The organism is Sandarakinorhabdus sp. FBCC-B8862 (genome assembly GCF_059745315.1).
Genome location: NZ_CM185574.1, coordinates 508,994 through 564,231 on the forward strand (window position 1 = coordinate 508,994; position 55,238 = coordinate 564,231).

Consider the following 55,238-nt stretch of genomic DNA (forward strand, 5'->3'; position numbering starts at 1 on the left):
CGACGACGCCGGGGATGAGCTTCTTGCCTTCGGGCAGCTTGACGGTTTCGAACAGGGCGAATTCGTGGGCGTGGCGCGGGTTGGCGGCTTCGAACTGGATGGCGTGGGGGCGCGCGGTCCAGATCAGATCGATGATGTCGGCCAGCGGCACGTCGCAATGGTGGGGGCCGGGATAATTGCCCCAGCACAGGTGCATGCGCATCTGTTCCGGCGCGATGTTGCGGGTGGCATGGTTGAGGGCGGCGATGTTCAGCTCCATCTTTGCCCGGAAGCCCTTCAGATCAAGATCGCGGAACTGGGTGTGGCGGCCCATGGCGAGATCGGGGCAATCGACCTGCAGGGTGATGCCGGCGGCGGCAATCGCCTCATATTCGTGGCGCAGGCCTTCGGCGAGCGCCATCACATAATCTTCATCGCTGGCATAAAAATCGTTGCGGAAGAACAGCGCGGTGACGCCGGGCGAGGCGGCGGACATGAAGGCCTGTTTGCCGGGGTGGGCGGCGATGGCGCGGTTGAGATTGGCGGCATCGATGTGCACCGCCTCCATGTCCTTCACGGTGATGGGGGCGTTGCAGGCCGGGGTCTTGCGGTGCTTGCGGCCGGCATCGCCGAAGATGCGCTGCTTGACGCCGGGGAAATCTTCCACATCGGCAAACACATAGCTGGTGCCGGTGCCGCCAAAGCCGGTCAGCCGATCCTTGATATAGGTGGCATAGCTGGGCTTTGACTGTTCGCCGTCGTTGATGATGTCGATGCCGGCGGCGGCCTGTTTGGCCACCACATCGGCGACCGCCTGTTCGATGCGCGCGGCCAGGGCGGCTTCGTCCACGGCATGGCCTTCTTCACGGGCGATGATCTGATCGAGCAGATCGGCGGCGCGCGGCAGGCTGCCGACGTGGGTGGTGAGAAAACGGTCCATAAAGCCCCCCTTTTGGCTGTGGGCGCGCATACCGGCCGCGCGCCGACAGGGAAAGCGGATTCAGCGCGGCTGCGACAGCCAGCGCAGGGCGGCGCGGCCGGGCAGGAAGAAATAGCCGCCGCCTTTCAGCGTGACCCATTGCGCGAGGCCGGTGAGGCGGACGGGGCCGCTGGCGGTGGGCAGGGTGAAATTGCCCTGCCCCAGCAAGGGATCAACCTCCCCGGGCAGGCCGTGGAAGCTGGGGCTGAACAGCCAGCGTTGCTGGATGAATTCGAACTGGCGTTCGATATCGGCGCAGATGGCGGTGAACATCAGGCCGCGCTCGTCGCCCTCGGCATAGGGCCGGCCACGGCGGACGAGGCGGTGACGGTTGATGGTGGACTGGCTTTCCGGATCATTGCGATCAAGCCCATCGCGCGGGTTGGCCCGGCGGATATGGCTGCCGAGCGGACAGGCGAGGCCCTGCGGGTCTTCCTGGGCGAAGCTGAAATCATTGCGCGCATCGCCATCGGTGCCGGGGCCGGCACGATCGATCAGCGGGGTGCCATCCTTCCAGCGGCCGATGATCTTGGCCGCCACCCATTCGCCATCGATGGTCTGGCCGATGCTGGGGGCGAGGTGCGGGCAGCGCTGGTTGAGATCGGCGGCGGCGGCCGCGGTGCCCTGGGCAAAGCCTTCGACATTCTGGGCGAGGCGGCGGACGACGAGGAAGCTGCCGTTGCGGCCGAAATCGCGGAAGGCGGGCGGATCATCGGGGGTGAAATCGGGATAGGGGCGCTTGGGCTCCGCCGCGGCGGGGAGCAGGCCGAGGGGATCATGGCCGGATTCCAGCCGCAGCGGCGGGGCGGTGTAGCCCTGGTTGCTGGGGTGGCCGAGCAGGATTTCGCCGGCGGCCATGTGATCGGTGGCGGGGCGGCGGCGCCAATCGCCGGTGTGGCGGATGACCGGCTGGGAAATGCCATCCTTGAAGCCGAAATGATCGGTTTCGAGGCTGCCCGGGTTGGGGCCGTTGCCGCTGGGGCTGGTGATGACCTGGTGGGCGATGGTGGCGATGCTGCCGGCGGCGGCAATGGCGGCGGCCAGCTGCTGCGGGGTTTCGGTGGCAAGGATCAGACAGACATCGGCATCATCATAGGCAGCAAGCCCGGCCGCCGCCCAATCGGGCGCATCGCCCAGGATGGTGGCACGGCGCTTCATGCCGGCCATGAAGGCCAGGGGGAAGCTGGCGAGGCCATGGGCGCTGTCGGGCCCCGGCAGGCCCAGCTTGACGAGGCCGGCCGGTGACAGGGCGAGGCTGGCGGTGGCGGTGAGGCGCGGTGCGCCCGAGGGCAGATCGCCAAAACGCACCGGCGGCAAGGCCCCTTCCCCGGCCAGCAGCCGGGCCAGCGCGGCGTTGGGGGCATCGGCCGGCAGGCGCAGGAAGAGATGGGCACCGTGGACGAGGCTGCCCATGGCGCGGAAGACGATGCTTTGCACCTGGGCGGTGTCCACCACCTCAGCCGGGCGCGGCAGGCTGCCCAGCAGGCTGAGCAGATCCTGGGCGGCGGCTTCATCGGCGGCGCGGGCAAGGCCGTGGTGGATCAACCCTTGCGCGCGGATGCGATCGAGGGTGAGATCAGGCAGCGCGCTGTACCAGACATGGGTGAGCCGCTGTTGCCGGCGCACCCAGCGCTTGAACAGATCGCCGTTCTTGGCGCCTTCGAGCACCAGGTTGCGGGCCGGCGGGAAGCCAACACCATGGCTCCAGGCCGCGGTCTGGCCTTCGTGGGCCTTGGTGATGAAATCTTCGAGATAGGATTCCCAGGTGCCGTCATAATTGCTGAAGAAGATCAGTTTTTCGGCATCGGGCAGGCGCAGCCAGCGGGCAAAGTGGATGGTGCCCATGGTGAGGATGAAGCCCGAGCGGGTGTAGTTGGTGGCGAAGACCTTGATGCCCCACATGGCGAAGGCGAAGGTGAGCCGGCGCAGCAGGCCGGGCTTGAAATCGGAACAGGAGATGATGTGGCTCTGCTCGTGGCCGGGGGCGTTTTCGGCGGCTGCGATGGCGAGGCGCTTGGCCAGATCGGGATCGCGTGTGTCGGGCGCGTCGCTGGCTTCCAATTTGTTCAACTGGCGGACGGTGATGAACAGCGCCGCGCCCCAGAACAGGGCGGCGGCGAGCAGGCCGACGGCGGCACAGATGGCGAGTTTGGCCAGCCACAGGCCGGGGGCCAGCAGGCACCAGGTGGCAAGGCCGACCGCAAGCGCCGGCAGGGCGGCGATCGCCGGAATCCAGCGGCCGGCGGGCGAGAAGAGATAGGCGATCACCCCGCCCCAGAAGCCCGGCCACTGGAAATGGACATAGGGCAGGCGCTGACGGCCGGGGACGAACAGCAGCGGGCGCAGGGCCCTCGCCTCGTCTGCCAGATGCGCGGGCGCGCTGGCGGGATCGGCGAGCATGGCGCGGATGGCGGCAACGCTTTCCAGCGCCGGGGCGGCAGCGCCGCCAGCCTGGGCCTGGACATGATCGGCGGCGCGGCGGGCGAAATCGGCAAGCAGGCGGCGGCGGCGCTTCATCGCCATGGTGAAGCCGGTGGAGCCGTTGTAGAGCAGGCCGGTGGCGCCCCAGGGCCGCGGCCGCACATCGAGCCGATGGCGGATCAGGAAGGCAGCCAGGCTGGATTGGCCATCCCAGGCGCTGACCCGCTGGATCAGGGCCGAAAGATCGGCGGGCGGGTTGGCGAAGATGGTTTCGAGGGCCTGTTCTTCCGCCCCATCGGCCGAAATCTCGATCAGTAGGCGCACATCCGGCGCGGCCGGCGTGCCGACATCCAATGCGTTGATCGACAGATAATGGACGATGCCGACGCCATCGAGCCAGTCGCGGACGGGCTTTCCGGCCGGGTTGCCAAAGCCGATCAGATCATTTTCCAGCGCGGCAAGTTCGGCGGCGGGATCGGCGACACCGCGCAGCACCGGCACATTCAGCGTGATCATCGCATGCGCCGCCGGGCCAGCCGGGATGGCCGGGCCATAGCGCACATCCAGCCGGCGCGGGAAGACGCCGGCGGTTTGCGTCTTGCTGGCGCGGGTTAGGCCGGGCTGGGCGAAAAGTTCGGCCATGATCGCCGTCATCTGCTCGGTGCTCATGTGCTGGCCCATGCAGTTGTGCAGGCCGTGGCCGAACATCAGATTGGGGGCGAATTCCTTGCCCACCCAGCGATCGGGATCGAACTGGCCAGGCCGGGGCCAGATCTTGGGATCGCGCATGGCCGCTGCCGTGGCGGCCAGCACCGGGCCGTCGGGGCCCATGCGGAACTGGCCGGGATCGAGCGCCGGGGCCATGCGGCAGGCTTCCAGCGCGATGCGGCGCAGGGCGTCGCGGTTGCCGGCTTGCGCCGCGTCCACCGCCATCTGGAACGGGCCGGGATGGTTCAGCAGCCAATCAAACGCCTTGCCGCCGGCCAGCGTGGTGGTGGGGCCAAGGCCGATGGCAAGGCCGGTGATGATGGAGCGGATGAGGGCATGATCGGCCGGCGCCAGCGTGGGCGCGCCGGCCATTTTCGTGGCGGCCAGCGCCCACATCAGGCCCTTTTGCGCGGCCAGTGCCTCCCGCCCGGCGGTATCCAACGGTGCCAGCTGGGCGACGGCACGGGCCAGTTGTGCATCGATCAGGGCGCGCAGCCGCCAGCCGGCATGCTGGGCCAGTTCGCGCGGCACGGGCGTGCCCGACGGATCGCCAAACAGCATGGCCGACATGGCCAGCGTCCAATCCGAATAGGCATCGACGTCGGGCGGGGCGAGCCCAAGGAAATCGGCACCGGTTTGCGCCGTCACCCGGGCAAACACATCCTTCATCACATCGATCTGGCCATCGGCATTGGCGAGCAGCGCCGCCGTGATGGCGCTGGTGTCGGCCATGAACCGGTCTCGCCAGCCCGGCCCGGCGGCCATCGCCTGTTCCACAAGTGCGCGCTGGCTGGCGTGATCGGGGCCTTCGGTGCCGAGCATGAAGGGCGGGCGCAGGGCGGGATCGGCATCAGCCGACGCCGGACCATGGGCGAGCAGGACCATTTCGGGCCCGAACGGGACAGGATAGCGGGCGGGATCACCGAGCACGGCGACCACATCATCGTGGCGGGCGACAATGCGGACACCGAGGAGGCTATAGGGGCCGAAAACGCGGGCCCACCAGACCGCCAGGGCAAGGCCGATCAGGACGACCTTGCGGAACAATCGGGCAAGCAGGCCGACGGGCTCAAGCCGTTCCAGGCGGAAGCGGACCTGGGCGAGATCCTGGCCCGACAAATGCCAGGACTGGGGGCCGGCAGGCACCGGATATTTCAGCTTGAACAATGCCATGCCCCACCCCCAGGATTTGTGTTCAGCCCGATTGCAATGCCTGCAGCGGTTCCTTCAGCCAGGCGTTGAAGCTGGCGTTGCGGAACGGAATCCAGTCAACATAATCGCTGCGGAAGCCAGGCCGGGCCGCCTGCAATTCGGCCAGCGCGGCGGCGGCGCCGGCATCACTCTTCAAGCGCCACAAGGCGTTGATGCGGGTGAGATGGGCATGCCAATAGGCCGGCTGCAGCGCGATGGCGGTTTCGGCCCGGCTCAGCGCGTCTTCCCATTCACCTTGCAGCAGCAGGGCCAGTGCCAGTTCGGCCTCGCGATAGAAGCGGCGGAAATCATGCGGTGACAGGCGCAGCGCCGTCATCAGCCATTCGCAGGCCGCGACCGGCCGGCCATTGAGGGTTTGCAGCGTGCCCAGTTGTTCATGCGCCATGGCCAGGCTGGGGCAGCGTTCAATCGCCTGCCGCAGCCAGGTTTCGGCCGGGCCCATTCGGCGCTGCCACATTTCGGCGATGCCGACCAGCATATGACCGCGGCCATCGCGGCGATCAAGATCAACGGCGCGGCGGGCGGCTTCGCCAAAGGCTTCCAGTTCGGCCGGTTCGGCCCGGCGGCTCCACAGGCGATAGCCCAGATTCTGCGCCCATTCGATGCCGGCGTTGGGAGAATCGGGCGCCAGCCGCAAGGCTTCGGCGAAATAGGCGGCCGCCTTGTCCAGCTCTGGGGCGGACAGCCGGTTCTGGTGCCAGCGGCCGCGCCAGATCAGATCATTCACATCCAGCGCATCGGCCGGCAGATTGGCCACACGTTCGCGCTCGCTGTCGTCCAGCCGATCGGCCAGCAGCGCCACCATCTGATCGACGATGGGCAGGATGGCGCCCGATTCCTGCGGGTTGACCAGTTCGAGCGAGGGCGAGCAGATTATTTCGCCATCGGCACAGGCCATGAGCCGGCCCGACAATTGCCAGCCCGACAGGCTGCGCCGCAGCCGCCCACCAAACACATAGGATGCACCCAGCCGGCGCCCGGCGGCGAGCACATCTTCGCCACCGCCGACGGCAAAGCTGTTGCCCGAACCGATCACCTTGATCCAGCGCAGACGCGAAATGCGGTCGGCCAGCTCATCGCCAATGCCAGCGGCCAGATAATCGCTGGTGGCATCGCCGCTTTCGTTGATGAAGGGCAGCACGGCCAGGCTGGAGGCGATGCGCGGTGCCGCGAAATTGTCAGGCCGGTGCGGCACGGCTTCACGCTGCTGCTGCAGCCATTGGGTGAAATCGGGCGCGCCGGCAATTTCCATGCCTTCCAGCAGAAGTTGGCCGGGTTCGGCCGGCAGCAAATCATAAAGATCGGGGTTCAGCCACACGCGCCGCCCCTCACTGCACAACAGGCCGGGGGCACGCGCATCCAGTTCCTTGCGCAGGCGGGACAATTCCTTGCGCAGGCTGGCCTGGCCCTGTTCCTCGTCGCGGCGGCCCCACAATTGCCGCCGCAGCCAATCGCGATTGTGCTCCTGGCGCGGCAACAGGGCCAGCATGGCGATCAGCGCCATGCCCTTGCGGCTGGTGACATCGATTCGCGTGCCATCGGCCGCAAACATGCGGAACGGCCCGTGCACACCGATGGACACACGCGGTTTCATCTCGTTCTGATCTTCGGCCCCAATCGGATCGGTTGCGCCGACAGCCCCCGGCACCATCACATCCTACTCCCTCGCTTGGAATTTGAGAGGTTTAAACTGGGGTCAACGTGGCTGTCACGGATTATTCACGGCAACGTCACGGGCTTGTTACTGGTGGGACGGGGCGGATTGGCCGATATGTCGTGGCGGGCGGAACGGCATGTTCTGCCAATCCTTACGGAGCGGCCGCTGCGACCAGGCGGCCGTTTCCGGACCGGATGAGTGACCCGCGCCGCCTGGACGTTCGACCCACGCACGGGCGGCGCGATCACCCATCAGGCTGCCCAACCCGTGTCAGCGGGCCGGCATGTGGACATGTTGCTGCCGCCAGACCCTGGGCGCCAACAACACCCGCATCCCTGCCCTCCCTACTGACCCGGTGTGGTGATCAGCCCGGCCGGCAGCCCTTCGCGGCCCGCCAGCCACATCGATGCGCCCGGCTGTTTTGACCCTGCAGCCGGGCGCATTATCTTTCAAGAATTCGCTGCACGATATGCAGACGCGACCAAGGAACGCCGGGCCGCGCGAAGGTTCATCACCGTGCGTGCGATTGGCTGGGGCGCCAGGATTCGAACCTGGGAATGGCGGTACCAAAAACCGCTGCCTTACCGCTTGGCGACGCCCCAGCAGCCGGCCCATTTGAATGGGTGGGGCGCCGGTTAGGCAATTGGCGCGAATTTGCCAAGCGGAAAATCGGCGCAGGGGGTGGTTTGACAGGCTGGGGTGGTTGGACCAGCATCCATTGCCATGAGCAGCGCGGTTCGGCTTTCGGAAAAATGGTTCAATCGGGCCCTGTGGCTGATCGCGCTGGTGTTCGCCTTTTTCCTGATCGGCTTGGGCAATGCCGTGGTGGGCGACCTGCCGCAGGTCGAAGCAGACATTGATCTGGTGCAGTTTCTGCCCGCCGAGGCCGGGGCGCTGAGCCGGCAGCAGGACGCGGCGCGGGATCGGCGTTTCAAGGCCGAGGCGGCGCTGGAGCAGGCCGAATTGAAGCGGCAGAGCGCCCAGAAGGATTATCAGGCGGCGCGCGCCACCTTTGACAATTGGCTGGCCACCCGCACGGCCACCGGCCGGCCGAACCAGGATGCCGAGCTGCAGCGGCGCACCCAGGCGTTGGACGCGCTGAAGTCAGCCGAAACCGCTGCGACCAAGGCAAGCGAGGCGCAGCGCCAGCAGATGCTTGATGCCCAGCAGGCGGAAGACCGGGCGCGCGTTGCCCTGGAGCCACTGCAGGCCGAGGCCGAACGCAAGATGATCGCGGCCACCGAGGCATCGGAACTGCGGGTGTTCCTGTATCGGCTGGCGGTCACCCTGCCCTTGCTGGTGATTGCCGGTTATCTGTTCGCGCGCCAGCGCCAGAGCCGCTGGTGGCCCTTTGTCTGGGGCTTCATCCTGTTTGCGCTGTTCGCATTCTTCGTGGAGCTGGTGCCCTATCTGCCCAGCTATGGCGGCTATGTGCGCTATGGCGTGGGCATCATCGTCACCCTGCTGGTGGGGCGCTGGGCGATTGTGGCGCTGCAGGATTATCTGGAGCGGCAGAAGGCGATCGAGGCCCAGCCGGACCAGGTGCGCCGGCAGGATCTGGCCTATGACCAGGCGCTGGTGCGGCTGGCCAAGGGCGTCTGCCCCGGTTGCGAACGGCCGGTGGACCTGAAGAACCCCGAAATTGATTTCTGCCCGCATTGCGGGATCGGGCTGTTTGAAGCCTGTGGTGGCTGCGGCGCGCGCAAGGGCAGTTTCGCGCCCTATTGCCACCGGTGCGGGGCGAAGGCCTAGACCCGCGCCAGCAGGCGGCGGGCCTGGTCGACGTGGAGCACTTCCACCATCTGGCCATCGAGGGTGGCGACACCGCGGCCTGCCGCCAGGGCGGCTTCGTAGGCGGCGATCATGGCGTGGGCCTGGGCGACTTCCGCTTCGGTGGGTGAGAAGACGCGGTTGCAGGGATCGACCTGGCTGGGGTGAATGAGCGTCTTGCCGTCAAAGCCGAGCATCTTCCCTTGCGCGGCCTCGGCGATGAAGGCGGCTTCGTTGCGAAATTCGGTGCAGACGCCATCGAAACAGGCGATGCCGGCGGCGCGGGCAGCGAGGACGATGGCCGACAGGCTGTAGAGCAGCGGGCGGCGTTCGGGATCGGCGCCGCAATTGAGGGCCTTGGCCAGATCGGCCATGCCGGCGACCAGTGCGGCGATGCCGGGCACGGCGGCAATGGCGGCGGCGCCGAGCACGGCGGCGGGGGTTTCGATCATCGCCAGCACCGGCCGGCCGCCGGCATGGGCGACGAGCGTTTGGGCCTCTGCTGCGCTGTCCACCTTGGGCACGACGATGCCGGCAAAGCCTTCTTCTTGTGCGGCGGCTATGTCGGCATCGTGCCAGGGGGTGCCGATGCCGTTGACGCGCAGGAACAAGCGCTTGCCTTCCCAGCCGCCGTCCTGCGCCGCGGCCACGGCGGCGGCGCGGGCATCCTGCTTGGCATCGGGCTGCACTGCATCTTCGAGATCGAGGATGACGGCATCGGCGGCCAGCGTGCGGGCCTTGGCGATGGCCGAGGGGCGGTTGGCCGGCAGATAGAGGACGGAGCGCAGCGTGGTGAGATCGATCATGCCTGCCAGCCTGCCAGCCGGCGCGGCGGGTTTCAATCGCTGTCGTTCCAGCCGGCGAGCTTGCCGCGCATGCGGGTGAGCGCCGCCTTCTTGATCTGGCAGATGCGGGCGGCGCCGACGCCGAGGACCTGGCCGATCTCCTCCAGGTTCAGTTCCTCGACGAAATAGAGTTGCAGCACCTGGGCTTCGCGTTCGGGCAGGTCGGCGATGGCGGCAGCGATGGCGCTGCGGCGGCGTTCGCTTTCCAGCACATCATGGGCATCGGGATCGTCGCTGGCAAACCAGTCGCTGTGATCGGAATAGGCATCGTCCAGGCTTTCGGTTTGCACGGCGTGGGTTTGCGCCATGGCGGCGCGATAGTCGGCGATGGGCAGGTCCAGCGCGGCGGCCATTTCGGCATCGGTGGCGGCGCGGCCCAACTGCCCTTCCAGCCGGGCGCGCACCTGGCCCCATTCGCGCTTGCGGCGCATGGCGGAACGCACCAGCGTGGCGCCTTTCCGGAGCTGATCGATCATGGCGCCGCGCACCCGGACGCTGGCATAGGTGGCAAAGGCGGCGTGGCCGCGATCTTCAAAGCCGCGCGCTGCCTCGATCAAGGCGACCATGCCGATCTGCACCAGATCCTCCACATCGATGGCGGTGGAGACCCTTGCGTGGACATGCCAGGCGATCCGGCGGACGAGCGCCAGATGGCTGGAGATCAGCCGTTCGGGATCGGTCTGGGCCAACCGGGCGGGGGCATAGAGCGCAGGTTCAAGGCCAAGCCGGGCATCCATCAGCTGTCTCCATTGGTGCGGGGGGCGGCGCCGATCACGGCGGCCACCGTGACGTCGCGATCGTCGGGAATGTCGGGGAAGGCGAGCACCGGCACCTGCGGCAGCCGGGCCCGCAGCAACTGCCAGAGGGCGCGACGCACCGGCGGCACGGTGACGATGGCAAAGCGTGTGCCGTCGGCCAGCAGCGGCGCGGTGGCGCTGGCGGCGGCTTCGGCGACGCGGGTGACGAGCGCCGGATCGAACGGATGGGCGGCGCCCGGATTGGCGCGCACGGCCTGCACCAGCAGGCCTTCGAGGCCGGGATCGAGCGCGACGGCGGTGAGCGGCCCCTTCACGCCTGCGAGACCCTGCACGATGGCCGCGCCCAGCACCGGGCGGATGCGCTCGGCAAGGTCTGCCGGATCCTGTGTGTGCGGGGCGGCAGCGATCAGGGCGCCGGCGATGGAGCGCAGATCGCGGATCGAAACCCCCTCCTCCACCAGCCGGGCCAGCACCTGGGTGATGATGGCAACGCTCAACGCCTTGGGGGCGAGGGCGGCGGCAAGGGCCGGGGCGGTTTCGGCGAGCGTGTCGATCAGGGCCTGCACCTCATCCTGGCCGAGCAGACGGTGGGCGTGTGCCCCAAGCAGCTGATTGAGATGGGTGCCGGCGACAGCGGCGGGATCGACCACGGTGTAGCCGGCGGCTTCGGCCAGATCAGCTTCGGCCGGATCGATCCAGCGGGCGGGCAGACCGAAGGCGGGATCGGCGGCCTCGCGGCCCGGAATGGGCGTGCTGATCGGGCCGGCGGCGATGGCGAGAACATCGTCGGGGAAAATCTCGTCCTCCCCCACGACCACGCCCGCCAGGGTGATGCGATAATGGAAGGGCGGCAGCGAGAGATCGTCGCGCACGCGCACGGCCGGCAACACGAAGCCCAGCTGTTTGGACAATTGCCGGCGGATGGCGGTGATGCGGGCCATCAGCGGGGCGCCACGGGCTTCATCGACCAGCGGGACGAGGCCGAAGCCGATATCGAGCGCGGCCGGCGCGCTGTCGGCAACGTCGCTCCAGTCGATGCGGGCATCGTCGGCGGCGGCGGCCTCGCCGGGGGTGGCGGCGGCGACAGGCGCGGCCGGACGTTTGCGCAGGGCAAACCACAGGGCAGCCGCGGCGGCTGGCGCGATGATGAGGAGCGGCATGCCGGGCAGCAGGCCGAGGAGGGCGAGGATGACGCCCACCGGCAGCCAGGGTGCCCCCTGCCCCAGTTGCACGCCGACCTGGCCGGCCAGATCATTGTCCTTGCCGACGCGGGTGACGACCATGGCGGCTGCGATGGAGAGCAGCAGCGCTGGCACTTGCGCCACCAGGCCATCGCCGACGGCCAGCAGCAGATAGGTGCGCGCGGCATCGCCCAGCGCAAGATCGTGGGAGACGGTGCCGAGGATGAGGCCGCCGATGATGTTGATGGCGAGGATCAGCACGCCCGCCACCGCATCGCCCTTCACGAACTTGGACGAGCCATCCATGGCGCCGTGGAAATCGGCTTCGGTCGTCACCTCGGCGCGGCGCAGCCGGGCTTCGTCGGCGGTGATCAGGCCGGCGTTGAGATCGGCATCGATAGCCATCTGCTTGCCGGGCAGCGCATCCAGCGTGAAGCGGGCGGCGACTTCGGAAACGCGGCCCGCGCCCTTGGTGATGACGACCAGGTTGATGATCATCAGCACGGCAAAGACAAACAGGCCGACGACATAATCGCCGCCAACCAGGAAATTGCCGAACGCTTCGATGACATGGCCGGCCGCCGCCGTGCCTTCGTGGCCGTGGACCAGGACGACGCGGGTGGAGGCGACGTTCAAGGCCAGGCGCAGCAGCGTGGCGTAGAGGAGGACGGTGGGAAAGGCGGAGAAATCGAGCGGCTGGCGGATGTTGATGGCGACCATCAGCACGATCAGCGCCACCGCGATGTTGGTGATGAAGAATAGATCGAGCAGCACCGCCGGCAGCGGCACCACCATCAGCGCGACCAGCACCAGGATGGCCAGCGGCAGCAACGTGGTGCGGGCATCGATGCGGCCGAGACGGGCGGCAAGCGCGGTCATTGCATGGCCGCCAGCACGAGATAGGCCATGCGCGCCCGCGCGGCGGCCAGCGCCGGATCGGCGGGCGGCACGGATCGGCCGGCTGGCGGCAAGATGGTGCCGGCCGGTTCATCGCCGAGATGGCGGTGGATGCGGCTGGCCACGAGATCATGCACCTCAGCCAGGGAGCGGGCGCTGCCGTCGCGGTGGTAGAAGGTGCTGCGGTTGGCGGCGGCGGCGGCTGGGAGCAGCGATGGGGCGGCCATGCCGGGGGCGGCGGCCATGGACTTCAGGAACTTGATTGCGCCGCCGGCACCGAAGAAGGCGGCGAGATAGAGATCGCTGGCCTCAGCCACGCGGCCCAGGGCGGCCTGCAGTTTGCCGGCATTGTCCCGCGTGAACTCGCCGGCCAGTCGCGCGGCGACGCCGGCATCGTGGCGCAGGGACAGGATGGTCTGCTTGACCGCCGGGCTGGCGCCCTGGCTGAGCGCCTGCGCTGCCCATCCCAGGCCATGTTTTTCGCCGTGGCGCTGCACCATCGCCAGCCAGGTGGCATCGGTGAACTGGAACAGGCCGCTGGCCGAGGAGGTGCTGGCGCGCGCCGCCGGATTGAGGCCGGATTCGGCGCGGGCATTGGCATAGAGATAGGCAAAATCGACGCCGGTGGCTGCCGCCGCCTGCTGCAGCGCGCCGATCACGCCGGCATTGGCATTGGGCTGAAACTGGATGGCCTGGGTCATGCGCCTGCCCCAAGCAATTTATGTGCCAGGGCCCGTGCCATGATCATGCCCAGCGCCCGTCGCGGCCATAGACCAGGGCTTCGCGCGGCGGCACCGGCGGCGGGCGCAGCGCGGCCAGGCGCTTTTCGACCGACAGCAGCTTGGCGCGGCTGCGCAGCATGGCTTCGGCATTCAGATCGCGGGCCTGTTCCAGCAGGGCGCGCGGCGGGCGGGCGCCGGCAGCCACTTCGGCCTGCAGGGCGGCCAGCGCGGCGGTCTTTTCCGCCGTCGCGCGGGTGATGGCATCGGCATCCTCGGCCGCCAGCGCCGCCAGTTCGGCGGTGATGGCATCGACGACCGCCTGGGCCAGCTGATCCACGCTCACGGCTTGCCGCGCTCCAGCCGGATCATGGCGTCGGCAATGGCCTGCGGATCAATCTGGTAACGGCCGCCGGCGATGGCAGCCTTCAGTTCATCCACCCGCGCCCGGTTCACCGGCGGGGCGCTGGCCAGTTCGGCCACCAGCCCACCGGCACCGCTGCGCGCGGTGGGGTTCAACCGCGCCACCGGCCGGGCCGGCTCCTTCGCGTCGGCGGCCTGCGGGCCACTGGTGCGGCCGGCAAAGGGGTTGCGGATGGGGCCGCCGCCGCCGTTGATGCCATCGATCATCCTGTTCATCCTTTCCGCCGGCACAGGCCGGGCAACGCCGTTAACGGCCGTTCACCATGCGGCTTTAGCGAGGGATCACCACCCGCCCGCCCTCCTCGATGCGGCCGATCAGGCGGCGGCCGGCGGGGGTTTTCAGGGCGATGCGGCTGCCATCGGCGTCGCGTTCGGCCTCGGCCTCCAAGGTGACGGCAAAGCCGTTGCCGCCGGCCTCCACCACCACCCGGTCTCCGCGGCGGAACGCAGGCCGGTTGGCAGGGCTGCGCGCCGAAGCACCAGCGGGCTGATCGATGGGGACATAGAGGGTCCAGGCCGGCACGGCGCAATCGACCCGCACGACATCGCTGCGCGCCCAGCTGAGCGCCGGATCGGGGCAACGCGGCACCACCAGCGCCGGATCAAGCCGGGCCGGCGCCCCGGCAAAGCCCGCCACCTGGGCGCGCAGGCGCGCCACGTCGTGCAGCGCCGGCTGCGCCGGGCTGGGTGCCGCCAGCGCCAGCAGGGCCAGGCCGGCCCCGGCCAGTCCCACATGCCGCCATTTAAATTCGTTTCGCATCGGCCGTTCTCCCTGATGCTGGGTCGCTGCATCGCGCCCCCACCCGACCACGGCGAACCAGCAAGAAGCGCGCCAACCCCAGTCCCCCCGGCTGGTGCGCTGCGTGACGGCCCGGAGCCGGCAAACCCTTGCCCACCAAGCGGCAAGCCCTTGCCGGCCCCGGGCCACAATCACGGGCACAAGCCAGGCGGCACGCTGGGGCGAACCGGTTGGCACGGGCGTTGCAGAGCGGCGGGCATGACCATGCTGTCGCCCCAACCCGGCCTGATCGATCAGGCGTTCGGCATCTCTGCCCCGGCGCTGCGCCTGCGCAGCCAGCGGCTGGAGGTGATTGCCAGCAACATCGCCAATGCCGCGACGCCGGGATACAAGGCGCGTGATCTGGATGCCGATGCCGCCTTGCGGGCGGCGCAGGCCGGCGGCTTTTCGGCCCAGTTGGACAGCGCCCGGCTGCAGTATCGCGCGCCGCTGATCGCCAGCATCGATGGCAACACGGTTGAAATGGCCACCGAACAGGCAGCCTTTGCCGAAAATGCCATGCGGTACCGCGCCTCCCTGGAATTTCTGGGGGCGCGGGTGAACAGCATCATGGCCGCCTTGAAGGCGGACGGCTGATGGCGCGCGAGCTGACCATTTTCGACATCAGCGGCCGCGCCATGGCCGCCCAGCGGGTGCGGATGAACGCCATCGCATCCAACCTGGCCAACGCCGGCAGCATCGCCGGCAAGGAGGCCGATGCCTATCGCGCGCTGCACCCGGTGTTTGCCACCCATTATCAGGGCCAGGCCGCCACCGTGGACGTGGCCAGCATGGCGCGCACCGGCAGCCCGGAAAAGAAGCTCGATCCCGATCATCCGCTCGCCGATGCGACGGGGCATGTCTGGCAGGCGGCGGTGGATCCCAATCAGGAGATGGTGGAGATGGTGGAAACCGCCCGCGCCTATGCCAACAATGTCGAGGTGCTGGCCACCGCCCGCAGCCTCGCCATCGACACGCTGAGGATCGGAAAGTGAGCCGGGTGGATGGCCTGCCCGCCGGCATTCCTGCTGCGCCAGCAGCGCCGGTGCGCAATCCCAAGGCAACGCTGGATCAGGGCGATTTCCTGGCGCTGCTGACCGCGCAGCTGAAGAACCAGGACCCGACGAAGCCGGTCGATAACCTCGAATATGTGCAGAAGATGGCGATGTTCAGCCAGCTGGCCGGCACCACCGAAACCAATGCGAAACTGGCCGGCATTTCCGACCGGCTGGACCAGTTGATCGCGCGTTTCCCCGCACAGGAGCAATAAGCCATGGCCTTTTACACCGCAATGACGGGCCTTTCCGGCGCCCAGACCGAAATGTCGACCATTGCCAACAATATCGCCAACGTGGGCACCACCGGCTTCAAGCGCAGCCGGGTGGCCTTTGGCGACATCATCTCGCTGTCGCCGCTGTCGAACCCCAACCGGGTGGTGGGTTCCGGCACCACGGTCAGGGCGATTTCGCAGCAGTTCAGCCAGGGGCCAACGGAAACCTCCACATCCGCGCTGGACCTGACCATCGCCGGCCAGGGGTTTTTCGTGGTGAAATCGGGTGCCGGCGGGGTGCAGACGCATTTCACCCGCAACGGCAGCTTTGGGGTGACGGCCGACCGGTTCATCGTCGACAACCAGGGCCGGCGGCTGCAGCTGTTTCCCACCACCACCGATGGCGCGGTGCAGGCAACCGGCCTTTCGTCCACCGTTTCGGCGCGGCTGCCGCTGTCATCCGGCACGCCGCAGCCGACGAGCACGGTCAGGATTTCGGCCAATCTGCCGGCCGATGCGCCGATCATCGCCAACCGGCCGATCTATACGCCGACCAACCCTTATGTGTTTGATCGCAATGATCCCACCACCTTCAACGCCAGCACATCGACCACGGTGTTCGACAGCCTGGGCAATCCGTTGGCGGCCACGGTCTATTATGTGAAGGACAGCGTGCCGACGCTGGCCGATCCGGTGCACCGCTGGACGGCGCGGGTGTTCGTGGGCGACACCGAATTGAGCGTGGGCGGCACACCCGGCCTGCCGATGGAATTTGATGGCAGCGGCGCGCTGGTCAATCCCACCACGCCCTTTGCCTTTGATGGCTTTGTGCCGCCCACCGGTGGCGGCAACATCGCGCTGGCCATCGATCATGGCAGCGCAACCGTGCAGCAGGCCGGCCCCTTCACCGTTGCCCTGATCGAGCAGGACGGCATTCCCGCCGGGCAGCTGGAAAGCGTGTCGATCGATGCCGAGGGCCTGTTGAAGGCGAGTTTCTCGAATGGCGAGGTGCAGACGCTGGGCAAGGTGGCGCTGGCCAATTTCTCCAATCCGCAAGGGCTGAAGCAGACGGGCGATGCCAGCTGGGTGGTGACGCCGCAATCGGGCGAGCCCATCACCGGGGAGGCCGGGCGCAACGGCATCGGCACCATCTTGTCGGGCAATCTGGAACGGTCCAACGTTGATTTGACCACCGAGCTGGTCAACCTGATCGCGGCGCAGCGCAATTTCCAGGCCAGCGCCAAATCGATCGAGACCGACAACCAGTTGATGCAGACGATCATCAACCTGCGCAGCTGATGACGGACTATGGACCGGGTCATCTACACCGCCCTGACCGGCCTTTCGGCGCGGGCCCGCGAAAGCCTGGTGACGGCCAACAATCTGGCCAATGCGCAGGTGCCGGGCTTTCGCCGCGATGTGGTGGCGCAGGAAGGCCGCTATCTGGCGGCACGCGCCGCGGTGGACGGGGCATGGGCGGCGCGGGCGCAGGTGGGTTCACCCAGCCTGGCCACGCCGCAGCAGCCGGGCAAGATTGCCGCCACGGGCCGCGAACTGGATATCGCGCTGTCGGCCCGGCACTGGCTGGCGGTGCAGGGCCCGATGCTGGGCGGCCAGGTGAGCGAAGCCTATACTCGGCGCGGCGATCTGGTGGTGAACGCCGCAGGCGTGCTGGCCAACGGCGATGGCCGCGTGCTGGTGAGCGCCAGCGGTGCGCCGATTTCGGTGCCGCCGGGTGCCGAGCCATTGATCGGCCGTGACGGTACGGTTTCGGTGCAGGGGCCCGACGGGCCGCAGATCCTGGGCCGGCTGAAGCTGGTGGACGGCAGCAGCATCAAGAGCCGCGACAAGGCCGGCGATGGCCTGTTTCTGCCGCAGGAGCCGTTGCCGCCTGACCCGGAAGCGCGGGTGGAGAGCGGCGCGCTGGAAAGCGCCAATCTGACCGCGGCCGAAGCGCTGGTGCAGCTGGTGGAGGAACAGCGCGGGTTCGAGCTCAATGCCCGGCTGATCAAGCTGGCGACCGAAATGGACGAACAGGGGGCCCGGTTGATGGGCCTGAACAGTTGAGGAGGCAGCGATGACGACAGCCTTGCAGATCGCACGGTCGGGCCTGGATGCGCTTGATCACCGGATGAAGACGATTTCCAACAACCTGGCCAACGTCTCCACCACCGGCTTCAAGCGCGACCGCGCCAATTTTGCCGCCCTGATGTATCAGGATGATCGCAACCCCGGCGCCGCCAGCGGCGCGGACACGCAATATGCCACTGGCCTTGGCACCGGCACCGGCGTGCGCATCGCCGGCACGGAGCGTATCCACACGCAAGGCAACATGATCACCACCGACAATGCGCTGGACCTGGCCATTGATGGCGCCGGCTTCTTCGCGGTGCAGATGGCCGATGGCACCGTGGGCTATACCCGCGATGGCGGCTTCAAATTGTCAGCCACCGGCGAAATCGTCACGGCATCGGGCCAGCGGCTGGCACAGCCGCTGACCATTCCGGACGGCGCATCGCAGATCGTGATCTCGCCCGATGGCATCGTGACGGCCGCCCTGCCCGGCCAGGCCGCGCCGGTGGAGGTGGGGCAGTTGCAGCTGACGCGCTTTCTGAACCCGTCGGGCCTGATGCCGATCGGCGACAATCTCTATCGCGAGACTGCCGGTTCGGGCCCGCCAACATTGGGCGTGGCCGGGCAGGCCGGCATGGGGACGATCCGGCAGGGCATGCTGGAAGGATCGAATGTGTCCACTGTGCAGGAGCTGGTCGACATGATCGAGACGCAGCGCGCTTATGAGATCAATGCCAAGGTGATCAACGCGGCCGATGAGATGGGCCGTTATGTGGTGCAGAATGTGTAACGCGGCCTTGTTGCTGGTGGCGGCCAGGCTGGCGGTGATCACGCCGACGCTGCCGCCCGTGGTCCCGGCGCCGGAGCCGCCGACGGGCAGCCTGTACAGCCCGTGGCACTTCGTCGGCCTGGTCACCGATCGGCGGGCACGGCGGGTAGGCGATCTCGTCACCATCCGGCTGGTGGAGCGGACCAGTGCCAGCAAATCGGCCAGTGCCGATTCCGCCCGCGAAAGCGACAACAGCTTTCGCCTGCCGCAGTTTTTCCCGTTCAGCCGGGTGCCGCAGCAGGCGCTGCAGGCCGGCAGCAACCAGGGCTTCAAGGGGGCCGGCAGCGCCGAGCAGCGCAACGAACTGAACGGCGAGATCACGGTGACGGTGGCCGAGGTGCTGCCTGGCGGGGTGCTGCGCATTGCGGGGGAAAAGCGGCTGATGCTGAACCGCGGCGAGGAGCATCTGCAGCTGACCGGTTATATCCGCGCCGAGGATCTGGGCTTTGACAACAGCGTGCCATCGACGCGGGTGGCCGACGCCAAGATCCGCTTTGGCGGCACCGGCCAGGTGGCGGACAACAGCCGCCAGGGTTGGCTGGCGCGATTCTTTGCCAAGATTGCGCCGTTCTGATGCGCTGGCTGCTGGCCCTGTTGCTGCTGTTGCCGGTGCCGGCCGCGGCGGAGCGTGTGAAGGACATCGCGCGCTTTGCCGGCGTGCGGGCCAACGCGCTGACCGGTTATGGCATCGTCGTTGGCTTGACCGGCAGTGGCGACCAGAATCTGGAATTGACCATCCAGTCGCTGAAATCGGCGGCCACGCGCCTGGGCGTGCGGCTGCCGCCGGGCGTGAACCCGCAGCTGCGCAATGCGGCAGCCGTGATGGTGACGGCGGAACTGCCGGCCTTTGCCAAGCCGGGGCAGCGGCTGGATGTGACGGTATCGGCGCTGGGCCAGGCCAAGAGCTTGCGCGGCGGCACCCTGCTGCTCACCGCGCTGCAGGGGCCGGATGGCGAGATTTATGCGCTGGCACAAGGCAGCCTGGCGGTGGGCGGCTTTGGCGCGGAAGGCCGCGATGGCAGCCGCATCGTGGCGGGCACGCCGACGAGTGGCCGGGTGCCGGCCGGCGGCGTGGTGGAACGGGTGGTGCCATCGCCCTTTGCCGAAAAGGGCCCGATGTATCTGGACTTGAACGAGCCGGATTTTTCCGCCGCCAGCGCCGTGGTGGCGGCGATCAACCGGCATTTCAATGGCGTGGTCGCCAACGCCGAGGATGGCGTGCGCGTGCGGCTGAACGCGCCGGACCAAGCGGAACGCCGCATCGCCATGGCCAGCACCATCGAAGGGCTGAACGTGGCGCTGGCGCCGCCGCCGGCCCGGGTGATCGTGAATGCCCGCACCGGCACGGTGGTGATTTCCGGAGAGGTGCGCATCCTGCCCGCCGCCGTGGCCCATGGCAGTCTGGTGGTGCGGGTGAGCGAAAATCAGCAGGCCAGCCAGCCCAATCCGTTCGGGCGCGGGCAAACGGCAATCACCCAGCAATCCAACGTGGAAGCCGGCGAAACCAACGCGCGCATGAACCTGTTTGCGCCGGGCGCCCGGCTTTCCGAGATTGTTGACGCGGTGAACGCACTGGGCGCGGCGCCGGGCGATCTGGTGGCCATATTGGAAGCCTTGAAGGCAGCCGGTGCCCTGCGCGCCGAGCTGGTGGTGATCTGATGCAGTTGCAGCCCCCAGCCATGTTGCAGCCCGGCCAGCGGCCCACGCCTGCGGCCGAAGCCAGGGCGCGCGACAAGGCGGCCGGCGATTTCGAGGCGCTGCTGGTCACGCGGCTGTTGAAGACGGCGCGCAGCGCGAAGCTGGGCGATGATCTGATGGGCGGCAATGACCAGATCCGCGATCTGATCGACGAGCAACAGGGCCGCATCATTGCCGGCGCTGCGCCGCTGGGCCTGGCGCAGTTGCTGGCGAAAGGGACACGGCCATGATGGATCTGCTGGCGCTGGGCCGGTCGGGCGTGCTGGCCTTCCAGAATGCGCTGAACGCCACCGGCGACAATGTCGCCAATGCCGACACGCCGGGCTATGTGCGGCGGCGCGCCGTGCTGGCGACGATGCCGGCCGGGCGCGGCGGGCCACTGGAACGCGCCAGCCTTTCGGGCGCCGGGGTGCGCACGGGCGGCGTGGTGCGCGATGTCGATGCACTGAAGGCCAATGCGGCGCGCGTGGCCAGCGGCGATCAGGCCCGGCTGGGCGCCCGGCTGGACTGGCTGGAACGGCTGGAATCCCTGTCGACCACGGCAGCGGTGGCGGCCCGGCTGGGGGCCTTTTTCGATGCCGGCACCGCGTTGGCGGCGGCGCCAACCCAGGGCGCCGCGCGCATCGCCTTTCTGAACGCTGCCGATGATACCGCCAATAGTTTCAACAGCCTGGGCGGCGATCTTGACAATCTGGCGCAGGATATCCGCGCCGAGGCGGCCTTGAGCGCACGGCGGGTCAATGATCTGGCCGCTGCCCTCGCCAAGGTGAACGAGCAGCTGCGGCGCGGTGACGAGGGCGACACGGCGGCCAACGGCCTGCTCGACAATCGCGACAGCCTGCTGCGCGATCTGGCCGACGAGGTGCGGATCAGCATCAGCGAGGGCCGGCGCGGCGCGGTGGAGGTGAAGCTGGGCTTTGGCCCATCGGCGGTGACCATCGTGCCCTATGCCGGCAATGCCAGCCGCATCGGCGTGGCAGCGGATGGCCAGACCGTGCTGCTGAACCCCGAATTTGATCCGCAACCGCTGCGGCTGCCGGCTTCGGGCCGGTTGGCGGGCCTGCTGGAGGCCAGCGGCGAGATCATCCGCGCCCGCGCCGCGCTGGATGGCCAGGCCAGCCAACTCGCCGGGCTGATCAATGATTGGCACATGGGCGGCATTGATGGCGCCGGCCAGCCGGGCACGGCCATCTTTGCCACCACCGGCATAGGCACCGCGGTGGGCAAGGCCAATGCCGGCAGTGCGCCGGTGGATGTGGTTCTGGCCGATGGCAGCGTGCCTGATCCATCCGGCTATCGCCTGCTTGCCGGTGTGGCCGGCTTCACGGTGGTGCGCGGCGATGGCAGCGCCAGCGTGACGGGGACATCGCCGCTGCTGCTCGATGGCCTGACCGTGACCATCGGTGGTGGCGCAGTGGCGGGCGACCAGTGGGATCTGCAGGCGCTGGGCGGTGCCCGGGGCCTCAGCCTGCGGCCGCTGGCACCGTTGCAGGTGGCGGCGGCGGGGCGCTGGCAGGTGGACGGCCCGCCCGATGCGACGCGCCTGCCCACGATAAGCGATGACGCGACGGCGCTGGCCTTGCCCGGTGGCGACACCACGCCGCCGCCCTGGCGGATCACGCTTGTGCCGGGCGGGCTGGCCGAGGTGCGCGACCCCAGTGGTGTTACCCTGCTGGCCACGGTGCCAGCCGATGGCAGCCTGATCGAAGGCCCGGGGCTGCGCTTTACGGTGCCGGCGGGGGCGGATGGCACGATCTTCCGCATCGCGCCCACCCCGGCCGGCGCGCAGGACAACCGCAATGCCCTGGCGCTGGCGGCACGGCGGGCGCAGCCGGGGCCGAACGGCAGGCTGGAAGCCCAGCTGGATGCCGAACTGGCCGGCATCGGCAGCCGCGTGGCCGACACGCGCCGGCTGGAGGCGGCAGCAGCGGCGCTGAAGGAGGACACGGGCCGGGCCAATGATGCCGTGTCTGGCGTGGACCTGGAGCGCGAGGCGGCCGAGTTGACCCGGCTGCAGGCGGCCTATCGCGCCAATGCCCAGGTGGTGGGCGTGGCGCGCGACCTGCTTGACCAGATTCTGGGCCTGACGCGATGATCCCGCCGCTTTCCAGCCGGTCGGGACATGATGCCGCGGTGCGCCGGCTGACCCGGCTTTCCACCGAAGCCGCCGAGGTGCAGCAGCAGATCAGCACCGGCAAGCGGGTGGCGAAGCCGGGCGATGATGCCATTGCCTTTGCCCGCGCCGCCACGCTGAAGCGCGCCGATGCCGCTGGCGAGGCACAGCGGAAAGCGATGGATGCCGCCGCCGCCCGGCTGACCGCCAGCGAAACCGCGCTGGCCGGCATTGCCGACATTGCGGCGCGCGCCAAGGAACTGGCGCTGGCCGGGCGCAATGCCACACTGAACGCCGGGGACCGGCAGGTGCTGGCGCTGGAGGTGACCGAACTTCTGGCCGCAGCGCGCGGGCTGGCGGAAGCGCAGGGCCAGGATGGCGAGGCGCTGTTTGCCGGTTCTGGGACACCGCCAGCCTATGCCGCCGATGCTGATGGCCTGGCCGCCTGGGCCGGGCTGGGCGCGCCGCCGCAGGTGTCGGTGGCCGGGCGCACCCTGCCCGCCGGCATCAGCGGGCCGGAGGCGTTTGGCGTGACCGAGCCCCTGCCTCCGCCCGATCCGCTGGCACCGCCAGCCGATCCCACGGTCCCGCCGCCAACACGCACCGGCAATCTGTTCGACAGCCTGGCGCATCTGGCCGCCAGCCTGGTGGAGCCGCGCCCGGATTTCTTTGAGGCTGGCATGGATGAGGCGATTGCCGCCGTGGATGGCCATATCGAGCGCCTGGCTGCCGGCCAGGCCCTGCTGGGCACGCGCGGCGCCCGGCTGGAAGCGGAAGCCCAGCGGCTCGACGCAAGCCAGCTGCAATGGCGCCGTGACATCAACCGGCTGGAAGAGACCGACATGGTGGAGGCGATCGCCCGGCTGGACCGGCTGACGACCATATTGGAGGCGGCGCAGGCCAGCTTTGCTCGGGTGTCGAGCCTGTCGTTGTGGGACCAGTTGCGATAGCGCCAAAACGGCGGGATTAAATCCGCTTTGGCAGTGGCCGTAACCGGGTGGGACGCAACCACCCGGGGGGAGGCCCGCCTATCCATGCTGTCCATCGTTGGACTCGTCGTGCTGATTGTCATGGTGTTTGGCGGCTTTGCCATCACCGGCGGCAGCCTGGGCCCGGTGCTGCACGCGCTGCCGCACGAATTCCTGATCATTGGCGGGGCGGCGGCCGGCGCGACGCTGGTGGCGACCGACATCAAGGGCATCAAGGAAATGGGCAGCGGGCTGGGCCGCGTGGTGAAGGGCCCCAAGTACAAGAAGGCCGATTATGGCGCGGCGATCTTCCTGACGGCGCGGTTGATGCGGTTGTTCCGCACCGATGGGCCAACGGCCGTGGAGCCCCATATCGAGGACCCGAAATCATCGAGCATCTTTGCCGAATATCCCCAGTTTGCCGGCGATCAATTCTTCATCAGCCTGGTGACGGATTCGATCCGGCTGCTGGTGGTTTCCACCGGCACCTTGTCACCCATGGCGGTGGAGGAGGTGATCGATACCCATATCGAGACGCATCACCACGCCGCGCTGAAGCCGGTGGAGCGGCTGCAGACCATGTCGGACGCGTTACCGGCGCTGGGCATCGTGGCGGCCGTGCTGGGCGTGATCAAGACAATGGGCAGCATCGACAAGCCGCCGGCCATATTGGGGGCCATGGTGGGTTCGGCGCTGGTCGGCACATTCCTGGGCGTGCTGCTCAGTTACGGCATGGTCGGCCCGCTGGCATCGCGGCTGAAGGCGGTGATCGATGAGGACAGCGAGATTTACCTGGTGGTGCGCCGCGTGATCGTGGCGACCCTGAAGGGCCAGCCGCAGCCGCTGGTGATCGAGGCGGCACGCACCGCGATCAGCCCCACCCACCAGCCCAGCTTCAGCGAGATTTTTGATGGCATGAGGACGGCGAAGTGAAGCCCGAAGGCCTGATCGAGCCCGAAATCATCATCAAGAAGGTCAAGGGCCATGGCCATGGCCATCACGGCGGCGCGTGGAAGATTGCCTATGCCGATTTCGTGACGGCGATGATGGCGTTTTTCATGCTGTTGTGGATCCTGGGCGCCACCACCGAAAAGCAGCGCAAGGGCATTGCCGATTATTTCACCCCGACCGTGATCCAGATGCAGAACAGCGGCGGGTCGAACGGGCTGTTCGGCGGCAGATCGGTGGTGGCGCCCGATGGCACGTCGGTGCGGCCGGAAACCGAAGGGCGGCGGCCGGTGACCGCGGCGGGCAGCGACAACAGCACCCCCAGCCCCGACCGTGAACAAGGCCAGGGCCGCGATGCACAGCGCCAGGCGTTCGAGCAGCTGACCCAGTTGATCAAGCGTAAGATGGCGGCGGACCCGACCCTGAAGGGCCTGCAGGGCCAGGTGAAATTCGTAAAGACCCGCGATGGCCTGCGCATCGATCTGGTGGAGCGCGCCGATTTCACCATGTTCGCGCTGGGCACCGCCGCCCCCACCCAGGCCGCCGGCCGGCTGGTGCAGACGGTGGCGCAGGCGATCAGCGACACGCCCAACCGGCTGACCGTGCGTGGGCATACCGATGCGCTGGGATTTTCCCGATCGGGCGACAGATCCAACTGGAGTCTTTCAACCGCCCGTGCCGATGCCACCCGCCGGCTGCTGATGGGCGCCGGCATCCCCGGCGAACGTTTCCGCCGCATCGAAGGCGTGGCCGACACCGACCCGTATATAAAGGACAATCCCACCGACCCGCGCAACCGGCGGATCAGCATCACCCTGTTGTATGATGATCCGGCTTGAGCGGTGCGGTGCGGAAATGTCGCACCAGCAAAATACAAAATTACGGCGCTGTAAGGAACTGCTGGCGATTGACATACGCCCTGCCAATCAATAGTTCGCCCTCTCTGTCGCGTGTCGTGTGGGGTCTAACGGCTGCGAAGGAATGAGCCGCATCATGCGTTGCATTGATCGCAGCTATCCTGTTGCAACTGAGAGAGGATTCGATCTGTGTCGGGCGCGGTCGCGAGCTGCCTTTGTGGAGCAGGCTCGTTGTTGATGGTTCGGGGTGAGGCGTCCCGCGCGTGGCCGTCGAGCGTCTTTTCATGACCAACTGGTCCGACAAATCGGTTCTCGTCACCGGCCATACCGGCTTCAAGGGCGGCTGGCTGACGCTGCTGCTTGGCCAGCTTGGCGCGCGTGTGACTGGATTGTCCCTCCCGGCGCCCAGCGATCCGGCCCTGTTTGACCAGGCGCGGGTTGGCGATGGCATCACCCACATCACCGGCGACATCCGCGAACAGGCGCTGGTTGCCGACGTGGTCGCCGACTGCCGCCCCGATGTGATCTTCCATCTCGCGGCACAGCCGCTCGTGCGCTATTCCTATGACCAGCCGGTGGAAACCTTTGCCACCAACGTGCTGGGCACGGCCCATGTGCTCGATGCGGCCCGACGGGTTGGCGGCGTGCGCGCCATCGTCGCTGTCACGTCGGACAAGTGCTATGAAAACCGCGAATGGGTCTGGCCCTATCGCGAGAATGACCCGATGGGCGGGCATGATCCCTATAGCGCCAGCAAGGGTGCCGCCGAACTGGTGATTGCCAGTTTCCGCAACAGTTTTTTCCCGGCAAATGAACTGGCGCGCCACGGAACCGGCCTTGCTTCGGTGCGGGCCGGCAATGTGATTGGCGGCGGCGATTGGGCGGCAGACCGGCTGGTCCCGGATCTGATCCGCGCCTTCCTTGCTGGCGAAGCGCCAACCATCCGGTCGCCTGGCGCCATCCGGCCGTGGCAACACGTGCTGGAGGCGGTGTTCGCCTATGTCGATATAGCCGAACGCCTGCTGGCTGGTGATGCCCGCGTGGCAGAACCATGGAATTTCGGCCCGGGGGATGATGACACCCAGCCCGTTGCCTGGATCGTTGCCGAACTGGCCCGCCTGTGGGGCGTGCCGGGCCAATGGAAGCGGTGGGAAGGCGCCGTGCCGCACGAGGCGCATCTGCTGAAGCTGGATTGCGCCAAGGCGCGCAACCTTCTGGGCTGGCGCCCGACCTTGCGTCTGGCTGAGGCGCTGGCGTGGATCGTGGAATGGCACCAGTTCGTCGCAGATGGCGGCGATGCCCGGGCGATCACCCTTGACCAGATCAATCGCTTTCGTACCCGCAACTTTGAGTCGAACAGGAACATTGCATGAGTTTTGCCAGTTCTGCCGCTGCCGTTGCCGTTGCCCCCAGCGACAACGCAGCACCTGATACTGATGCCGGCCGCATCCGCGCCCAGATCATGGATTTGGTGGCTGAATATCATCGCGTTGCCCATGCGCCCAAGCCGTTCGTGCCGGGGCAAAGCCCGGTGCCGGTTTCAGGCAAGGTCTATGGCCACGAAGAGATGCAGCTGCTGGTGGACAGTGCGCTGGACTTCTGGCTGACCACCGGCCGTTTCAACACCGAATTCGAAGCCAAGCTGGCGGCCCGTCTGGGGGTGAAGCATCTGCTCACCACCAACTCCGGCTCTTCGGCCAATCTGCTTGCCCTGTCGTCGTTGTGCTCACCTTATCTGCGCGGCGATGCGCTGCAGCCGGGCGACGAGGTGATCACGGTCGCGACCGGCTTCCCGACCACCATCAACCCCAGCCTGCAATATGGCCTGGTGCCGGTGTTTGTGGACGTTGACCTGCCGACCTACAACATCAAGCCAGAGATGATCGAAGCGGCGATCACGCCGCGCACCCGCGCCATCATGGTTGCGCATACGCTTGGCAACCCCTTTGACCTGGCCGAAGTGATGCGCGTGGCCGAGAAATATGATCTGTGGGTGGTGGAAGACACCTGCGATGCGCTCGGCGCCACCTATGATGGCCGCATGGTCGGCACCTTTGGCGACATCGGCACCCTGTCCTTCTATCCAGCGCACCATATCACCATGGGTGAGGGCGGCGCCGTGTTCACCGACAAGCCGCGCCTGAAGCGGGTGATCGAATCCATGCGCGACTGGGGCCGCGATTGCTGGTGCGCACCGGGCATGGACAACACCTGCGGCAAGCGGTTTGGCCGTGCGCTGGGTCAGCTGCCGTTTGGGTACGACCACAAATATACCTACAGCCACGCCGGCTATAACCTGAAGATCACCGACATGCAGGCGGCCGTGGGTGTGGGCCAGTTGGAACGGCTGGATGACTTCATCGCGGCCCGCCGCGCCAACTTTGCCAAGCTGACGGCGCTGTTCAAGCAGTATGAGGAGTTTTTCATCCTGCCCGAAGCCACGCCGCGCAGCGAGCCGAGCTGGTTCGGCTTCCCGCTGACCCTGCGCGAGGGTGCGCCCTTTGCCCGTGAAGAACTGACCAAGCATTTCGATGCCCATCGCATAGGCACCCGCCTGCTGTTCGGCGGCAACATCATCAAGCAGCCCTATTTCCGTGGTCGCAATTATAAGGTTGTCGGCGACCTGACCAACGCCGACATCGTGACCGAGCGGACGTTCTGGCTGGGGGTGTTCCCTGGCCTCGTCGACGATCACTTCTCGTATCTTGATGACACTCTGAAAGCATTCCTCGCCGCGCGCTGAGCGTGGTGAAAAGACAAGAACAACAAGAGGTCCGATCATGATGGACATTACCGGCATCGTCGCCGTGAAAGGCGAGTTCGAGGCGGAGGGACTGTCGCGCGACAGCGTTGCAGCCGAAGCCCTGTTTGCGGCGCGCCACGCCTTGCCCTATCTGGTGAAGATCGGCGGCTGCGAAGCCAAGTCCGACATGCGTTTCCTGATGATGATGGGGATCGACAGGATCGTTGCCCCGATGATCGAAAGCGCCTTCGCCATGCGCAAATATATGGCGATGCTGCCGGCCGGGGCCTTTCATCATGTCGGCGTCACCATCGAGACCGTTGATGCCGTGCAACGCATCGATCAGATCCTGGACGCGGGGAAAAAGTTGACGGAGGTCACCATCGGCCGGACCGACCTGACCGACAGTTATGGCGGCTCTGGCGTTGACAGCCCGGAGACGATCGGGATGGTGAAGACGGTGGCCCGTGCGGCCCGCGCGCGCGGTCTGGGCGTGACCATGGGCGGCAGCGTCAACAAGCGCACGCTCGAACTGCTGCACAATGATGCGGAACTGGCATCGCTTCTTGATGCCGTTGAAACCCGCAAGTGCGTCATGCCGATTGCCAGCGCACTGAAGCCCGGCGCGCTGGAAGTGGCGTTTGGCGTTGAGAAGGCCCTGCTGCAGCTGCAGCAGACAGCCTTTGGCAACATCGTGAAGGCCGCCGAGCAGCGCCTTGGCCAGTTGCAAGCGCGCGTCTGATGCAGGTCAAATTCCTTCTCGATTTCGATGGCGTGCTGTTCAACAGCGCCTTCGAAGCCTTCACTGTGGCCAACCGCACGGTGGCCGGTGACCCCAGCTACCGCGATGACGTGGTGTACGAGGAATTTCTCGAGTTCCGCGGTTTTGTGACGGACGCCTGGCAATATAACCGCCTCTACAGCAAGCGGCTTGCCACCAAGGCTTCCTCCGTGCCGATGTTGCAACCCGTTGAAGAAGACTGGCAATTTGCGAAGAAATTTTTCGAGACGCGCAAGATCCTGATGCAGGATCCCGAATGGCCGAAGGTGATGCCGCCTTACGATTTCTTCTATCTCCTCAAACCCTATCTTGTTGCCCATCCAGACCGTTTTGCCATCCTGTCGACGCGCAATGTGCAATCGATTGTTGAAGCGCTGCGCTTCCACCAGGCTGATGTTCTGCCGGTGTTCGGTCAGGAAGACATCCGGCGCGCCGGCAGCAAACTGGCCGTGGCGAAGGAGCAGGGCTGGCTGGACCGGGGGCAGTGGCTGATCGTCTATGTCGACGACATGAACAGCCACCTGGAACCGTTCGAAGGCCATATCCATCTGCCGTTGCATGCCGATTGGGGCTATGATCAGGGCACGCCGGGCAGCCTGTCGGCTCCGCAGATCATCTATATCATCTCGTCACTCCTGTCCCTTACGGAGCAACCGGCGTGATCAAGTACAGCGACCAGATCGCCGCCTGGCTGCACGCGGCCGGCTACACCCATTATTTCTATGTGGGTGGCGGGAACATCATGCACCTGACCGAAAGCCTGGACAGATATCTGACCGGCGTTCCCGTCGTGCACGAAGTGGCTGCCGGGATTGCGGCCGAATATTTCAATGTCGTGGCGCATCCCGCCAAGGCACTTGCACTCGTCACGGCCGGGCCGGGCCTGACCAACATCGTCACGGCGATTTCGGGCGCCTGGCTGGAAAGCCGTGAACTTCTGGTGATCGGGGGGCAGGTCAAGACAGCCGATCTTGCCCGCCAGCAGCTGCGTTCGCGTGGTATCCAGGAAATCGACGGGGTGGAGCTGGTCAAGTCGACAACCAAGCTGTCGCACCGGTTGGACGAGGTCGTCGACGCCGCCGGGTTCCTGGAACTGTTGAAGCCGAGCTGGACGCCGCGCAAGGGCCCGGTGTTCATTGAAATTCCGCTCGATATCCAGGCACGGCAGGTTGAAGAAACCGCGTTGCCCGCGATCGAGGCGCCAGCACTTCCCGTGGTGGACCAAGCCGAACTTGATCGCGTGGTTGCCCTGTACAACAGGGCCCAGCGGCCCGTGCTGCTCGTTGGCGGCGGCGTCGACCATGATGTCGCCCTGCCACTCGCAGAACGGCTCGAGTCGCTGGGCGTGCCGGTGATGACCACCTATAACGGTGCGGACCGGATCGATGGCAATGCGCCCAATTATCTCGGACGGCCGAACACCTGGGGTCAGCGCAGTGCAAACATCCTGATCCAGCAGTCCGATCTGATCATTGCCGTCGGCACCAGGTTGGGCCTGCAGCAGACCGGCTTCAACTGGCAGGAGTTTGGCCGCGAAGCGACGATCGTCCAGGTCGAGATTGATCCGCAGGAACTCGGCAAGGGGCATCCGCGCGTGGACATTGGCCTGTGCGCCGATGCCAATGACTTTTTCCGCCGCCTGCTGGCGGCCGAGCTTGCGCGCAAGGACGAATGGCTGGCCTATGGCCGCCAGGTGCGGGCTGCCGTGCCCCGCATCGAGGATGTGAACAACACCGGTGAGAGCTATCTGTCACCCTATGCGTTCGTGGTTGGTATCGAACAGCTGACCAAGGCCGACGATCTGTTCATTCCATGCTCCAGCGGCAGCGCATTCACCCTGTCGATGCAACTTTATCAGCAAAAGCTTGGCCAGCGGGTGATCACCAACAAGTCGCTGGCCTCGATGGGTTATGGCCTGTCGGGCGCGATCGGGGCGGCTATTGCCGGCGATGGCCGCCGCACCATCCTGGTGGAAGGTGATGGTGGCTTTGCCCAGAATTGCCAGGAGATGGGCACGGCGGCTGTCAACGGGTTGAACCTGAAAATCTTCATCTTCCATGACCAGGGTCATGCCTCGATCCGCATGACGCAGCGCAGCTATTTCAACGGCAAATATCTGGGTTGCGACCGCCAGTCTGGCCTGGGGTTGCCGGACTGGACCCGGCTGTTTGCCGCCTGGGACGCTCCGGTGATGACGGTGCCGCAGAACTTCGCGGAGAATCAGGAATTTCTCGACCGGTTCAATGCGGATGGCCTGCATGTGTTCATCGTGCCGGTTGATCCCGAGCAGACCTATTTCCCGAAGATTTCGAGCAGAATCACCGCTTCTGGTTCGATGGAGTCCAATCCGATTGACCGGATGAGCCCGGAAATCGACTATCTGGCTGGCATCGAGCGACCATGACCCGGCAAGCGGCCATGCTTCCGACCGGGCTGGCCCTTGCCGACAGCGTTGCAAACAACGTGCGTTCGGACCGGCGGCGGATATTGGTGATTGGTGCTGGTGGCTGGATAGGCCGCACGTTGCTGGCCCTGCTGTGGCAGTGCCTTGGGCCGGGCGAGTTCTCCCGGCGCGTCGTCGCCTTCGGATCTTCGGCACGCGACATTGAACTTTCGTCAACCATCAAGGTTTCGCAGCAGCCGCTTGAAACGCTGACCGATCTTGAACCTGCGCCATCGTTGGCCTTTCACCTCGCCTTCCTGACCAAGGACAAGGTGGCCGGCATGGACCGCGACCGTTACATAACGGCCAATCGGGCCGTATCGGATCGCGTGATGGCTGGATTGCTGTCCGCTGGAGTCGATCGCTTGTTTCTGGCGTCATCTGGTGCAGCCGCCTTTGCTGACGATGCCAGCGCCGCCGATGATCTGAGGCTTTATGGCCAGTTGAAGCGCGAGGACGAGCAGCGCTTCGCCGATTGGGCCACCGATGGCCGTCGGGCGATGATCTGCCGGATCTATGCCGTGTCAGGGCCCTATGTGAACAAGCCGGAGACTTATGCACTGGCCAGCTTCATTGGTGCCGCCCTGGCCGGCGGGCCCGTGACAGTGAAGGCACCGCGGCAGGTGTTCCGATCCTATGTGGCTGTGCGGGAAGTGCTGGCGGCAGCCTTGGCAGAGCTGCTGAGTGCCGAGGCACCGCCGGTCACGCTGGTGGACAGTGGCGGCGCACCGAAGGAACTCGCTGATGTGGCGGCCATTGTTGCCGATCTGTTTGGCACAACAATGGTTCGTGCCCCGATCAGCGAGGCCGACAGCAATATCTATGTTGGCGATGACATCGCGTGGCAGAAGCTCTTGCATCGCCACCGATTGGGCAGCATGACGCTTCGCGAGCAGATATGGGAAACAGCCCAATGGCTGCAAACACATTGATCGGATATCGCATGTTCCACGGGTTGGTTGGCCGCAACGGCCTGCGCAGCTTGCCAATGATCGTCTGTGCCCTGGCAGGCCTGTCTGCCGCTCAGGCGCAACAGCAGCAATCGCAGACGGATACCCGTGCGAGCCTGGCCGGCGCGAGCGATCCGTCGGCCAGCGCAGCCAACGCAGGCGCGCAACAGAACCCGTTCATCGGCAACCAGCCGCTGCGGGCATCCTCGATCGAAGATGCCTCCCAGCGGACGATCACGCTGCAGCAACTGTTGGCGGCCAGAGCCGGCGAGGCTGGCAACAGCGAAGAGCGGTTGCCGGCACTTGAGCCCGCACGCCCCGGCGAGTTCGAACTGCTGATGGAACGCTTGCTGGGCCGCAAACTGCGCCGTTTTGGCGACACGTTGCTGCTGCCAGGCGGCCGGGATTTTGCGACCCCGGCCACTGCCACGGTGCCGGCCGATTATGTGATTCAGCCGGGTGACAAGATTGAACTGGGCCTGACCGGCTCGCTCAATGGCACCACCACGCTTGATGTTGATACCAATGGCCGGGTGTTCATTACCGAAGTTGGTGCGGTGCGCGTTGCTGGATATCGCAACGCCGAGTTGCGGGACCGCTTGGCACAGGCCATCGGGTCTCGTTTTCGCAATTTCACGGTCAATGTTGTGGTCAGGGAACTGCGCGGCATCAGGGTCTATGTGACCGGCTTTGCAGCCCGACCGGGCAGTTTCACACTGTCTGGCCTGTCAACGGTGGCCAACGCCGTGCTGCAAGCGGGAGGGCCCGCGGCAGGCGGCAGTTTCCGGTCGATCAAGGTCTATCGCAACAGCCGCGAGATCGGCTCGTTCGATCTTTATGACCTGCTGCGTGGTGGCCGCCGGATCACGGATATTGCCCTGCAGAACGAGGATGTTCTGTTCATCCCGCCGGCCGGGCCGCAAGTAGCGGTGATCGGCAGTGTGCAGGATGAAGCCATTTATGAACTTCGCCAGGGCGAAACCCTGGCTGACGCCGTGAAGGTGGCCGGCGGCCCCAACACCCTGGCCGATGCTTCGCAATTGGTGCTCTACCGGTCTGGAAAGCCGGAGCAAGCCGGCCCGCAAATGATCCCGCTGCCTGGCGCTGCCGGGGTTCCGGCCGAAGCGGGCGATATCGTGCAGATGCTCTCGCAGGGCAGCCTGATCCAGCCAACCAACCAGCAATCAATGCTGGTGCGTGTTGAAGGCGAAGTCGCTCGGCCGGGGAATTATTACCTGCCCGCCGGCAGCCGCCTGGCCGACGTGCTGCAAAAGGCCGGTGGCCTGACCGACCGCGCCTACCCATTTGCCGCCCGTTTCACCCGCCAGATGGTGAAGGTGCAGCAACAGGCCAATTATGAGGAAGCGCTGCGCCAGTTGGAACTCACGATCGCCTCGGCGCCGTTGGCGCAGCAGATCGGCCTCAATGAAGGTGATCGTGACGGACAATTGCGCAGTGCAGCTGCGACATTGGCCCGGCTGCGGGAAGTGAAACCGGATGGCCGGGTCGTTCTGGATGTTGCGCCGGGCGCGATGACGTTGCCGGATGACATCGTGCTGGAAAACAATGATGCTGTGGTGATTCCGCCGCGGACAAGCGTTGTCGGTGTGTTCGGCGCGGTCCACCGGCCGACGAGCTTTTTCCTGCAGCCAGGTCGAACGCTGCGGATCCGCGATTTGCTGGAAAATGCCGGTGGTGCGGTCAGATCGGCCGATCGAGCCAATACAATTGTCATTCGCGCCAATGGCCAGGTGTTGTCACGCCGATTGAACGCCCTTGATGCGCAGGCCTTGCCGGGGGACGTGGTCTTCGTGCCGGTTCGCACCCAGGGCAGCCTGTTCTGGGCACGCTTCAAGGATATTTCGACAACCCTGTTTGGGCTTGGCATCACGGCTGCCACGCTGGTTGCGGTGACACGATGAAGGCGCCACCATCGATGGTCGGCTCGCTGGCCGGCATCGCGCAGCTGTCGCGATTCCGGAATCGCGCGATCCTGTTTCTTGTTCTGATCGCACTGGCAGCGGTGTCGGCTTTTGTGCCGGAACGCTATCGTGCAGCCGTGACGCTGACCCCGACCGACCCGTCATCGCTCGGTCTGTCCGGCGCCTTGGGCCAGTTGGGCGCTGTGACGAATGTGTTTGGCAGCCAGGCGGCCGTTGAAGTTGCCTTGCGCGTTGGCGGCAGCGTCGCCGTGCGGGAGGCCGTGATCGCGCGCACCAAGCTCGCACAACGGCTGGATGAGGATGATCGGCTGGCGCTGCATCGCTGGCTGGCGGATCGCATCGTAATCCGGTCGCTGCGCGGCGGTATTGTGCTGATCGAAATCAAGCTGACAGATCAAGCGCTCGCCCGCGATCTCGTTTCTGCTTACGCCGAAGAAATCCGCCAACGGCTTTCGGCAATCAGCCGGCTGCAGACGGCGTACAAGCGCAATGTTCTCGAAAAGTTGGTCGATGAAGCCGGCGTGAAGCTGGCATTGGCGCAAGCGCGGTATGACCGGTTCCGACTTGGCCTGCGCGTACCACTGCCGGAAACAAGCTTGCCCACCGTGAACCAGCGCATTCTGCAGTTGGAATCGGCCATTCGCGCAAAGCAGATCGCCCGCCAGGTTGCGTCCACGCTCTACGCGTCGGGCAACCCGGCGATTGTCCAGATTGATGCGGAACTGGGCGCATTGGCCCGCGAGCTTGCCGCGGTCCGCGCCACCAAACCATCGGCGGATCCCAATCTGGGTCAGGTGGTGCAGACCTCGAGCCAGTTGTTCCGCCTGGAGCGCGAACTCAACATGGCCAAGAGCCTGTACGACAGCTACATGCGCTTCCTGCAAGGCACGTCCGTGGAAGATCTCACCTCCACAGCCAATGTGCGCATCCTGGAGCCGGCCTATATCGACACGGACCGCCAGCTGTGGTGGCCCGGCGCCACATTGGCCATTTTTCTTGCCGCGCTGTGGGCAGCGGTGGAGTTTTACCGCCTTCGCCCGCCACCCGGCCGCAAGGTGACCCAGCCATGAGCCAAATGGTGGCTTCGGAGGCGACCGTGGCAGAATTCGCAGCGCCGGACGGGCAGATCGACGTTTCGGTCGTGCTGGCCTGCCGGAACGAGGAAGCCAATGTCGAAGCAATTGCCGCAGCGGTGATTGCCGAGTTGGAACCACTTGGCATCCGGTTTGATCTGATTTTCATCGACAACGAATCCCAGGATCGGACGGTTGAGCTCGTCCGCGGCCTGTGCGCCCGCGATCCGCGCATCCGGTTGATCATCAACACGCGCAATTTCGGGCAGATGCGTTCGCCCACGCACGGCATTTACTCCGCCGCTGGCCGCGCCGTGATTTCCATGTGTTCGGATTTCCAGGATTCTCCCAAGTTGCTGCCCGAATTCGTGCGGCGCTGGCAGGCCGGTGTGCCAATTGTTCTGGGCGTTCGCGAGGCGGAAAAGTCGGGCCCGTTCCTCTCCTTCTTCCGCGATCTGTCGTACCAGTTGCAGCGGCGGTTTGGCGACTATCCCATCATCCCCAATGCCACCGGCTTCGGGCTGTATGACCGCAAGGTGGTGGACGCGCTGAAGCGGATGAACGAACCGCATCCGTTCGTGCGCGGGATGCTGGTCGAGTCAGGCTATCAGATCGAAACGATCTCCTATGCACGGCCGCCACGCGCCGGTGGCCGGTCCAACAACAATTTCTTCTCGCTGCTGGATTTTGCGCTCAACGGCCTTGCCGGTTCGTCGAAGAACCTGTTGCGCATGCCGCTCTACATCGCGTTCCTGTTCGCAATCGTTACCCTGGTTTGCCTCGCCGGCGCCGTGGGTGCCGCGTTCACCGGCCGATCTGTGCAATTGTGGCTGCTGGCGGCCCTGCTGCAAGGCCAATTCACCCTGCTGTTTGGTTTCCTGGGCCTGATTGGGGTGCAGATTGCCTTGATTTCGGACCGTACGCGCAACCAGCCACTGGTGAACGAACGCGAACGCGTGAACTTTCCGCCGGGCTATGGCCGGTGACCGCCCTTCCCGCCTTTTCCCGTTGGCGCCAGCTGTGGCGATATTATCAGGCTGGCATCATCAACACGCTGTTCGGCTATGGTCTCTATGCCGGCATGGTCGCCATTGGCCTCAACATCTATGTGGCGCAAGCCATTGGGCATGTGCTGGGGGTTGCGTTCAACTGGTTCACCTATAGCCGTCACGCATTTCGCGATACGCAAGGCTCCGCGGGCCGGTTCGTGTTGTCTTATGGGGTGAACTATATCCTGTCGGTGGCGACCCTGCGGGTGATCAGCAGCGTCGTTTCAAATCCCTATGGTGCCGGCCTGCTGACCGTCGGCATCGTGTCGGTCATCAATTATTTTGTCCTTGCCAGGTTTGTGTTCCGGAAAGGCGCTGACTCTTGAAGGCGCTTGTCGGCTGTCTCCGCGACGAGCGCCGCATCGAAACGCTGTTTGCGCTGGCCATCATCGCAGCGATCATAAACGCGATCCTGTTCACGTGGGACAATGGCTATCTGCCACCGCCGTTCTTCTACGAACCAGGCGATGTTTACGGGGATTGGTTCAACACGGCATTCTGGGCCCGGAGTGAGGGTGCCTATGACACGTGGACAACCCTTTATCCGCCGTTGACCTTCGTGTTTCTGCGCCTTGTCGGCATCGATCGTTGCTATCCGAAGTTCCGCGATTACGACACCAGCGCCGGCTATGCCGCGCGCGATTGCGACTGGCTGGGCATCGTGATGATCTGGGCCCTGCTGGCGATCAACATCGTGCTGACTTATCGGGCGCTCAAGAAGATCGATCCGAAAACGGCGCCACTGCGGACCTGTTGCGCCGGATTTGGCTGGCCAATGCTCGACGCCGTTGAGCGTGGCAACCTTCTGCTTGTGGCGTACACCTGCTTTCTGCTGGCAGTCACGCCATTGCTGTCATCAACGCGCACGCGCGCCGTTTTTGCCGCCATGGCAATCAATTTCAAAATCTATCTGATTTCGGCATTTCTGCCATTGGTTTTGAAGCGGCAATGGTTTCGCGTTGAGCTGATCGTGCTGTCGACAATATTTGTCTATATGCTGTCCTATGTCATTCATGGCTATGGCACACCGTTTGAAATTGTGCGCAACCTGACGAACTGGTCCAACGCGGTTGCATCCCAGATCCTCGACCTGTGGCCGGCCACATCCTATCAGCCGCTGATTGCCTTTCTGCAGAGCGACAATCTGCCTTTGGCCCTGTTCATCGATTCCTTCACGTTGAACCTGGTGTTGTCCGGCCTCACCGCGCTGCTGTTGGCCACCCAGGCGTTGGTCGTGCTTTCGGCCATCTCGGTCGCCTTGCGTCCTGAGGCGGTGCCATCCTGGCGGTTGATCAATCTGGGCGTGCTGTTGGCAATCATCACAACGGAAACCGGGGGCTATACGCCGGCCTATTTCCTGTTGCTGATCATGATGGAACCGTGGAAAGGCGTGCTGCGCAAGACCTTGATCTGCCTCGGCTATGTGCTTGCCATTCCCTATGATATCCCCTTGGCAAGCGTTTTGCCCGTGGTGCGCGACACTTATATCGGTGGTACCACGACGATCATCAGCTATTCGATCACGCTGGCGCCGCTGATCCGACCCGGCCTGATCATCCTGGTTGCCATCATCCTGTCACTGCTGACGCTGATCGAGGTATGGCAGGCTGTGCAACGTCATGGCATTGGGCCCCGGCCCTTGCGGTGGAACCAGGCCTGAACACGCAACTTGCGTTACCACAGCTTCCAGGGCGCATTGCCCTTGGACCACAAATCCTCAAGCAGCTGCTTGTCACGCACCGTGTCCATTGGCTGCCAGAAGCCGTTGTGGTGATAGGCCACCAGATCGCCGCCGTGCGCCAGCGCTTCGAGTGGTTCCTGTTCCCAGATTGAAGACGGGCCGGCGACGAGATCAAGCACCGACGGATCGGCAACGAAGAAGCCGCCGTTGATCAGGCCGCCATCGCCGGCCGGCTTTTCCTTGAAGCGCAGCACCTCGTTGGCGGGTGACAATTCCAGCGCGCCAAAACGTCCGGGAGGCGAGACGGCGGTGATGGTTGCCTTGCGGCCGTGGGCCTTGTGGAATGCAACGAGCTTGGCCACGTCAATATCGGCCACGCCGTCGCCATAGGTGAAACAGAAGGGTTCGCCGGGTGTGAGATAATCCTTCACCGCCTTCAGCCGACCGCCTGTCATGGTATCGGCACCGGTTTCCACCATGGTGATCCGCCACGGCTCGCTGCGAGCGTGGTGAACCTCCACACTGTTCTGGCGCAGGTCGATGGTCACATCAGCGGTGTGCAGGAAGTAATTGGCGAAAAATTCCTTAATCACATAACCTTTGTAACCAAGGCAGATGATGAAATCATTCAGGCCGGCAGCGGAATAGATTTTGAGGATATGCCAGAGAATCGGCATGCCTCCGATTTCCACCATCGGCTTTGGGCGAACACCCGTCTCTTCGCCAAGCCGGGTGCCAAGGCCACCGGCCAGAATTACCGTCTTCATTGCAATAGGACCTGTTCAAAGCTGATGATGATGGGGACGCCTTGTCAACTTCATCTGGCGGCGTCAATGGTCTGCCAGTGCCGGCGCACACACGTCGCCCGGAATGGCGCCAGCAGGATCAACGCCTTGCCCTTTCGAACACCTTCGCTGCCCGGCCATGCCCGTCTGTTCTGGTGGGTGCTGCTGCCCATCCTGGTGCTGGCGGCCGCCTTGCGTGGCCATGGCATCGAGCAGGGTTTGCCTGGCCTCTATGATCCGGATGAACCGCTGTTCCTGATCAATGGGCTGGAGCTTCTGGCGCGGCAGACATTGATGCCAGGCTGGTTTGGCCATCCAGGGATCACCACCCTTTATCTGCTGGCGGCCAGCGATCTGTTGGTCTTCGCCGGCGGCCGGTTGGCCGGTCTTTGGTCAACCACGGCAGAATTTGCCACCCACCTCTATGCCGACCCGTCGGCCGTGGTTCTGGCCAGCCGCGCGGCAATCCTGGCCTTTTCGCTTGGCGTTATCGCTGCGACCGCCCGTTTGGGCATGCGGCTTGGGGATGCCATGGCAGGTCTTTTTGCCGCCCTGTTGCTGGCGGCAAGCCCCTTGCACACCGAGATATCGGGACTGGTGCGCACGGATATCATGGTCAGCCTGTTCAGCCTGTTGGCCTTGCTTGCCGCCGTGACCATTGTCGAAACCGGTCGCCGCCGTCCGCTGATCATTGCCGGTCTGTGGATGGGCACGGCGATATCAACCAAGTGGCCCGGCGCCGTTTTGGCCATCGCGCCGCTGGCGGCCTGGTGCTGGCACTGGCGCCATGATCGCCGGCAATGGCTGCCGGGTGCGTTCATTCTGGCTGCGGCCATGCTGGCAGCCATGGCACTGCTGATGCCGCCGTTGTGGTTGCGGCCGCTGGACGTGTGGGCCGCTTTGAAGAACGAAGTTCAACCCGCTCATGTCGGCGCCACCGGCGGCGGCCTGGTCGACAACATGATCTGGTATGCGACCATATTGTGGCAGCGCGGCCTGGGCTGGGCCACCGTGCTGGTGCCCATTGGCGCTGCGCTGGCGGTGCGCCGGCAGGCATTGCCGGTGGCGGCAATCCTGCTGGTTCCGGTTCTGGCTCTGATCCTCTTGCTGTGCAGCCAGGCCAATGTCTGGCAGCGGTGGCTGGTTTTGCCGCTGCCCCTGTTGGCACTGTTGGCAGGGCTGGCCCTTTCGGCGGCAGCACGGGCGCTTTGGGCAGCCCGGCAAGGCGCCTTGGCTGGCGCAGTTGGCCTGCTGCTGGCCATGCCGCTGGCCGGCTCGGCCTGGGCCGACGGAACAGCGCGCGGCAACCCAACCCAGGCCCGGGCAGTTGCGTTCATGCTGAAGACCGTGCCAGCCGGCAGCCGGGTCACCCTGGAAATGCTGGCGTTTCCGCTTGTGCAAACCGACTGGACCATTCGCTATCCGTTCGGGCCGGCTGGCTGTGTCGACGGCCGCTCGCTGCTGGCCGGCAAGGTGAATTATGACGATGCCGCCGTCGCGCAGAAGGGCAAGCAGAAGCTGGTGCTGGGAACGATCGATCCAAACCGCATCGCCAGTTGCTGGACCGATTATGCCATCATCCACGATGCCGACCGCTGGCTGGCAGAGGCCGGGCGTTATCCGCAAGAAGCTGGCGTTTATCGGGCCTTCATCAATGGCGGTACGATCATCGGCGATTTTCGCCCGATCCCCGGCGTGTCGGCCGGGCCGCGCACGCTGGTGATCAAGCTTGGCGCGCAGCCACCCTCACCCTTGCGTTGAGGGCACCGGTTCCACACCCGTGATGCGGCCGTACACAAGATCCTGATAATCCTGCGCCATCTGCAGCGTTTCAGGGCCGACCTGGAAGTTCCAGGGGCCGATTTCGGCCAGCGGGGTCACTTCAGCGGCGGAGCCGGTGAGGAAGGCTTGGCTGAAGCTGCCGAGTTCTTCCGGCCAGATGGCGCGTTCGATCACCTTGATGCCGCGGCGCTGGGCGAGCGCGATGATGCTGCGGCGGGTGATACCATCAAGGAAACAATCGGGCGTTGGCGTGTGGAGCTCGCCATCCTTCCAGAAGAAGATGTTGGCCCCCGTAGCCTCGGCCACCTGGCCGCGCCAGTCGAGCATCAGGGCATCGTTGTAGCCGTCATTCTCCGCCTTGTGCTTGGAGAGGGTGCAGATCATGTAGAGGCCGGCCGCCTTGGCGCGCACCGGCGCCGTGTAGGGGGCCGGGCGACGCCACGGCGCGATGGTGAGGCGCAAGCCCTTCTTCAGCGCTTCGGGGCCGAAATAGGCGCCCCATTCCCAGCAGGCGACAGCCATGTGGGCCTTGGTCTTCTGCGCCGAAACGCCCATCTGCTCGCTGCCGCGCCAGGCGATCGGGCGCACATAGGCGTTGGTGAGATTGTTGGCGGCCAGCGTGGCCCTGCAGGCCTCGTCAATTTCGGCCACCGTCCACGGCAGCGGGAAACCCATGATGTTGGCCGAATCGATCAGGCGCTGCGAATGGGCCGACAGGGCATAGATATGGCCGCCATAGGCGCGCGCGCCCTCGAACACCGCGCTGGCATAATGCAGACCGTGGGTGAGGATATGGACATTGGCTTCGCGCCAGTCGACCAACTGGCCATCCATCCAGATCTGGCCGTTGCGATCATCGAAGCCGGCGTCCATGGCACTTCCTCTTCCTGACAAGCTTGCAATTTTTTGGCTGGCAGCAGGCAAGCGGCGTAACAAACGAACCCTGAGTGGGTTGCTGGCTGGCCGGTTGTTGCGTCAACCGCTTGCCTTGCCATACGCCTTGTGGCAGATATGTCAACATGACTGTCCCAAATATCAGCGCCGCTGCCACCCCACTGCGGGTGACCCCGGCCTCGCCGCTGTTCCTGCGCGAGGATGAGATCAGGCGGGGCATCGAGCTGCTCTATTTCGGCTATACCGCGATGATCCGCGGCGCCGACGCCATATTGGAAGCGCAGGGCCTGGGCCGTGCCCACCACCGCGCGCTCTATTTCATCGCCCGCCAGCCGGGGCTGAGCGTCGGCGAGCTGATCGGCCTGCTTGGCATCACCAAACAGTCCTTGGGCCGGGTTTTGACCGAGTTGCAGGCCCGTGAACTCGTGGAGCAGGCAGTGGGGATCAACGATCGACGCCAGCGCCTGTTGCGGCTGACCATGGCTGGCGCGGCCCTCGAAGCGCGACTGTTTGCCGAGTTGGAACGATCAATGGCGCGCGCCTATGGCGAGGCCGGGCAGCAGGCGGTGACCGGCTTCTGGGCCGTGCTGATGGGGCTGGTGCCGCCCGAAGACCGGCCGCGCGTGGAAGCGCTGCAGGATCAGGCGGGCGGCAGCGCCTTGAGATAATCGAACAGGGCGCGGCGTTCGGCGTCGGTCATCGGCGCCAGGCGTTCGCGGCCAACGGACGTCATCAATCGCAGCTCGCGCCCATCCGGTGGACGGCCCGTGGTGGTGAGCCTGACAAAGGCCGGCCAATCATAGACCTGGATTGCGTCGACCAGGGCGGGCGTGAAGCCCGGATTGCCGCCGAGGCCGTGGTTGTGACATTCGGCACAGGCCAGCCGGGTGAAATAGGGGCCCCAGGCAGGTGTGCCGGGCGCCGGCGCGATCTCAGGCCCGCGGTCATTGGCCCGCACCAGCGCGACATTGGCCACAAGTTCGCCGGTGGCCGCGGCATAGGCCTTGAACAGGCGGTGGTGGATGGTGACGGGCTGCGCATCGGGCGCGGCCGGCAATTGTTTCAAATGGGCGTGGATGGCCGCAATCTCGCTGTCGGCCATGGCGGCAAAATGTTCGGATGGCATCGCCCAACTGATGCTGGTGCCATCGGGCCGCACGCCGCGGCGCACGGCGCGGGCAAAGTCCTCCAACCCCCAAGTGCGCGCCCGCTGCCGCAGATTGGGAGCGATGATGCCGTAAAAATCCGATCCGGTCAGCGCCTTGCCGTGGCAGCCGTTGCAGCCATAGATCGCGACCAGCCGGGCACCCAGTGCCGCGTCACCCGGCCCGCCTGCGACGGCTTCCGGCAAGGCGCCCACATCCCGCGACAAGATCCGGTTGCCAGCCCATAACAACGCACCGCCAGCGCCGATGGCGAGCAGGGCCGCAGCCGCCACGCCAGCAGCCGTGATTCGGAGCCATGGTTGCATCGGCCGACTTCCCCCTGATCGGGGAGGCTAACCGCAAAAGCGGCCCGCGTCAGCCCAGTTCGCGGGAACGGGCAGCGGCTGCGGCGACCACCTGATCGAGCAACGGCGTGAGGGCCGGCATGAGCACAGAGAGCCCGGCCGCCGTGGTGCCGCCTGGTGAGGTGACGCGCTCGCGCAAGGTCGCGGCGGAACTGGCGCCATCCTGGGCGGCGAGCGCGGCGGCGCCAATCAGCGTCTGCCGCGCCAGCCGCATCGCCATGGCGGGCGCGAGGCCGGCCGCTTCGCCGGCGGCCGCCAGCGCTTCGATGAAATGGAAGACATAGGCCGGGCCGGAGCCTGACAGGGCGGTGACCGCATCGAACTGGTCTTCCTCGGTGAGCCACACGGTTTGCCCGACCGGCTGGAACAGCGCCTCGGCGGCGCCCTGCACAATGTCGCCATCGCGGGTGAACAGGGCGGTGGCCCCCTGCCCCACGGCCGCCGGCGTGTTGGGCATGGCGCGCACGATGCCGGCACCGGGGAAAAGCCGGGCCAGATCCTCGGTCTTCACGCCAGCCATGACGGAGATGACGAGCGTGAGCGGCCCCAACCGGCCAGCCAACGGCAGCACGGCCTGCGCCCAGGCCTGCGGCTTCACCGCCAGCACAACGATATCGGGTTTGCCGGTCGCCGGTGGGCGCGGCAGCGCTTCCACACCATCGGGCAGGTTGCGGGCCGCCGGATCGATCACGGCCACCGGGCCCAGGCCCTCATCCAGCCAGCGGCGCAACAGCGCGCCGCCCATGTTGCCACAACCGATCAGCCAGATCGGCGCCCCCGCACCATCCGTCATCGATCAGGCTTCGCCGGCGGTTTCAAGCAAGGCCGAGGCCAGCGCTTCGGCTGGAGCCTGGCCCGCGAGCAGCACGAGCTGGAACACCGGATAGTAACGCTCGAATTCCTCGACCGCGGCATCAGTGAGGATTTCCGCCTGGGCGGCCGACAGATCGCCCCCATCGGCGGCATCATCATCAGCCAGCAGGGTGGCATGGCGGAACAGCACCGCGCCGTCGGCCGACCACAGCTCGAAATGGCCCATCCACAGCTGCTCGTTGATCAGGCCGATCACTTCATAGATGGCGGCACGCTGGTGATCCGCCACGGAGAGGTCGCCGCGCGCGATGATCTGCAGCACGCGATCCTCATCGCGCCACAGCGCCCGCAGTTGATAGGTGGTCCAGCCGCCCTTGATGGTGGTGATGATTTCCTCGTCACCCAGCCGTTCCGATGCCCAGCCATTGGCATCGAACAGCTGTTCCAGCATGTCGATCGGGGCCGGTTCCGGTCCGGCAAATTCCATGTCGGGAAAGCTCATCTCGCCCCTCCCTTACAGCCTTGTATGGAGGCTGGGCAAGCCTTGCCGATTCGGCAAGGGGGCTGCACGCAATATCCTGTGGATATCAGGCCTGATCGCCACCAGATTTGGCGGCCAGTTCAGCCTTCAGCGCGGCAACTTCGGCCTTCAGATGCTCCACCGCCTCGCGCGCGGCCATGGCAACCGCCTTCACCGCATCAAATTCATCGCGGCTGATATCGGCAGCGCCAACGAAATCCTTCATGCGATCGCGCGCCGCGCCCGACAATTCCTTGGTGGCGCCCGCCAGCGTGCCCATGGCGGCGGTGGCAACCTTGGACAGGTCTTCAAACAGCTTGTTGTCGTTCTGCATGGATCAGATTCCGATCTGCATGGCATCGGCCATGGGGTTGAGCATCAGGATGGAAACATTGAGCCCGGTGGCAAAGCACAGCCAGCCCAGATAGGGCAGCAGCAGCCAGCCGGCCAGCCGGTTGACCCGGAAAAAGGCCCAGGCGGTGGCCAGCGCCACGACCAGCATCGCGATGATGATGCCCAGCGCCGCGCTGATCATGTGGAGCTTGAAGAACACCGGTGACCAGGTGAGATTGATGGCGAGCCCGACGGCAAACAGGGCAATGGCCAGCCGCTTGCCCTTGGCTTCGCGGGTGCCCCACACCATGGCCAGCGCCAGGCCGAGCAGCGTGTAGAGAATGGCCCAGGCGATGCCGAACAGCGGGCCCGGCGGCTGCAGGGCTGGCAGGGTGAGCGACTGGTACCAGGGATTGGCTTCGGTGGAACCGGCAATGCGGGCCACGAGGCCGCCACCGAACAAGATGCCGGGCACGGCCACCAGTGCGGCGCGCGCAAAGCTGCCGGTGGAAAACCAGGGTTCGGGCACGAACTCGACAGAATCGGCAACGCTCATCACCAACAGGTGTAGCCGCTTTGGCGGCAATCTTCTATCCCGCAGCCATGGCCAGTGATGCCGCAGAAAGCCGCTGTTGGCTGTGCCACCGGCCCTTGGGGGCGCGGGTGGAATGGCATCACCCCTTGCCACGCGCCAAGGGCGGCCGCAGCGTGGTGGCGCTGCACCCCATTTGCCACCGCGCCATCCATGCCAATTTCAGCAATGCCCAGTTGGCCCGCATCGGTGCGGACCGCGATGCACTGCTGGCCAATACCGATCTGGCCGTTTTTCTGGCCTGGGTGGCGGGCAAACCGCCGGATTTCCACGCGCCGACGCGTTCGAAGAAGCGTTAGCCGCGCTGGGCCGCAATCAGGAATTCCACATTGCCTTCCGGGCCGGTGATCGGGCTGGGCGTGATACCGGCAACCTGCCAGCCTTCGCCAGCCAGCCAGGCGGAAACCTCATCACACACACGGGCATGCACGGCTGGGTCACGCACGACACCGCCCTTGCCCACCTCTGCCCGGCCCGCCTCGAACTGCGGCTTGATCAGGGCGAGCAATCGCGCACCCGGTTTGGCAAAGCCCAGCGGCACTGCCAGCACCTTGGCGAGGCTGATGAAGCTGGCATCGCAGACGATCAGGTCAACGGCTTCGGGGATGTGCGTGGCCGTGAGCAGCCGGGCCGACAATTGTTCCAGCACCACCACCCGCGCATCCTGGCGCAGCTTCCACGCCAGCTGGTTGGTGCCCGAATCGACCGCATAAACCCGCGACGCACCGCGGGTGAGCAGCACATCGGTGAAACCGCCGGTGGAGCTGCCGACATCGATGGCGACCGCCCCTGCCACATCCCAGCCAAAATGGGTCAGGCCATGATCCAGCTTGATGCCGCCGCGCGACACCCAGGGATGATCCCGCCCCTTCAGCTCCAGCGGTGCATCGTCTGCCAGCAGGTCGCCGGCCTTGGCGATCTTCCTGTGGCCGGAAAACACCAGGCCGGCCATGATCAGCGCCTGCGCCCGTGCCCGGCTTTCGACCAGCCCGCGCGCCACCAGCAACTGGTCAACCCGCGCCTTTGCCGATCCGGTTTTTACCACGCCTTCTGCAGCTCCACCACCATCACCTCGATCGGGTCCTTGCCGATGTTGATGTCCTGGTGCTGGGTCTTGGGATTGGCGGGCAGCCAATAGGCATTGCCGGTTTCCCACACGGCGATGTCGCTCTTGTCCGGCGCCGGGCCGGTTTCCTCGAGGATATGCATCGTGCCGCCCTTCAGCGCGATGATCACGCGCGGATGATCATGGCGGTGCAGCGGCAGCGGATTGCCCGGCATGATCAGGCTTTTCCACACCTTCACTTCCGTGTTGGCGAACTGCGGCGTGCGCATGGTGGTGGGCGCCGCGCCCTGCGCCACGGCCAGCCCGGCGCCAAAGCCCGCCAGCGCCATAGCGGCCCCGATTGCCCAGATATGCTTGCTCATTTCGCGTCCCCTGCCTGCTCTGCGCCCAAGCCTATCGCAGCCGGCGCCGCGCCGCCAGCGGGCGGCACCGGGCGGTGCATCACCAGCGCCGACAGCGCCAGCCAGGTGGTGAACATGATGGCATAGGGCCATTTGCGCGGCAGCAGCCGAGCGACCAGCAGGGTGGCGGCCGCCGTGCCGGCCAGCGCATAGAGCGCCGATGCCGCCGCCCGCGTGCCGGTGCCCAGCAAGGCGGTGTTCAGCGCCATGCTCGCCCACTGCGCCGGCAGCAGGGCCAGCAGCCAGGCCGGCAACACGCCGGGCAATGTGGCCGTGGCCACCAGGGTTGCCGCCTCACCAGCGACGACAAACAGGGCCATCAACCAGCCCCGCGCACCCAGCGCCCGCGAAAACAGAAAACCGCGCGCCGCAAAGCTAAGGCTGGCCACCAGCACCGCAAGCCCGGTTGAAAAGGGGTGCGGCAATGGCCCGAAGCCGGCGCTGCGCAGCAGCAGCACCAGCCCCAGGCCGGCCAGCACGGCAATGCCATAGCCGGTCCAGAACCGGCCGGCTGCCGCGGCGCCGATCATGCCGATGGCCATCAGGCCGGCCGCCAGCACCGGCGCGCCGACGCCGGCCACGCCCACCGGCCCCGCCAGCAGCAGCGCGGCGGCCGGAAGGGCCACCCCGGCCAGCAGCGCCACGGCCCAGGCGGGGCGGTTCTTTGCAATTTCGTTCATGGCTTGCCTTTACGGCGGGCAGCACCCGCCTGTCGAGGCTGGCGGCTCGGTTAGAAGCGCGCGCCTCTGGGTACGGCAATCGGCTCGATCTGGCCGATGCGGCATTGGCCATAGTTCATGCCGCCCACCGGATCGATCACCTCGATCAGATCATTGCCGCACAGCCGCCCTTGGGTGTTGCGGCGGGCGATGATGCGGTTGGCGCCCATGCCGGGGCAGCCACCCACAAGCGCGGCCCGGAACGTCCCGCGGCCCTGGCGCACCAGCAGCCAGTCGCGATTGCCGGTCACAACAAATTGCAGGCCGGTTTCGTCGAGGCATTTCACCGCTGGGCCGCTGGCAGGCAACGCACCCACATCGGTGCGCGCCGCCAGCGCCGGGGCGGCCAGCACGGCAAAGATAATCATGACGCTGCGCATGACCCGATTATAGGCAAGGCCGCATCAGGGCACAAACACCAGCTTGGGGCCAGGATCGGTCATGGCCTCGCCGGCCTGGGCAAAGGGCAGCACCTTGTGCGTCACATGCTCGGGGTGGAACTGCCCGCAGGCAAGGCAGCCCACAACCGCCGGCAGATGCACGCGCGAATCCACCCGGGCGGTGACGAAGGTCAGCCCGCGGTAATAGGCTTCGGTCAGCGGCACCGGGGTCAAACGATCAAGATGAATGGCCACACTGGTCAGCACCGCGTTGCGCGCTGCGGAACGGATGGCAAATTCGAGCGCCGGCGCCGTGCCCGCCGCCTCCACCACGATGTCGAACAGATCGGTGGTTGTGCGCCCTTCGGCGAGCGCCAGCGGCGCGACTTCGGCGCCAAGGCGGGCCGCCCGTTCGCGCCGGCCTGGATCATCGTCAAGGTAGAGCACCCGCCCGGCACCGGCCGCCACCGCGCAGCCGGCGGCATAAAGGCCGACGCTCTGCGCCAGACCGCCCACCACCAGCACGCTGGCACCAGGGCGGGCCGCCAGTTGCGGCCCCACCGCGCGCCAGCCATCGGCGATATTGTCAGACGCGCTGGCCACCGCCACCGGATCAAGGTCTTCGGGCAGCGGCACCAGCATATGATCGGCAAACGGCACCCGCATCGCGCCCGACAATGCGCCGCCATAATCCGTGCGGGGTGCGCCGCCGAGGCCGAAATTGGCGAGCGGTGGATAGGCTTCACAGCTGCCGGTGTGGCCACGCTGGCAGGCCGGGCAGCGCCCGCAGCTCAACTGGAACGGCACAATCACCCGCTGGCCCGGCTGCACGCCGGCCGCCTCGCCCGCGTCCACCACCTCGGCCACGCATTCGTGGCCAAAGGCGAACGGCCCCTGCATTTTCACCACGCCGGCAGCGATATAGAGATCCAGATCGCAGCGGGCGACCGCCAGCGGGCGCACAATCGCGTCCGTGGCGACCGCCAGCGCCGGCGGCTTCTGCTCCCGCCATTCAAAACGGCCTGGGGCGATGAAATGCAGCGCCTGCATCATTTGCTGTTGTCCACCACCAGCGGCACATCGAAATAGCTGACGCTGGCCGGCGCGCCCCAGCGTTTCAGCACACCTGCCTTCCAGGCATCGTTGAACCAGGCTTCGGCCGCCGCCCGGCTTTCCCACAGATAGATGCCGCCTGCGCGACCATCATCGCCAATGGTGAAATATTTGCGCGTCAGGCCCGTGCGGCCCTGATAGTCGCCCACGCTGGCGGCAAACAGGCCCTCCAGCTTTTCCTTGGGCAGTCCGGCCGGAATGGGCACCGCCACCAGCACAGCCACGGGGCGGGCCTGGACACCGCCGGCCAGCAGCAGGCCCATCGCAAGGGCCATGGCGGGAACGAGTTTCGGCAACATCATCATTCTCCTCATCATCGGTTGATGATGATGCGATGCTGGCATTGGCAGGCCGACGCTGCCATGCAAATATCGGCAAACCAGCGTTGCAGATACGGAACGAATGTCGATGGATCTTGATGACATGGCGCTGCTGGCCAGCGTTGCCCAGTTGGGTTCAATCAGTGCAGCGGCCCGCGCGCGTGGTATCGCCATTTCAACCGCCGCGCGCCGGCTCGACGGGCTGGAGAACAGCCTGAAGCTGCGGCTGGTGGACCGGCGGGCCGATGGTGCGCGGTTGACACCGGAGGGGCAGAAATTGGCCGTCCTGGCCGAACCGCTGGAGGCACAGATGGCCAGCATCAGCCGGGCGGCGGCGGCCATGCGGGCAGACGGGCCAGTGGCCGTGCGCATCACCGCCACCGAAACCATCGTTGCCGAACGCCTGGCCCCTGTCCTGCCACAGCTGTGGGCCCGGCATCCCGGCATTGCGATCACCCTGCAAAGCCAGGGCGCCGTGGTCAGCCTTGCCAGCCGCGAGGCTGATGTGGCGGTGCGGATGAGCCGGCCAGAAGGCAATGCCCTGATCGTGCGGGCGCTGCCGGGCGAACAGGTGGCGCTGTTTGCCAGCCCAGCCTGGCTCGCCGGGCGCGATCCGGCCAGCATCGATGCGGCTGACGGGCCGATACTGGCTTATGATGACAGTTTCGGCCGCATTCCCGAAATGGCCTGGCTGGCCGGGCTTGGCCTGTCAGGCGCGGTGCGCATGGCCACCGGCTCCACCCGGGCGCTGCTCACCGCCACCCAGGCCGGTGCTGGCATCGGCCTGCTGCCGCGCCGCATGGCGGGCGGGCTGATCGAAATCCCGACCGCCACCCCGGCGCCGCCACGCACCCCCTGGCTGGCCGTCCACCGCGATGTGCAGCGCCTGCCGGCGATCCGCGCTGTCACCCGCTGGATCAGTGCTGCCTTTGCGCCTGGGGGCAAAGCCGGCTAAGGCCCCGCGCCATGATGCCCCCGCGTTTCCAGTTCACCATCCACGCCCGGTCCGGCAAGGCCCGCACTGGCACCATCGCCATGCGGCGTGGCGAAATCCGTACGCCGGCCTTCATGCCGGTGGGCACGGCCGCGACGGTGAAGGCGATGCGCACATCCGAGGTGCGCGCGGCTGGGGCTGACATCATCCTGGGCAACACCTATCACCTGATGCTGCGCCCCACGGCCGAACGGATCCATCGCCTGGGCGGCCTGCACCGCTTCATGGGCTGGAACCGCCCGATCCTGACCGACAGCGGCGGGTATCAGGTGATGAGCCTGTCGTCCCTCACCAAGCGCAGCGAGGAGGGCGTGACCTTTGCCAGCCATCTTGATGGCAGCCGCCATCTGATGAGTCCGGAACGATCGATGGAAATCCAGCGCCTGTTGGGCAGCGACATCGTCATGGCCTTTGACGAACTGGTTGCCCTGCCCGCCCCGCGCGAACAGGTCGCCGCCGCCATGGAACGCTCCATGCGCTGGGCGGCGCGCAGCCGGGCGGCCTTTGATGCCGGGGGGGACCATGCGGCCGGCGCCGCGCTGTTCGGCATCCAGCAGGGCGGGCTCGATGAACGGCTGCGCGCCGAATCCGCCACGGCCCTGCGCTCCATCGGCTTTGATGGCTATGCCATCGGCGGGCTGGCCGTGGGCGAAGGCCAGCCGGCGATGTTTGGCGTGCTGGATTATGCCACCGATCAACTGCCCGAAACCGCCCCGCGCTATCTGATGGGTGTCGGCAAGCCGGATGACATCGTGGGCGCCGTGGTGCGCGGGGTGGACATGTTCGATTGCGTGCTGCCCACCCGTTCGGGCCGCAACGGCCAGGCCTTCACCCATGACGGGCCGCTCAATCTGCGCAACGCCGCCCATGCCGAGGATCTGCGCCCGCTCGACGCCGATTGCCGCTGCCCGGTGTGCCATGGCCCGGATGCTGTCAGCCGCGCCTATCTCCACCATCTCATCAAGGCCGGCGAGATGCTGGGCGCCATGCTGTTGACCCGGCATAATATCGGCTTTTACCAGCAGCTGATGGCGGGTTTGCGCGCCGCCATTGCCGCCGACACGCTGGCCGATTTCGCGGCAGGTTTCCTCGCCCGTTACAACGCGCGCGTGGCGAGATAGGGCGTGGGATCAAGCGGCGGCGTGTTGCCCAGCAACAGCGCCGCGCACAGGGCCCCGGCGGCCGGCGCCGTCTGGATGCCAAAGCCGCCCTGGCCGGCACACCAGAAAAACCCATCAACCCCGGCGTCAAACCCGAACAATGGCACCCGGTCGGGCGCAAAGCTTCTGAGGCCGGCCCAGCTGGATTCGAGCCTCTGCACCCTCACCGTGGTCGCCTGTTCGAACCGGTCGATCACCATGGCAAGATCAAGCTCATCCGGCCGCACGTCATGCGCCACATCGGGCGTTTCATCGTGGGGGGACAACCAGAGCCGGCCGCCATCCGGCTTGAAATAGAAGCGCCCGGCCGCTTCCAGCACGACCATCAGATCGGCCGGCGGCGGCGGATCGAGGCGCAACACCGCCATGGTGCGCCTGAGCGGTTGCACGCCGCGCGGGGCGGCCCCGGCCATCAGCGCCACGGAATCGGCCCAGGCACCCGCAGCATTGACCAGCGTGGTGGCAGTGAATTCTCCGGCGCGGGTGGTGAAGCGCCAATGGCCGCCATCCCGCGCCAGCCCGGTCACTTCGGCATTGGTGATCAATGTGGGCCGGGCCCCATCAACGCCGCGCAGAAAGCCCTGGTGAAGCGACGCCACATCGATATCGTGGCAATCATCCTCCACCAGCCCGCGCCGGTTCCATTCCGGGCGCAGCATGGCCGCCGACGGCAGGGCGGCCATGGCGGCAGCGTCCAGCCAGCGATAGGCCACGCCGCCTTCTTCATATTCGGCCGCCACCCGTTCCAAACCGCCGGGATCATCGGGCGCCTGGACGGTCAACGCCGGACGGGGCGCCAGCAGCGGGCCAAAGCCGGCCGGCGGCGCGCCGAAAAAGCCGCGCGACGCGCGCGACAGCGGCACGATCGCCGGGCCGCCATAGCTTTCCACCCAGAAGGCCGCCGACCGCCCGGTGGTGTGATAGCCCGGCCGGTCTTCCATCTCGATCAAGGCCACCCGCAGCCCGGGCGCGGCCCTGAGCAGGGACCAGGCCGTGCTGGCGCCGGCAATGCCGGCACCGATGATCGCAATGTCAAACCCTGTCATGACAGGCTGATCGTGTCCAGAAAGGCCAGCGCAGCGGCCAGAACCTGCCCCCGCAGCGGATCGGCTTCGCGCAGCAGTTCATGCGCGCCTTGCGGATGTTCAAGCAGCTGCGCGCCCGGGATGCGCGCAGCAAAGCGCCGGGTCGCACTGCTGTCCACCAGGCCATCACGGGCCGGGATCTGGAACTGCAGTGGGATGGTGATGGCTTCGGCAAGGCCGGGCGCCGTGAGGGCGGCGATGCTGGCAAAGGCTTCATCCAGCCAGCCCCAGGTCACGCTGCCCAAGGCCAGCGCCGGATAGGTGCCGACCCACCAGCTTTCATCGGCAAAGCGCTCCAGATCGCTGGTCAGCCAACGTTGGCGCTGTTCGCCGGCGCGGCCTTGCTGCCAGGGGCCACCACCCCAGACAAAATCATCGCCCTTGCCGCGCACCACCTGCACGCCGGCAACAAGCCGGCCCAGGCTGGCCCCCAGCGGCTGCACCTTCAGTCCAATCATCGGCGCCAGCAGCACGGCACGGGCGATGCCGCCGCCCCCCGCCACCAGATGGCGCAGCAGCAGGTGCCCGCCCATCGAATGGGCCATGGCCAACAGCGGGCCATCGCTGTTGGCGCGGGCCCAATCGATCATTGTGCCAAGATCGCGCAGCCAGACATGGAATCCCGGCGATGCACCATGCTGCGGGGTTTTCCCCACCCGGCGCGACAGGCCCTGGCCGCGCCAGTCAGAGATGGTGGCGCCCCAGCCGGCATCGGCCAGATCGTGCAGCAGCTCGGCATATTTCTCGACGAAATCGGCACGGCCAGTGAGGATCAGGATATGCCCCTTGTCGCGCTGGGGCAGATGCACCAGGCGCACCGGCCAGCCGTCGGCCATCGGCAGGAAGCTCTGCCGGGCAGCATCGGGCAGGCGATGCCGGCGCAGCCATGCATCGGTTTCGGGAAGATGTTCGTCGGCCATGCCGCACGCATAGCGGCCTCTGCCGGCGCTTGCCAGTCACTTGCCAAGGGCTTACCCCTGCCGGCCATGCATCAAGGCGTGAAATTGCTGACCGGGCTGGCCGCCACCGTGGTGATCGCCCGCGCCGCCATGATCGTGGAGGGCTATACGCTGCTCGGTCGCATGAGCTGGTGGGCGCAGATGGCGCTGACGCGCAACGGGGTGACGGATGGCAGCGTCCGCCTCCGGGCCGAAAATGGCCGTGCCGCGCGCATCGTGCTGCTGTCGGGCACGGCCGATACGGCCACCCGCCAGGATGTGATCGCCCAGCTCAAGCAGCGCCCGCTGGTGGCGGATGCCCGGTGGGAGGAACGCTGATGGCGCTGTTTGCCGAGATCTGGCTGTGGGTGCTGGCCGGCTTTGTGACCGGCCTCGCCACCGGCTGGTGGATGTGGCGGCGCTGAGGGCTCAGCCCCGCTTCAACGCCGCCTGCGCCGCCGCCAGCCGGGCGATCGGCACGCGATAGGGGGAGCAGGAGACATAATCGAGGCCGAGCCGCTCGCAGAAGGCGATGCTGGCCGGGTCGCCGCCATGCTCGCCGCAGATGCCCAGCTTCAGGCCCGGCTTCACGCCGCGCCCACGCTCGGCCGCAAGGCTGACCAACTCGCCGACGCCGTCTTCATCGATGGAGACAAATGGGTCCTTCGGATAAATGCCCTGCTCCACATAGGGCCCGAGGAAACGGGCGGCATCGTCGCGGCTGATGCCCAGCGTGGTCTGGGTCAAGTCGTTGGTGCCAAAGCTGAAGAACTGGGCATGGCCGGCGATTTCGGCGGCGCGCAAGGCGGCGCGCGGCAACTCGATCATGGTGCCGACCAGATATTCCAATGTGGTGCCGGTTTCGGCGAACACGGTGGCCGCTTCCGCATCGATCACCGCCTTGGTGATTTCCAGTTCACGCGGGGTGGCAACCAACGGCACCATCACTTCGGGCACCACGGCCTCGCCGGTTTCCTGCGCCACCAGCACCGCAGCCTCGAAAATGGCGCGGGCCTGCATGGCATAGATTTCGGGATAGGTGATGCCCAGCCGGCAGCCGCGATGGCCCAGCATCGGGTTGAATTCATGCAGTTCGCCGATGCGGCGGCGCACCAGCGATTCGGCGAGACCGGTGGCGGCGGCCACTTCGGCAAAGCCGGCATCATCATGCGGCAGGAATTCGTGCAGCGGCGGATCGAGCAGGCGGATCGTCACCGGCAGGCCGGCCATCACCCGGAAAATCTCGGCGAAATCGGCGCGCTGTTCGGGCAGCAGTTCGGCCAGCGCACCCGCTCGGCCAGCCGTATCCTCGGCCAGGATCATGCGGCGCACGGCGGTGATGCGGCTGGGTTCGAAGAACATATGCTCGGTGCGGCACAGGCCGATGCCTTCGGCACCGAACTGGCGTGCCACGCGGCAATCGGCCGGGGTTTCGGCGTTGGTGCGCACCTTCAGGCGGCGATGCTTGTCAGCCCACACCATCAGCGCGCCGAAATCGCCCGACAGATCGGGTTCCACCGTCGCCACTTCGCCCAGCATCACATCGCCGGTGGCGCCATCCAGGGTGATACGCTCCCCTTCCACGATGCGGCGGCCGCCACAGCTCATGGTGCGGGTGGCCATGTCGATGCTGATGCTGCCGGCGCCCGAAACGCAGGGGCGGCCCATGCCGCGCGCCACCACGGCGGCGTGGCTGGTCATGCCGCCGCGCGCCGTCAGGATGCCGCGCGCCGCGTGCATGCCGTGAATATCTTCCGGGCTGGTTTCGGTGCGGACCAGGATCACCGCTTCGCCGGCGCGGGCCTTCTGCTCGGCGGTGTCGCTATCGAACACCACGGCGCCGCTGGCGGCGCCGGGGCTGGCCGGCAGGCCGCGGGCGATCACGTCGCGCGGCGCCTTGGGGTCGAGCGTCGGGTGCAGCAGCTGGTCCAGCGCGGCGGCTTCCACGCGCAGCACGGCCTCGGCCTCGCTGATCAGCCCTTCGGCCACCATATCCACCGCGATCTTCAGAGCGGCCTTGGCGGTGCGTTTGCCGCTGCGCGTCTGCAGCATCCACAGGCGGCCATCTTCCACCGTGAATTCGATAT

General features: G+C 66.3%; 57 protein-coding genes and 1 tRNA gene (2 of these 58 running past the window's edge). 31 read left to right on the forward strand and 27 right to left on the reverse strand.

The features are described 5' to 3' along the window. From AC6BOR_RS02430 to AC6BOR_RS02445, 4 genes are all read right to left on the reverse strand, one after another. Positions 1-919, reverse strand: partial view of a cobalamin-independent methionine synthase II family protein gene (locus tag AC6BOR_RS02430; protein WP_498059634.1) — the 5' portion only. It extends 215 nt beyond the left edge of the window; the window shows 919 of its 1,134 coding nt (coding positions 1-919); the start codon lies at positions 917-919; the stop codon falls past the left edge of the window. A gap of 60 nt (positions 920-979) precedes the next feature. After that, positions 980-5,260, reverse strand: a complete 4,281-nt coding sequence (locus AC6BOR_RS02435; protein ID WP_498059635.1) for a cytochrome P450 — start codon at positions 5,258-5,260, stop codon at positions 980-982. 22 nt (positions 5,261-5,282) lie between these two features. Beyond that, positions 5,283-6,950 (reverse strand): tetratricopeptide repeat protein, encoded by a 1,668-nt coding sequence (locus tag AC6BOR_RS02440; protein ID WP_498060691.1) that lies wholly within the window; start codon positions 6,948-6,950, stop codon positions 5,283-5,285. Positions 6,951-7,483: 533 nt separating this feature from the next. Further along, a tRNA-Gln gene (locus AC6BOR_RS02445) sits at positions 7,484-7,558 on the reverse strand. A 121-nt stretch (positions 7,559-7,679) separates the two neighbouring features. Between AC6BOR_RS02445 and AC6BOR_RS02450 the strand changes: the two genes are divergently transcribed. Beyond that, the gene (locus AC6BOR_RS02450; RefSeq protein ID WP_498059636.1) at positions 7,680-8,708 is read left to right on the forward strand and encodes a serine endopeptidase; all 1,029 of its coding nucleotides are present in this window, start codon (positions 7,680-7,682) and stop codon (positions 8,706-8,708) included. Here the strand turns inward: AC6BOR_RS02450 and AC6BOR_RS02455 are convergent. The 7 genes from AC6BOR_RS02455 to AC6BOR_RS02485 are packed head-to-tail and all read right to left on the reverse strand — an operon-like array spanning position 8,705 to position 14,309. Beyond that, the gene (locus AC6BOR_RS02455; RefSeq protein ID WP_498059637.1) at positions 8,705-9,532 is read right to left on the reverse strand and encodes an HpcH/HpaI aldolase/citrate lyase family protein; all 828 of its coding nucleotides are present in this window, start codon (positions 9,530-9,532) and stop codon (positions 8,705-8,707) included. The genes AC6BOR_RS02450 and AC6BOR_RS02455 overlap by 4 nt on opposite strands. A gap of 32 nt (positions 9,533-9,564) precedes the next feature. Next, positions 9,565-10,308: an RNA polymerase sigma factor FliA gene (gene fliA / locus AC6BOR_RS02460; RefSeq protein WP_498059638.1), complete on the reverse strand. Its 744-nt coding sequence runs from the start codon at positions 10,306-10,308 to the stop codon at positions 9,565-9,567. Further along, the gene (gene flhA, locus AC6BOR_RS02465; protein WP_498059639.1) at positions 10,308-12,389 is read right to left on the reverse strand and encodes a flagellar biosynthesis protein FlhA; all 2,082 of its coding nucleotides are present in this window, start codon (positions 12,387-12,389) and stop codon (positions 10,308-10,310) included. Before flhA ends, fliA begins: the two co-directional genes overlap by 1 nt. Further along, a complete protein-coding gene (locus AC6BOR_RS02470; protein WP_498059640.1) occupies positions 12,386-13,108 on the reverse strand; it encodes a transglycosylase SLT domain-containing protein in 723 nt (240 codons plus the stop codon). Before AC6BOR_RS02470 ends, flhA begins: the two co-directional genes overlap by 4 nt. A 43-nt stretch (positions 13,109-13,151) precedes the next feature. Continuing rightward, complete coding sequence (locus AC6BOR_RS02475; RefSeq protein WP_498059641.1) at positions 13,152-13,472, reverse strand: hypothetical protein; 321 nt, start codon at positions 13,470-13,472, stop codon at positions 13,152-13,154. Continuing rightward, complete coding sequence (gene flgM, locus AC6BOR_RS02480) at positions 13,469-13,765, reverse strand: flagellar biosynthesis anti-sigma factor FlgM (RefSeq protein ID WP_498059642.1); 297 nt, start codon at positions 13,763-13,765, stop codon at positions 13,469-13,471. Before flgM ends, AC6BOR_RS02475 begins: the two co-directional genes overlap by 4 nt. A gap of 55 nt (positions 13,766-13,820) precedes the next feature. After that, entirely contained in the window at positions 13,821-14,309 is a 489-nt protein-coding gene (locus tag AC6BOR_RS02485; RefSeq protein WP_498059643.1) for a hypothetical protein, read from the reverse strand. A 237-nt stretch (positions 14,310-14,546) separates the two neighbouring features. Here AC6BOR_RS02485 and AC6BOR_RS02490 point away from each other — a divergent pair, with 237 nt between their 5' ends. The 24 genes from AC6BOR_RS02490 to AC6BOR_RS02605 all read left to right on the forward strand — a co-directional run bounded on the left by AC6BOR_RS02490 (position 14,547) and on the right by AC6BOR_RS02605 (position 37,725). After that, a complete protein-coding gene (locus AC6BOR_RS02490) occupies positions 14,547-14,924 on the forward strand; it encodes a flagellar basal body rod protein FlgB (protein WP_498059644.1) in 378 nt (125 codons plus the stop codon). Further along, on the forward strand, positions 14,924-15,322 hold the full coding sequence (flgC, locus tag AC6BOR_RS02495; protein WP_498059645.1) for a flagellar basal body rod protein FlgC: 399 nt from the start codon (positions 14,924-14,926) through the stop codon (positions 15,320-15,322). Before AC6BOR_RS02490 ends, flgC begins: the two co-directional genes overlap by 1 nt. Continuing rightward, positions 15,319-15,597, forward strand: a complete 279-nt coding sequence (locus tag AC6BOR_RS02500) for a flagellar hook assembly protein FlgD (RefSeq protein WP_498059646.1) — start codon at positions 15,319-15,321, stop codon at positions 15,595-15,597. Before flgC ends, AC6BOR_RS02500 begins: the two co-directional genes overlap by 4 nt. A 3-nt stretch (positions 15,598-15,600) precedes the next feature. Then, positions 15,601-16,896 carry a flagellar hook protein FlgE gene (locus AC6BOR_RS02505; protein ID WP_498059647.1) on the forward strand — a complete coding sequence of 432 codons (1,296 nt, stop codon included), beginning with the start codon at positions 15,601-15,603 and terminating at the stop codon, positions 16,894-16,896. 9 nt (positions 16,897-16,905) lie between these two features. Further along, a complete protein-coding gene (locus tag AC6BOR_RS02510; protein WP_498059648.1) occupies positions 16,906-17,664 on the forward strand; it encodes a flagellar hook-basal body complex protein in 759 nt (252 codons plus the stop codon). A gap of 10 nt (positions 17,665-17,674) precedes the next feature. Continuing rightward, positions 17,675-18,460, forward strand: coding sequence for a flagellar basal-body rod protein FlgG (flgG, locus tag AC6BOR_RS02515; RefSeq protein WP_498059649.1), 786 nt, complete (start codon positions 17,675-17,677; stop codon positions 18,458-18,460). Further along, entirely contained in the window at positions 18,453-19,073 is a 621-nt protein-coding gene (locus AC6BOR_RS02520) for a flagellar basal body L-ring protein FlgH (protein WP_498059650.1), read from the forward strand. The genes flgG and AC6BOR_RS02520 overlap by 8 nt, the downstream gene beginning before the upstream one ends. Beyond that, on the forward strand, positions 19,073-20,158 hold the full coding sequence (locus AC6BOR_RS02525; RefSeq protein WP_498059651.1) for a flagellar basal body P-ring protein FlgI: 1,086 nt from the start codon (positions 19,073-19,075) through the stop codon (positions 20,156-20,158). The genes AC6BOR_RS02520 and AC6BOR_RS02525 overlap by 1 nt, the downstream gene beginning before the upstream one ends. Beyond that, positions 20,158-20,427: a hypothetical protein gene (locus AC6BOR_RS02530; RefSeq protein WP_498059652.1), complete on the forward strand. Its 270-nt coding sequence runs from the start codon at positions 20,158-20,160 to the stop codon at positions 20,425-20,427. Before AC6BOR_RS02525 ends, AC6BOR_RS02530 begins: the two co-directional genes overlap by 1 nt. Beyond that, positions 20,424-22,292 (forward strand): FlgK family flagellar hook-associated protein, encoded by a 1,869-nt coding sequence (locus AC6BOR_RS02535; RefSeq protein ID WP_498059653.1) that lies wholly within the window; start codon positions 20,424-20,426, stop codon positions 22,290-22,292. The genes AC6BOR_RS02530 and AC6BOR_RS02535 overlap by 4 nt, the downstream gene beginning before the upstream one ends. After that, positions 22,289-23,260, forward strand: a complete 972-nt coding sequence (locus tag AC6BOR_RS02540) for a flagellin N-terminal helical domain-containing protein (RefSeq protein WP_498059654.1) — start codon at positions 22,289-22,291, stop codon at positions 23,258-23,260. The genes AC6BOR_RS02535 and AC6BOR_RS02540 overlap by 4 nt, the downstream gene beginning before the upstream one ends. A gap of 84 nt (positions 23,261-23,344) precedes the next feature. Next, positions 23,345-24,211, forward strand: a complete 867-nt coding sequence (motA, locus tag AC6BOR_RS02545) for a flagellar motor stator protein MotA (RefSeq protein WP_498059655.1) — start codon at positions 23,345-23,347, stop codon at positions 24,209-24,211. Then, the gene (locus tag AC6BOR_RS02550; RefSeq protein WP_498059656.1) at positions 24,208-25,065 is read left to right on the forward strand and encodes a flagellar motor protein MotB; all 858 of its coding nucleotides are present in this window, start codon (positions 24,208-24,210) and stop codon (positions 25,063-25,065) included. The genes motA and AC6BOR_RS02550 overlap by 4 nt, the downstream gene beginning before the upstream one ends. 302 nt (positions 25,066-25,367) lie before the next feature. Beyond that, positions 25,368-26,456 (forward strand): CDP-glucose 4,6-dehydratase, encoded by a 1,089-nt coding sequence (gene rfbG / locus AC6BOR_RS02555; RefSeq protein WP_498059657.1) that lies wholly within the window; start codon positions 25,368-25,370, stop codon positions 26,454-26,456. Continuing rightward, on the forward strand, positions 26,453-27,826 hold the full coding sequence (gene rfbH, locus AC6BOR_RS02560) for a lipopolysaccharide biosynthesis protein RfbH (RefSeq protein ID WP_086116473.1): 1,374 nt from the start codon (positions 26,453-26,455) through the stop codon (positions 27,824-27,826). The genes rfbG and rfbH overlap by 4 nt, the downstream gene beginning before the upstream one ends. Positions 27,827-27,863: 37 nt before the next feature. Then, positions 27,864-28,568: an aldolase/citrate lyase family protein gene (locus AC6BOR_RS02565; RefSeq protein ID WP_498059658.1), complete on the forward strand. Its 705-nt coding sequence runs from the start codon at positions 27,864-27,866 to the stop codon at positions 28,566-28,568. Continuing rightward, entirely contained in the window at positions 28,568-29,269 is a 702-nt protein-coding gene (locus AC6BOR_RS02570; RefSeq protein ID WP_498059659.1) for a hypothetical protein, read from the forward strand. The genes AC6BOR_RS02565 and AC6BOR_RS02570 overlap by 1 nt, the downstream gene beginning before the upstream one ends. Then, complete coding sequence (locus AC6BOR_RS02575) at positions 29,266-31,011, forward strand: thiamine pyrophosphate-binding protein (protein ID WP_498059660.1); 1,746 nt, start codon at positions 29,266-29,268, stop codon at positions 31,009-31,011. Before AC6BOR_RS02570 ends, AC6BOR_RS02575 begins: the two co-directional genes overlap by 4 nt. After that, positions 31,008-31,982, forward strand: a complete 975-nt coding sequence (locus tag AC6BOR_RS02580; RefSeq protein WP_498059661.1) for an NAD-dependent epimerase/dehydratase family protein — start codon at positions 31,008-31,010, stop codon at positions 31,980-31,982. The genes AC6BOR_RS02575 and AC6BOR_RS02580 overlap by 4 nt, the downstream gene beginning before the upstream one ends. Then, entirely contained in the window at positions 31,964-33,922 is a 1,959-nt protein-coding gene (locus tag AC6BOR_RS02585; protein WP_498059662.1) for an SLBB domain-containing protein, read from the forward strand. Before AC6BOR_RS02580 ends, AC6BOR_RS02585 begins: the two co-directional genes overlap by 19 nt. Before the next feature lie 14 nt (positions 33,923-33,936). After that, positions 33,937-35,013: a GumC domain-containing protein gene (locus AC6BOR_RS02590; RefSeq protein ID WP_498059663.1), complete on the forward strand. Its 1,077-nt coding sequence runs from the start codon at positions 33,937-33,939 to the stop codon at positions 35,011-35,013. Beyond that, entirely contained in the window at positions 35,010-36,002 is a 993-nt protein-coding gene (locus AC6BOR_RS02595) for a glycosyltransferase family 2 protein (RefSeq protein ID WP_498059664.1), read from the forward strand. The genes AC6BOR_RS02590 and AC6BOR_RS02595 overlap by 4 nt, the downstream gene beginning before the upstream one ends. After that, positions 35,999-36,391, forward strand: a complete 393-nt coding sequence (locus tag AC6BOR_RS02600) for a GtrA family protein (protein ID WP_498059665.1) — start codon at positions 35,999-36,001, stop codon at positions 36,389-36,391. The genes AC6BOR_RS02595 and AC6BOR_RS02600 overlap by 4 nt, the downstream gene beginning before the upstream one ends. Beyond that, entirely contained in the window at positions 36,388-37,725 is a 1,338-nt protein-coding gene (locus tag AC6BOR_RS02605; protein ID WP_498059666.1) for a hypothetical protein, read from the forward strand. Before AC6BOR_RS02600 ends, AC6BOR_RS02605 begins: the two co-directional genes overlap by 4 nt. Positions 37,726-37,739: 14 nt before the next feature. Here the strand turns inward: AC6BOR_RS02605 and rfbF are convergent, their stop codons facing one another. Further along, a complete protein-coding gene (gene rfbF / locus AC6BOR_RS02610; protein WP_086116481.1) occupies positions 37,740-38,513 on the reverse strand; it encodes a glucose-1-phosphate cytidylyltransferase in 774 nt (257 codons plus the stop codon). Between the two features lie 126 nt (positions 38,514-38,639). On the opposite strand from rfbF, the gene AC6BOR_RS02615 reads away from it, so the two are divergent. Continuing rightward, complete coding sequence (locus AC6BOR_RS02615; protein ID WP_498059667.1) at positions 38,640-40,292, forward strand: glycosyltransferase family 39 protein; 1,653 nt, start codon at positions 38,640-38,642, stop codon at positions 40,290-40,292. Here AC6BOR_RS02615 and AC6BOR_RS02620 read toward each other — a convergent pair. Further along, positions 40,278-41,186 (reverse strand): branched-chain amino acid aminotransferase, encoded by a 909-nt coding sequence (locus AC6BOR_RS02620; RefSeq protein WP_086116483.1) that lies wholly within the window; start codon positions 41,184-41,186, stop codon positions 40,278-40,280. The two genes, AC6BOR_RS02615 and AC6BOR_RS02620, sit on opposite strands and share 15 nt — an antisense overlap. A gap of 146 nt (positions 41,187-41,332) precedes the next feature. Between AC6BOR_RS02620 and AC6BOR_RS02625 the strand changes: the two genes are divergently transcribed. Then, positions 41,333-41,875, forward strand: coding sequence for a MarR family winged helix-turn-helix transcriptional regulator (locus AC6BOR_RS02625; RefSeq protein WP_498059668.1), 543 nt, complete (start codon positions 41,333-41,335; stop codon positions 41,873-41,875). Here the strand turns inward: AC6BOR_RS02625 and AC6BOR_RS02630 are convergent. From AC6BOR_RS02630 to AC6BOR_RS02650, 5 genes are all read right to left on the reverse strand, one after another. After that, positions 41,848-42,678 (reverse strand): c-type cytochrome, encoded by an 831-nt coding sequence (locus AC6BOR_RS02630; protein WP_498059669.1) that lies wholly within the window; start codon positions 42,676-42,678, stop codon positions 41,848-41,850. The two genes, AC6BOR_RS02625 and AC6BOR_RS02630, sit on opposite strands and share 28 nt — an antisense overlap. A gap of 49 nt (positions 42,679-42,727) precedes the next feature. Then, positions 42,728-43,510 (reverse strand): pyrroline-5-carboxylate reductase, encoded by a 783-nt coding sequence (gene proC, locus AC6BOR_RS02635; protein WP_498059670.1) that lies wholly within the window; start codon positions 43,508-43,510, stop codon positions 42,728-42,730. A 3-nt stretch (positions 43,511-43,513) separates the two neighbouring features. Beyond that, positions 43,514-44,032 (reverse strand): type III secretion system chaperone family protein, encoded by a 519-nt coding sequence (locus tag AC6BOR_RS02640; RefSeq protein ID WP_086116487.1) that lies wholly within the window; start codon positions 44,030-44,032, stop codon positions 43,514-43,516. 85 nt (positions 44,033-44,117) lie between these two features. After that, the gene (locus AC6BOR_RS02645; protein ID WP_498059671.1) at positions 44,118-44,384 is read right to left on the reverse strand and encodes an accessory factor UbiK family protein; all 267 of its coding nucleotides are present in this window, start codon (positions 44,382-44,384) and stop codon (positions 44,118-44,120) included. A gap of 3 nt (positions 44,385-44,387) precedes the next feature. Next, on the reverse strand, positions 44,388-44,939 hold the full coding sequence (locus AC6BOR_RS02650) for a TspO/MBR family protein (RefSeq protein ID WP_086116850.1): 552 nt from the start codon (positions 44,937-44,939) through the stop codon (positions 44,388-44,390). A 47-nt stretch (positions 44,940-44,986) separates the two neighbouring features. On the opposite strand from AC6BOR_RS02650, the gene AC6BOR_RS02655 reads away from it, so the two are divergent. Next, positions 44,987-45,274 (forward strand): HNH endonuclease, encoded by a 288-nt coding sequence (locus AC6BOR_RS02655; RefSeq protein ID WP_498059672.1) that lies wholly within the window; start codon positions 44,987-44,989, stop codon positions 45,272-45,274. Here AC6BOR_RS02655 and AC6BOR_RS02660 read toward each other — a convergent pair. Genes AC6BOR_RS02660 through AC6BOR_RS02685 form a run of 6 tightly spaced genes read right to left on the reverse strand, consistent with a single transcriptional unit; the run spans position 45,271 to position 48,959 of the window. Continuing rightward, complete coding sequence (locus tag AC6BOR_RS02660) at positions 45,271-46,020, reverse strand: TlyA family RNA methyltransferase (protein ID WP_498059673.1); 750 nt, start codon at positions 46,018-46,020, stop codon at positions 45,271-45,273. The two genes, AC6BOR_RS02655 and AC6BOR_RS02660, sit on opposite strands and share 4 nt — an antisense overlap. Next, a complete protein-coding gene (locus tag AC6BOR_RS02665; protein ID WP_498059674.1) occupies positions 46,014-46,403 on the reverse strand; it encodes a cupin domain-containing protein in 390 nt (129 codons plus the stop codon). Before AC6BOR_RS02665 ends, AC6BOR_RS02660 begins: the two co-directional genes overlap by 7 nt. Next, complete coding sequence (locus tag AC6BOR_RS02670; RefSeq protein ID WP_498059675.1) at positions 46,400-47,122, reverse strand: hypothetical protein; 723 nt, start codon at positions 47,120-47,122, stop codon at positions 46,400-46,402. The genes AC6BOR_RS02665 and AC6BOR_RS02670 overlap by 4 nt, the downstream gene beginning before the upstream one ends. 50 nt (positions 47,123-47,172) lie before the next feature. After that, positions 47,173-47,529, reverse strand: coding sequence for a hypothetical protein (locus AC6BOR_RS02675; protein ID WP_498059676.1), 357 nt, complete (start codon positions 47,527-47,529; stop codon positions 47,173-47,175). A 36-nt stretch (positions 47,530-47,565) separates the two neighbouring features. Further along, entirely contained in the window at positions 47,566-48,594 is a 1,029-nt protein-coding gene (locus AC6BOR_RS02680; RefSeq protein WP_498059677.1) for an alcohol dehydrogenase catalytic domain-containing protein, read from the reverse strand. Beyond that, positions 48,591-48,959, reverse strand: a complete 369-nt coding sequence (locus AC6BOR_RS02685) for a hypothetical protein (protein ID WP_498059678.1) — start codon at positions 48,957-48,959, stop codon at positions 48,591-48,593. Before AC6BOR_RS02685 ends, AC6BOR_RS02680 begins: the two co-directional genes overlap by 4 nt. A gap of 97 nt (positions 48,960-49,056) precedes the next feature. Here AC6BOR_RS02685 and AC6BOR_RS02690 point away from each other — a divergent pair, with 97 nt between their 5' ends. Together AC6BOR_RS02690 and tgt are read left to right on the forward strand one after the other, a co-directional pair. Continuing rightward, the gene (locus AC6BOR_RS02690; protein WP_498059679.1) at positions 49,057-49,929 is read left to right on the forward strand and encodes a LysR family transcriptional regulator; all 873 of its coding nucleotides are present in this window, start codon (positions 49,057-49,059) and stop codon (positions 49,927-49,929) included. A 14-nt stretch (positions 49,930-49,943) separates the two neighbouring features. Then, positions 49,944-51,089, forward strand: coding sequence for a tRNA guanosine(34) transglycosylase Tgt (tgt, locus tag AC6BOR_RS02695; RefSeq protein WP_498060692.1), 1,146 nt, complete (start codon positions 49,944-49,946; stop codon positions 51,087-51,089). On the opposite strand, the gene AC6BOR_RS02700 is transcribed toward tgt, so the two are convergent. Both AC6BOR_RS02700 and AC6BOR_RS02705 read right to left on the reverse strand, forming a co-directional pair. Further along, the gene (locus AC6BOR_RS02700) at positions 51,065-52,174 is read right to left on the reverse strand and encodes an NAD(P)/FAD-dependent oxidoreductase (protein WP_498059680.1); all 1,110 of its coding nucleotides are present in this window, start codon (positions 52,172-52,174) and stop codon (positions 51,065-51,067) included. The two genes, tgt and AC6BOR_RS02700, sit on opposite strands and share 25 nt — an antisense overlap. Then, a complete protein-coding gene (locus tag AC6BOR_RS02705) occupies positions 52,171-53,133 on the reverse strand; it encodes an alpha/beta hydrolase (protein WP_498059681.1) in 963 nt (320 codons plus the stop codon). Before AC6BOR_RS02705 ends, AC6BOR_RS02700 begins: the two co-directional genes overlap by 4 nt. Positions 53,134-53,211: 78 nt before the next feature. On the opposite strand from AC6BOR_RS02705, the gene AC6BOR_RS02710 reads away from it, so the two are divergent. Then, positions 53,212-53,490, forward strand: a complete 279-nt coding sequence (locus AC6BOR_RS02710; RefSeq protein WP_498059682.1) for a hypothetical protein — start codon at positions 53,212-53,214, stop codon at positions 53,488-53,490. A gap of 90 nt (positions 53,491-53,580) precedes the next feature. On the opposite strand, the gene ppdK is transcribed toward AC6BOR_RS02710, so the two are convergent. Next, positions 53,581-55,238: the 3' portion of a pyruvate, phosphate dikinase gene (gene ppdK, locus AC6BOR_RS02715; RefSeq protein WP_498059683.1), read on the reverse strand. Its footprint extends 1,006 nt past the window's final position; the window shows 1,658 of its 2,664 coding nt (coding positions 1,007-2,664); its start codon lies beyond the right edge, outside the window; it ends in the stop codon at positions 53,581-53,583.

Excerpts from the sequence above, each read along its gene's own strand:
- AC6BOR_RS02435 (WP_498059635.1), bottom strand. The coding sequence starts at position 5,260 with ATGGCATTGTTCAAGCTGAAATATCCGGTGCCTGCCGGCCCCCAGTCC.
- AC6BOR_RS02440 (WP_498060691.1), bottom strand. The coding sequence starts at position 6,950 with ATGGTGCCGGGGGCTGTCGGCGCAACCGATCCGATTGGGGCCGAAGAT.
- AC6BOR_RS02450 (WP_498059636.1), top strand. The coding sequence starts at position 7,680 with ATGAGCAGCGCGGTTCGGCTTTCGGAAAAATGGTTCAATCGGGCCCTG.
- AC6BOR_RS02455 (WP_498059637.1), bottom strand. The coding sequence starts at position 9,532 with ATGATCGATCTCACCACGCTGCGCTCCGTCCTCTATCTGCCGGCCAAC.
- fliA (WP_498059638.1), bottom strand. The coding sequence starts at position 10,308 with ATGGATGCCCGGCTTGGCCTTGAACCTGCGCTCTATGCCCCCGCCCGG.
- flhA (WP_498059639.1), bottom strand. The coding sequence starts at position 12,389 with ATGACCGCGCTTGCCGCCCGTCTCGGCCGCATCGATGCCCGCACCACG.
- AC6BOR_RS02470 (WP_498059640.1), bottom strand. The coding sequence starts at position 13,108 with ATGACCCAGGCCATCCAGTTTCAGCCCAATGCCAATGCCGGCGTGATC.
- flgM (WP_498059642.1), bottom strand. The coding sequence starts at position 13,765 with ATGAACAGGATGATCGATGGCATCAACGGCGGCGGCGGCCCCATCCGC.
- AC6BOR_RS02485 (WP_498059643.1), bottom strand. The coding sequence starts at position 14,309 with ATGCGAAACGAATTTAAATGGCGGCATGTGGGACTGGCCGGGGCCGGC.
- AC6BOR_RS02490 (WP_498059644.1), top strand. The coding sequence starts at position 14,547 with ATGACCATGCTGTCGCCCCAACCCGGCCTGATCGATCAGGCGTTCGGC.
- flgC (WP_498059645.1), top strand. The coding sequence starts at position 14,924 with ATGGCGCGCGAGCTGACCATTTTCGACATCAGCGGCCGCGCCATGGCC.
- AC6BOR_RS02505 (WP_498059647.1), top strand. The coding sequence starts at position 15,601 with ATGGCCTTTTACACCGCAATGACGGGCCTTTCCGGCGCCCAGACCGAA.
- AC6BOR_RS02510 (WP_498059648.1), top strand. The coding sequence starts at position 16,906 with ATGGACCGGGTCATCTACACCGCCCTGACCGGCCTTTCGGCGCGGGCC.
- flgG (WP_498059649.1), top strand. The coding sequence starts at position 17,675 with ATGACGACAGCCTTGCAGATCGCACGGTCGGGCCTGGATGCGCTTGAT.
- AC6BOR_RS02520 (WP_498059650.1), top strand. The coding sequence starts at position 18,453 with ATGTGTAACGCGGCCTTGTTGCTGGTGGCGGCCAGGCTGGCGGTGATC.
- AC6BOR_RS02525 (WP_498059651.1), top strand. The coding sequence starts at position 19,073 with ATGCGCTGGCTGCTGGCCCTGTTGCTGCTGTTGCCGGTGCCGGCCGCG.
- AC6BOR_RS02530 (WP_498059652.1), top strand. The coding sequence starts at position 20,158 with ATGCAGTTGCAGCCCCCAGCCATGTTGCAGCCCGGCCAGCGGCCCACG.
- AC6BOR_RS02535 (WP_498059653.1), top strand. The coding sequence starts at position 20,424 with ATGATGGATCTGCTGGCGCTGGGCCGGTCGGGCGTGCTGGCCTTCCAG.
- AC6BOR_RS02540 (WP_498059654.1), top strand. The coding sequence starts at position 22,289 with ATGATCCCGCCGCTTTCCAGCCGGTCGGGACATGATGCCGCGGTGCGC.
- motA (WP_498059655.1), top strand. The coding sequence starts at position 23,345 with ATGCTGTCCATCGTTGGACTCGTCGTGCTGATTGTCATGGTGTTTGGC.
- rfbG (WP_498059657.1), top strand. The coding sequence starts at position 25,368 with ATGACCAACTGGTCCGACAAATCGGTTCTCGTCACCGGCCATACCGGC.
- rfbH (WP_086116473.1), top strand. The coding sequence starts at position 26,453 with ATGAGTTTTGCCAGTTCTGCCGCTGCCGTTGCCGTTGCCCCCAGCGAC.
- AC6BOR_RS02565 (WP_498059658.1), top strand. The coding sequence starts at position 27,864 with ATGATGGACATTACCGGCATCGTCGCCGTGAAAGGCGAGTTCGAGGCG.
- AC6BOR_RS02570 (WP_498059659.1), top strand. The coding sequence starts at position 28,568 with ATGCAGGTCAAATTCCTTCTCGATTTCGATGGCGTGCTGTTCAACAGC.
- AC6BOR_RS02580 (WP_498059661.1), top strand. The coding sequence starts at position 31,008 with ATGACCCGGCAAGCGGCCATGCTTCCGACCGGGCTGGCCCTTGCCGAC.
- AC6BOR_RS02585 (WP_498059662.1), top strand. The coding sequence starts at position 31,964 with ATGGCTGCAAACACATTGATCGGATATCGCATGTTCCACGGGTTGGTT.
- AC6BOR_RS02590 (WP_498059663.1), top strand. The coding sequence starts at position 33,937 with ATGGTCGGCTCGCTGGCCGGCATCGCGCAGCTGTCGCGATTCCGGAAT.
- AC6BOR_RS02595 (WP_498059664.1), top strand. The coding sequence starts at position 35,010 with ATGAGCCAAATGGTGGCTTCGGAGGCGACCGTGGCAGAATTCGCAGCG.
- rfbF (WP_086116481.1), bottom strand. The coding sequence starts at position 38,513 with ATGAAGACGGTAATTCTGGCCGGTGGCCTTGGCACCCGGCTTGGCGAA.
- AC6BOR_RS02620 (WP_086116483.1), bottom strand. The coding sequence starts at position 41,186 with ATGGACGCCGGCTTCGATGATCGCAACGGCCAGATCTGGATGGATGGC.
- AC6BOR_RS02625 (WP_498059668.1), top strand. The coding sequence starts at position 41,333 with ATGACTGTCCCAAATATCAGCGCCGCTGCCACCCCACTGCGGGTGACC.
- AC6BOR_RS02630 (WP_498059669.1), bottom strand. The coding sequence starts at position 42,678 with ATGCAACCATGGCTCCGAATCACGGCTGCTGGCGTGGCGGCTGCGGCC.
- proC (WP_498059670.1), bottom strand. The coding sequence starts at position 43,510 with ATGACGGATGGTGCGGGGGCGCCGATCTGGCTGATCGGTTGTGGCAAC.
- AC6BOR_RS02640 (WP_086116487.1), bottom strand. The coding sequence starts at position 44,032 with ATGAGCTTTCCCGACATGGAATTTGCCGGACCGGAACCGGCCCCGATC.
- AC6BOR_RS02645 (WP_498059671.1), bottom strand. The coding sequence starts at position 44,384 with ATGCAGAACGACAACAAGCTGTTTGAAGACCTGTCCAAGGTTGCCACC.
- AC6BOR_RS02650 (WP_086116850.1), bottom strand. The coding sequence starts at position 44,939 with ATGAGCGTTGCCGATTCTGTCGAGTTCGTGCCCGAACCCTGGTTTTCC.
- AC6BOR_RS02655 (WP_498059672.1), top strand. The coding sequence starts at position 44,987 with ATGGCCAGTGATGCCGCAGAAAGCCGCTGTTGGCTGTGCCACCGGCCC.
- AC6BOR_RS02665 (WP_498059674.1), bottom strand. The coding sequence starts at position 46,403 with ATGAGCAAGCATATCTGGGCAATCGGGGCCGCTATGGCGCTGGCGGGC.
- AC6BOR_RS02670 (WP_498059675.1), bottom strand. The coding sequence starts at position 47,122 with ATGAACGAAATTGCAAAGAACCGCCCCGCCTGGGCCGTGGCGCTGCTG.
- AC6BOR_RS02675 (WP_498059676.1), bottom strand. The coding sequence starts at position 47,529 with ATGATTATCTTTGCCGTGCTGGCCGCCCCGGCGCTGGCGGCGCGCACC.
- AC6BOR_RS02680 (WP_498059677.1), bottom strand. The coding sequence starts at position 48,594 with ATGATGCAGGCGCTGCATTTCATCGCCCCAGGCCGTTTTGAATGGCGG.
- AC6BOR_RS02685 (WP_498059678.1), bottom strand. The coding sequence starts at position 48,959 with ATGATGATGTTGCCGAAACTCGTTCCCGCCATGGCCCTTGCGATGGGC.
- AC6BOR_RS02690 (WP_498059679.1), top strand. The coding sequence starts at position 49,057 with ATGTCGATGGATCTTGATGACATGGCGCTGCTGGCCAGCGTTGCCCAG.
- tgt (WP_498060692.1), top strand. The coding sequence starts at position 49,944 with ATGCCCCCGCGTTTCCAGTTCACCATCCACGCCCGGTCCGGCAAGGCC.
- AC6BOR_RS02700 (WP_498059680.1), bottom strand. The coding sequence starts at position 52,174 with ATGACAGGGTTTGACATTGCGATCATCGGTGCCGGCATTGCCGGCGCC.
- AC6BOR_RS02705 (WP_498059681.1), bottom strand. The coding sequence starts at position 53,133 with ATGGCCGACGAACATCTTCCCGAAACCGATGCATGGCTGCGCCGGCAT.